Origin of the sequence: Aeromonas australiensis, from assembly GCF_000819725.1 — a bacterium.
Taxonomy (GTDB): Bacteria; Pseudomonadota; Gammaproteobacteria; order Enterobacterales; family Aeromonadaceae; genus Aeromonas; species Aeromonas australiensis.
Genome location: NZ_CDDH01000056.1, coordinates 1 through 57,671, shown reverse-complemented (window position 1 = coordinate 57,671; position 57,671 = coordinate 1). Strand labels below are relative to the sequence as shown.

General features: G+C 47.5%; 51 protein-coding genes, 2 tRNA genes, 2 pseudogenes and 1 other annotated feature (1 of these 56 running past the window's edge). Of the genes and pseudogenes, 30 read left to right on the top strand and 25 right to left on the bottom strand.

What is annotated here, in order from left to right; all coding sequences use genetic code 11:
• The 5 genes and pseudogenes from BN1117_RS08655 to BN1117_RS08640 form a co-directional block, all read right to left on the bottom strand.
• Nucleotides 1-228 (bottom strand): annotated as a pseudogene (locus tag BN1117_RS08655) (DUF932 domain-containing protein); its annotated part reaches 108 nt to the left of the window's first position; the annotation flags it as partial.
• 209 nt (nucleotides 229-437) lie between these two features.
• Nucleotides 438-527 (bottom strand) — tRNA-Arg (locus tag BN1117_RS19420).
• Nucleotides 528-634: 107 nt separating this feature from the next.
• Nucleotides 635-711: transfer RNA gene (locus BN1117_RS08650), tRNA-Arg, on the bottom strand.
• Nucleotides 712-1,399: 688 nt separating this feature from the next.
• On the bottom strand, nucleotides 1,400-1,675 hold the full coding sequence (locus tag BN1117_RS08645) for a hypothetical protein (RefSeq protein WP_040096574.1): 276 nt from the start codon (nucleotides 1,673-1,675) through the stop codon (nucleotides 1,400-1,402).
• Between the two features lie 296 nt (nucleotides 1,676-1,971).
• The gene (locus BN1117_RS08640; protein WP_040096573.1) at nucleotides 1,972-2,349 is read right to left on the bottom strand and encodes a hypothetical protein; all 378 of its coding nucleotides are present in this window, start codon (nucleotides 2,347-2,349) and stop codon (nucleotides 1,972-1,974) included.
• A gap of 218 nt (nucleotides 2,350-2,567) precedes the next feature.
• Between BN1117_RS08640 and BN1117_RS08635 the strand changes: the two genes are divergently transcribed.
• The 5 genes from BN1117_RS08635 (at nucleotide 2,568) to BN1117_RS08625 (ending at nucleotide 6,371) form a co-directional block, all read left to right on the top strand.
• Nucleotides 2,568-2,975, top strand: coding sequence for an H-NS family histone-like protein (locus BN1117_RS08635; protein WP_040096571.1), 408 nt, complete (start codon nucleotides 2,568-2,570; stop codon nucleotides 2,973-2,975).
• 140 nt (nucleotides 2,976-3,115) lie between these two features.
• Nucleotides 3,116-3,415 (top strand): hypothetical protein, encoded by a 300-nt coding sequence (locus tag BN1117_RS18990; RefSeq protein WP_082032576.1) that lies wholly within the window; start codon nucleotides 3,116-3,118, stop codon nucleotides 3,413-3,415.
• A gap of 433 nt (nucleotides 3,416-3,848) precedes the next feature.
• Nucleotides 3,849-4,265: a hypothetical protein gene (locus tag BN1117_RS18985; protein WP_139474405.1), complete on the top strand. Its 417-nt coding sequence runs from the start codon at nucleotides 3,849-3,851 to the stop codon at nucleotides 4,263-4,265.
• Nucleotides 4,266-4,354: 89 nt separating this feature from the next.
• On the top strand, nucleotides 4,355-5,620 hold the full coding sequence (locus BN1117_RS18980; protein ID WP_167334822.1) for a relaxase/mobilization nuclease domain-containing protein: 1,266 nt from the start codon (nucleotides 4,355-4,357) through the stop codon (nucleotides 5,618-5,620).
• A 22-nt stretch (nucleotides 5,621-5,642) separates the two neighbouring features.
• Complete coding sequence (locus BN1117_RS08625; protein WP_040096567.1) at nucleotides 5,643-6,371, top strand: hypothetical protein; 729 nt, start codon at nucleotides 5,643-5,645, stop codon at nucleotides 6,369-6,371.
• A gap of 42 nt (nucleotides 6,372-6,413) precedes the next feature.
• On the opposite strand, the gene BN1117_RS08620 is transcribed toward BN1117_RS08625, so the two are convergent.
• From BN1117_RS08620 to BN1117_RS08605, 4 genes are all read right to left on the bottom strand, one after another.
• Nucleotides 6,414-7,133 carry a hypothetical protein gene (locus BN1117_RS08620; RefSeq protein ID WP_040096565.1) on the bottom strand — a complete coding sequence of 240 codons (720 nt, stop codon included), beginning with the start codon at nucleotides 7,131-7,133 and terminating at the stop codon, nucleotides 6,414-6,416.
• Nucleotides 7,134-7,402: 269 nt separating this feature from the next.
• On the bottom strand, nucleotides 7,403-7,702 hold the full coding sequence (locus BN1117_RS08615) for a cyclic-phosphate processing receiver domain-containing protein (protein WP_040096563.1): 300 nt from the start codon (nucleotides 7,700-7,702) through the stop codon (nucleotides 7,403-7,405).
• Nucleotides 7,699-8,484: an SIR2 family NAD-dependent protein deacylase gene (locus tag BN1117_RS08610; protein WP_050070481.1), complete on the bottom strand. Its 786-nt coding sequence runs from the start codon at nucleotides 8,482-8,484 to the stop codon at nucleotides 7,699-7,701. The genes BN1117_RS08615 and BN1117_RS08610 overlap by 4 nt, the downstream gene beginning before the upstream one ends.
• A 129-nt stretch (nucleotides 8,485-8,613) precedes the next feature.
• Nucleotides 8,614-9,099 carry a hypothetical protein gene (locus tag BN1117_RS08605; RefSeq protein WP_040096561.1) on the bottom strand — a complete coding sequence of 162 codons (486 nt, stop codon included), beginning with the start codon at nucleotides 9,097-9,099 and terminating at the stop codon, nucleotides 8,614-8,616.
• 225 nt (nucleotides 9,100-9,324) lie between these two features.
• On the opposite strand from BN1117_RS08605, the gene BN1117_RS08600 reads away from it, so the two are divergent.
• Nucleotides 9,325-9,732 (top strand): hypothetical protein, encoded by a 408-nt coding sequence (locus BN1117_RS08600; protein WP_040096559.1) that lies wholly within the window; start codon nucleotides 9,325-9,327, stop codon nucleotides 9,730-9,732.
• Here BN1117_RS08600 and umuC read toward each other — a convergent pair.
• Nucleotides 9,715-10,986 carry a translesion error-prone DNA polymerase V subunit UmuC gene (umuC, locus tag BN1117_RS08595; protein WP_040096557.1) on the bottom strand — a complete coding sequence of 424 codons (1,272 nt, stop codon included), beginning with the start codon at nucleotides 10,984-10,986 and terminating at the stop codon, nucleotides 9,715-9,717. The two genes, BN1117_RS08600 and umuC, sit on opposite strands and share 18 nt — an antisense overlap.
• A 3-nt stretch (nucleotides 10,987-10,989) precedes the next feature.
• Entirely contained in the window at nucleotides 10,990-11,412 is a 423-nt protein-coding gene (umuD, locus tag BN1117_RS08590; protein WP_040096555.1) for a translesion error-prone DNA polymerase V autoproteolytic subunit, read from the bottom strand.
• A 105-nt stretch (nucleotides 11,413-11,517) separates the two neighbouring features.
• Between umuD and vapB the strand changes: the two genes are divergently transcribed.
• The 8 genes from vapB to BN1117_RS08555 all read left to right on the top strand — a co-directional run bounded on the left by vapB (nucleotide 11,518) and on the right by BN1117_RS08555 (nucleotide 24,866).
• Nucleotides 11,518-11,772, top strand: a complete 255-nt coding sequence (gene vapB / locus BN1117_RS19650) for a type II toxin-antitoxin system VapB family antitoxin (RefSeq protein ID WP_335820830.1) — start codon at nucleotides 11,518-11,520, stop codon at nucleotides 11,770-11,772.
• A gap of 708 nt (nucleotides 11,773-12,480) precedes the next feature.
• Nucleotides 12,481-12,780: a hypothetical protein gene (locus BN1117_RS08580; protein ID WP_040096553.1), complete on the top strand. Its 300-nt coding sequence runs from the start codon at nucleotides 12,481-12,483 to the stop codon at nucleotides 12,778-12,780.
• A 5-nt stretch (nucleotides 12,781-12,785) separates the two neighbouring features.
• Nucleotides 12,786-13,547, top strand: a complete 762-nt coding sequence (locus BN1117_RS19415; RefSeq protein WP_156129932.1) for a hypothetical protein — start codon at nucleotides 12,786-12,788, stop codon at nucleotides 13,545-13,547.
• Between the two features lie 110 nt (nucleotides 13,548-13,657).
• The gene (locus tag BN1117_RS08575) at nucleotides 13,658-15,610 is read left to right on the top strand and encodes a tetratricopeptide repeat protein (RefSeq protein ID WP_040096552.1); all 1,953 of its coding nucleotides are present in this window, start codon (nucleotides 13,658-13,660) and stop codon (nucleotides 15,608-15,610) included.
• 247 nt (nucleotides 15,611-15,857) lie between these two features.
• Entirely contained in the window at nucleotides 15,858-18,554 is a 2,697-nt protein-coding gene (locus BN1117_RS08570; RefSeq protein ID WP_040096550.1) for a DNA methyltransferase, read from the top strand.
• A gap of 56 nt (nucleotides 18,555-18,610) precedes the next feature.
• Nucleotides 18,611-20,629 carry a DEAD/DEAH box helicase gene (locus BN1117_RS08565; protein ID WP_040096548.1) on the top strand — a complete coding sequence of 673 codons (2,019 nt, stop codon included), beginning with the start codon at nucleotides 18,611-18,613 and terminating at the stop codon, nucleotides 20,627-20,629.
• 1 nt (nucleotide 20,630) lies between these two features.
• Nucleotides 20,631-21,881, top strand: a complete 1,251-nt coding sequence (locus tag BN1117_RS08560; protein ID WP_040096547.1) for a GIY-YIG nuclease family protein — start codon at nucleotides 20,631-20,633, stop codon at nucleotides 21,879-21,881.
• A gap of 714 nt (nucleotides 21,882-22,595) precedes the next feature.
• On the top strand, nucleotides 22,596-24,866 hold the full coding sequence (locus BN1117_RS08555) for a hypothetical protein (RefSeq protein WP_040096545.1): 2,271 nt from the start codon (nucleotides 22,596-22,598) through the stop codon (nucleotides 24,864-24,866).
• Between the two features lie 160 nt (nucleotides 24,867-25,026).
• Here BN1117_RS08555 and BN1117_RS08550 read toward each other — a convergent pair whose 3' ends face one another.
• The 3 genes from BN1117_RS08550 to BN1117_RS08540 form a co-directional block, all read right to left on the bottom strand.
• Nucleotides 25,027-25,719, bottom strand: coding sequence for a hypothetical protein (locus BN1117_RS08550; RefSeq protein WP_040096543.1), 693 nt, complete (start codon nucleotides 25,717-25,719; stop codon nucleotides 25,027-25,029).
• A gap of 349 nt (nucleotides 25,720-26,068) precedes the next feature.
• The gene (locus tag BN1117_RS08545) at nucleotides 26,069-27,205 is read right to left on the bottom strand and encodes a GTPase (RefSeq protein WP_167334821.1); all 1,137 of its coding nucleotides are present in this window, start codon (nucleotides 27,203-27,205) and stop codon (nucleotides 26,069-26,071) included.
• Between the two features lie 99 nt (nucleotides 27,206-27,304).
• Nucleotides 27,305-28,435 (bottom strand): YcjF family protein, encoded by a 1,131-nt coding sequence (locus BN1117_RS08540; protein ID WP_167334820.1) that lies wholly within the window; start codon nucleotides 28,433-28,435, stop codon nucleotides 27,305-27,307.
• A 1,035-nt stretch (nucleotides 28,436-29,470) separates the two neighbouring features.
• Here BN1117_RS08540 and BN1117_RS08535 point away from each other — a divergent pair.
• Nucleotides 29,471-29,950, top strand: coding sequence for a hypothetical protein (locus BN1117_RS08535; protein WP_040096539.1), 480 nt, complete (start codon nucleotides 29,471-29,473; stop codon nucleotides 29,948-29,950).
• A gap of 511 nt (nucleotides 29,951-30,461) precedes the next feature.
• Here BN1117_RS08535 and BN1117_RS08530 read toward each other — a convergent pair.
• From BN1117_RS08530 to rbsK, 7 genes are all read right to left on the bottom strand, one after another.
• Nucleotides 30,462-32,501, bottom strand: a complete 2,040-nt coding sequence (locus BN1117_RS08530) for an ATP-dependent helicase (protein WP_040096536.1) — start codon at nucleotides 32,499-32,501, stop codon at nucleotides 30,462-30,464.
• Nucleotides 32,498-33,484: a competence protein CoiA family protein gene (locus tag BN1117_RS08525; RefSeq protein ID WP_040096534.1), complete on the bottom strand. Its 987-nt coding sequence runs from the start codon at nucleotides 33,482-33,484 to the stop codon at nucleotides 32,498-32,500. Before BN1117_RS08525 ends, BN1117_RS08530 begins: the two co-directional genes overlap by 4 nt.
• Nucleotides 33,485-33,556: 72 nt before the next feature.
• Nucleotides 33,557-34,693, bottom strand: coding sequence for a Fic family protein (locus BN1117_RS08520; protein ID WP_040096532.1), 1,137 nt, complete (start codon nucleotides 34,691-34,693; stop codon nucleotides 33,557-33,559).
• 387 nt (nucleotides 34,694-35,080) lie between these two features.
• Nucleotides 35,081-35,845 (bottom strand): deoxyribose-phosphate aldolase, encoded by a 765-nt coding sequence (deoC, locus tag BN1117_RS08515; RefSeq protein WP_040096530.1) that lies wholly within the window; start codon nucleotides 35,843-35,845, stop codon nucleotides 35,081-35,083.
• A 54-nt stretch (nucleotides 35,846-35,899) separates the two neighbouring features.
• On the bottom strand, nucleotides 35,900-36,913 hold the full coding sequence (locus BN1117_RS08510; protein ID WP_040096528.1) for an aldose 1-epimerase family protein: 1,014 nt from the start codon (nucleotides 36,911-36,913) through the stop codon (nucleotides 35,900-35,902).
• Nucleotides 36,914-36,922: 9 nt separating this feature from the next.
• Nucleotides 36,923-38,242, bottom strand: coding sequence for an L-fucose:H+ symporter permease (gene fucP / locus BN1117_RS08505; RefSeq protein ID WP_040096526.1), 1,320 nt, complete (start codon nucleotides 38,240-38,242; stop codon nucleotides 36,923-36,925).
• A gap of 14 nt (nucleotides 38,243-38,256) precedes the next feature.
• Nucleotides 38,257-39,174 (bottom strand): ribokinase, encoded by a 918-nt coding sequence (gene rbsK, locus BN1117_RS08500; protein ID WP_040096525.1) that lies wholly within the window; start codon nucleotides 39,172-39,174, stop codon nucleotides 38,257-38,259.
• A 381-nt stretch (nucleotides 39,175-39,555) separates the two neighbouring features.
• On the opposite strand from rbsK, the pseudogene BN1117_RS08495 reads away from it, so the two are divergent.
• Together BN1117_RS08495 and BN1117_RS08490 are read left to right on the top strand one after the other, a co-directional pair.
• Nucleotides 39,556-40,305, top strand: a pseudogene (locus BN1117_RS08495) (IS5 family transposase).
• 620 nt (nucleotides 40,306-40,925) lie between these two features.
• Entirely contained in the window at nucleotides 40,926-42,056 is a 1,131-nt protein-coding gene (locus tag BN1117_RS08490) for a hypothetical protein (protein WP_040096523.1), read from the top strand.
• A 471-nt stretch (nucleotides 42,057-42,527) separates the two neighbouring features.
• Here BN1117_RS08490 and BN1117_RS18975 read toward each other — a convergent pair whose 3' ends face one another.
• The 3 genes from BN1117_RS18975 to BN1117_RS08480 form a co-directional block, all read right to left on the bottom strand.
• Nucleotides 42,528-42,926, bottom strand: coding sequence for an antitoxin Xre/MbcA/ParS toxin-binding domain-containing protein (locus BN1117_RS18975; protein ID WP_244463530.1), 399 nt, complete (start codon nucleotides 42,924-42,926; stop codon nucleotides 42,528-42,530).
• A 280-nt stretch (nucleotides 42,927-43,206) separates the two neighbouring features.
• On the bottom strand, nucleotides 43,207-44,748 hold the full coding sequence (locus BN1117_RS08485; RefSeq protein WP_040096521.1) for a tyrosine-type recombinase/integrase: 1,542 nt from the start codon (nucleotides 44,746-44,748) through the stop codon (nucleotides 43,207-43,209).
• A gap of 346 nt (nucleotides 44,749-45,094) precedes the next feature.
• Nucleotides 45,095-46,249, bottom strand: coding sequence for a flagella assembly protein FlgT (locus tag BN1117_RS08480; protein ID WP_040096519.1), 1,155 nt, complete (start codon nucleotides 46,247-46,249; stop codon nucleotides 45,095-45,097).
• 218 nt (nucleotides 46,250-46,467) lie between these two features.
• On the opposite strand from BN1117_RS08480, the gene BN1117_RS08475 reads away from it, so the two are divergent.
• Nucleotides 46,468-47,088 (top strand): FlgO family outer membrane protein, encoded by a 621-nt coding sequence (locus BN1117_RS08475; protein ID WP_040096517.1) that lies wholly within the window; start codon nucleotides 46,468-46,470, stop codon nucleotides 47,086-47,088.
• A gap of 10 nt (nucleotides 47,089-47,098) precedes the next feature.
• On the top strand, nucleotides 47,099-47,524 hold the full coding sequence (locus BN1117_RS08470) for an LPP20 family lipoprotein (RefSeq protein ID WP_040096515.1): 426 nt from the start codon (nucleotides 47,099-47,101) through the stop codon (nucleotides 47,522-47,524).
• Nucleotides 47,525-47,601: 77 nt separating this feature from the next.
• Here BN1117_RS08470 and pheA read toward each other — a convergent pair whose 3' ends face one another.
• A complete protein-coding gene (gene pheA, locus BN1117_RS08465; protein WP_040096513.1) occupies nucleotides 47,602-48,774 on the bottom strand; it encodes a prephenate dehydratase in 1,173 nt (390 codons plus the stop codon).
• 38 nt (nucleotides 48,775-48,812) lie between these two features.
• Nucleotides 48,813-48,934: a sequence feature (Phe leader region), on the bottom strand.
• A gap of 170 nt (nucleotides 48,935-49,104) precedes the next feature.
• On the opposite strand from pheA, the gene BN1117_RS08460 reads away from it, so the two are divergent.
• From BN1117_RS08460 to BN1117_RS08410, 11 genes are all read left to right on the top strand, one after another.
• Complete coding sequence (locus BN1117_RS08460) at nucleotides 49,105-49,716, top strand: HAD family hydrolase (RefSeq protein WP_040096511.1); 612 nt, start codon at nucleotides 49,105-49,107, stop codon at nucleotides 49,714-49,716.
• 18 nt (nucleotides 49,717-49,734) lie between these two features.
• Nucleotides 49,735-50,013, top strand: coding sequence for a DUF6482 family protein (locus BN1117_RS08455; RefSeq protein WP_040096509.1), 279 nt, complete (start codon nucleotides 49,735-49,737; stop codon nucleotides 50,011-50,013).
• A 79-nt stretch (nucleotides 50,014-50,092) separates the two neighbouring features.
• On the top strand, nucleotides 50,093-50,929 hold the full coding sequence (locus BN1117_RS08450; RefSeq protein ID WP_040096507.1) for an adenine nucleotide alpha-hydrolase family protein: 837 nt from the start codon (nucleotides 50,093-50,095) through the stop codon (nucleotides 50,927-50,929).
• Between the two features lie 106 nt (nucleotides 50,930-51,035).
• Nucleotides 51,036-51,608 (top strand): DUF3157 family protein, encoded by a 573-nt coding sequence (locus BN1117_RS08445; RefSeq protein WP_040096506.1) that lies wholly within the window; start codon nucleotides 51,036-51,038, stop codon nucleotides 51,606-51,608.
• Nucleotides 51,609-51,797: 189 nt separating this feature from the next.
• Complete coding sequence (locus tag BN1117_RS08440; protein ID WP_040096504.1) at nucleotides 51,798-52,439, top strand: autotransporter; 642 nt, start codon at nucleotides 51,798-51,800, stop codon at nucleotides 52,437-52,439.
• A gap of 181 nt (nucleotides 52,440-52,620) precedes the next feature.
• A complete protein-coding gene (locus BN1117_RS08435) occupies nucleotides 52,621-53,568 on the top strand; it encodes a YbgA family protein (RefSeq protein ID WP_040096502.1) in 948 nt (315 codons plus the stop codon).
• A 145-nt stretch (nucleotides 53,569-53,713) separates the two neighbouring features.
• The gene (locus BN1117_RS08430) at nucleotides 53,714-54,601 is read left to right on the top strand and encodes a MerR family transcriptional regulator (RefSeq protein WP_040096500.1); all 888 of its coding nucleotides are present in this window, start codon (nucleotides 53,714-53,716) and stop codon (nucleotides 54,599-54,601) included.
• Nucleotides 54,598-56,019, top strand: coding sequence for a deoxyribodipyrimidine photo-lyase (gene phrB, locus BN1117_RS08425; protein ID WP_040096498.1), 1,422 nt, complete (start codon nucleotides 54,598-54,600; stop codon nucleotides 56,017-56,019). Before BN1117_RS08430 ends, phrB begins: the two co-directional genes overlap by 4 nt.
• Nucleotide 56,020: 1 nt before the next feature.
• Nucleotides 56,021-56,449: a nuclear transport factor 2 family protein gene (locus BN1117_RS08420; protein ID WP_040096496.1), complete on the top strand. Its 429-nt coding sequence runs from the start codon at nucleotides 56,021-56,023 to the stop codon at nucleotides 56,447-56,449.
• Nucleotides 56,446-57,180 carry an SDR family NAD(P)-dependent oxidoreductase gene (locus BN1117_RS08415; RefSeq protein WP_040096493.1) on the top strand — a complete coding sequence of 245 codons (735 nt, stop codon included), beginning with the start codon at nucleotides 56,446-56,448 and terminating at the stop codon, nucleotides 57,178-57,180. The genes BN1117_RS08420 and BN1117_RS08415 overlap by 4 nt, the downstream gene beginning before the upstream one ends.
• Nucleotides 57,177-57,671 (top strand): NAD(P)-binding protein (locus tag BN1117_RS08410; RefSeq protein ID WP_040096491.1); only part of this gene is annotated, 495 nt, incomplete at its 3' end. The genes BN1117_RS08415 and BN1117_RS08410, both read left to right, overlap by 4 nt.

Below are 57,671 nucleotides of genomic sequence, written 5' to 3'. Positions count from 1 at the left end.
CAGAGGGGTGAGGGTATCGGAGCGATACAGCACCTTGCTATCGCTGTAGGGACGGATATGCAGTGCATCGGAGGCGACGTTAAACATCACGTCGCTCTGCTCGATGGTCCAATCCATCCCGGCTGCCTGCAGCCAGATATCGAGAGATTGTTGCGGGGGCAAGACATTGCCAAGGCCATGCCAAGGGGTTTGGCCGGTGTAGGCCATGGTGTCGATCAGGTGAGCCATGAGAAATCTCCAATGAAAAAGGGACTGCACAGAGCAGTCCCTTGGGTAGGTTCATGGAGATTATATATATCTGAAATTAATTCAAATGAGACTTATTTGCCTCTCTAGTTTCTAGCTATGGAATGCGCGCTGTGGTACCCCGTGTGGTACCCCAGGCCAAAAACGACCAAGGGGTTGGCATCGTGATGATGCCAACCCCTTGTTTTATATGGCGCTCCCGACTGGAGTCGAACCAGTGGCCTGTCCCTTAGGAGGGGATGGTTATAAGAGCTTTTAAATAAAAAATATCGTTAAAAAACAATCGGTTAAGTGCATTTTTGGATTTGAATAGCGCTAAAATAGCGCAAAATAATGCTTGCAACGCATGCGAAAATGCATTATTGGGTGGTGAAATGAGGTTACGAGATGGCGTCCCAGGCAGGATTCGAACCTGCGACCTCGCCCTTAGGAGGGGCGCGCGCTATCCAGCTGTGCCACTGGGACGTGCGCGCATTATATAAAAATACTAATAAAAAGAAACAGCTGAGTAGTTTTGCTGTCGGAAAGATTCTTTTTTAGCCTGATTGGGTGCTTGTTGTTCAGATTATTTGGTAGGGAGCCACTACACAGCTAAAAATGATTTTTAGTCCTCGATTGCTTACTCCAATCTGACCTCATCGAGACTTATCTATTGCCCTTTTTGCCATTCATGATATCGATAATTGGATCGCCAGCTGCCACCGAGACCGTTGTCAGCTAACAATCGTCGTCACTGGATGGGCGAGTTTCCATTTCACGATACCTGTAGCAGTTCCGGCCAGCGGGTTCTCTGGTGCAGATCAGCCCGTTGTCAGCTGACAATCGCCATCACTGGATGGGCTGGTTTCCATTTCACGATACCGATAATGCGAATTTGCTGGAAAGTGCTGACATCCGGCAGTAAATGAGCGACGTAATCTTGTCATTGAACACCTCAGGTCATGGTGGCGACTGTACCACCTAAAATGGTGTCCGGGATGATTAGACCACTACATATAGGTTTTCGGCACCCGCCAACGTAGTCGAATAAAGTTGGCCAGGGTCAGAGTTCTATTTCACGATACCTGTAGCTGTTTGGGCTATCGAGCATCATGGCGCAGTCCTGCTTGTTGTCCGCCGATAATTGCTACGGTGTGCAGAGATGGATTTCTCGTTAAACGGTAAACGAGATCTGAGATCCGTTTGGCATTTCAACATTGAGCTGTAGTTTTCCCCCAGCAGCCTCGACCCAGCGTTTAAGCTCCATCAGTGTAATGTCCTGTATTGATGGATCTTGATCGCAAATCATGGGGTCGGTGCCAGCCTGGGCCAGCATTTCACGCAGTTGGGTGAGATGAATCTCAAGTCGCATTAGATCTGCTTTTTCCCTGGCCTGAGTGACAACGTCGGGTATTTCTATGGTCAATATTTCGTCAAGGGTTCGTGCCATGGCTACCTCAAAAGAACACTCGATGGACTGGGTCCTGACAAAGTCATTTTGCGCTGAACGTAAGTGGCTAAGTTCCGAGCAATATAAATATGATCAGTATCACCTGTGTGGGCTGAGGTGTCTATGCACGGGCTCCAATGGAGCTTTTTTGTGTTTGCTGCGGCTATGCCGCCAGCAGCTGTACCAGTAGTTGTGGGCTATGCATAAAACCGATAATTCGTTGCTTGATGGTGTGGGTCTGCGATTGTAGAGCTACAACCGCCCCGAGCGAGGGGGCATCTTAGATAGTGATGGTATTACAACAGTGTCTCTCGGCAAGCCAGATAATACGAGCTCCATAACTCGCTAGCGGGTCGTCCATGCATTTTAATACCGATATCCAGTAACAACAGCTCCCACTGCCGTGTATCGCGAAAAGCCATTTCACGAGCCTGTTCGATGCTATGGGCAGAATAGGCACGGAGCAATTTGTCTGATGTCGTCGAAAACAACCTTTCAAAAAAAGCTAGATCTTTTGCAGCCATAACCTGTGAGCGCAGTGTTGTTAGATACATAGTGTCCATTTCTGAATACCGAACTGCATCATCAATAAATTCATCACAAACCTCATATGCAATCTCATGGGATCTCCCATGAGTACTGAGGGCAACGATTAGTAGAATGAGTTGAGTCATCACAAGATCTCTGCTGTCAGTATGAATAAACCAGTCTAGCAGTAACTAATGGAACCTGTGGGGTCTTAACTCAAGTTAGATCGATGTTGAGCGGTTACGCATAACCTCACTATGTGGCTATATAAAAATCAATTATTTTGATGATAAATATTGGCACCAAACTTCAGCTAGGTGATAATGCTAGGCGATAAACAAATAACTTTTTAGGCGTGATATCCATGAACGATTTTATCAAAACACTGTTGAACATTCGTAGTCTCCGGGCCGCTCTGCGTGAACTACCATTCGAACAACTGATCGAGATTAAGACAAAAATTGATGAGGTGTTTGCAGAGCGTGAAGCTGCTGAGCTTCGATATCAGGAAGAAAACGCCGAACGTCTGCGTAAGCTGGCAGAGTTCAGCGAGATGTTGAAAAACGCAGGGATTGACCCCAGCGAACTGGTTGGCAGTGCAGCTCCGTCGAAAGCTGAAGGAAAGGAAAAGGCCAAGCGTGCGCCGCGTCCCGCAAAGTACAAGTATCACGAAGATGGCCAGGAAAAAACCTGGACTGGCCAGGGCCGTATGCCGAAAGCCATCGCTGAGGGCGTTGCTAGCGGAAAGTCCTTAGAGGATTATCTGATCTAATCCACAATTATAGTGGTATTGAAAGCAGCCGTAAGGCTGCTTTTTTATTCATTCGACTATAATAAATTTTGTTTAGGGTGGCATGAGACATTTTTTTTCATGCTATCTGTCCATTACTCTACATGTATAGCGAGTTTTCGATGAAAATAATGACCACAAAAGAGGTTGAGATTATAGCTGATATTCAGTGTGACGTATGCCATAAAAGCACAACCCCACATATGAACCCAAATTTGTATAATCCTCAGTTTGGAGCCCTGACTGCAAAATGGGGTTATGGTTCGAAACATGATGGTACGGCATATGAGGTGCATCTATGTGAGGAGTGCTTTTTTACTGTGCTGAGTCAGATAAAAAATATGCGTAGAAATGATCATGCGGGTTATGTTGATGATCAATCATTTGGGAAGCTTTTATCTCATAGCCTTGAGCTTATATGACATCATTGGTTCGGCTATATCTAGAAAAGGTATGTCTGTCATAGGATGAGAGCATGCCTTTTTATATGACTTTAATCAGCCAATGTCATAGTTTTAACTTCACGGAAGAAAATTAAATTCACCATGTAAGTCTAGTTAGTTTCATATTTTAAATATTAACTTTCGCCAATGCCATAGATAACGTTAGTCGTTAAATTAATAATTTAGCTCAAAAAATTGTTGATATTATATTTAGTGTTTGCAATACTATAATTAGAGTGAGCATTAAATATCACCGAATAATTTAGCTCACATTCTGAATGTGACTTCGTATAAATTTATTGTATATTTTTTGAAAAAACGCTAAACCAGCTATGTTTTAATGTCTATTAAAGAGGTTGGTTTGAAAATAAAACGCATAACACTACTAATAATTATTATAAAGGTGCACGCAATGAACATAAAACCACGCTCAGGTAGACCCCAAAAATCAGCTGGCGAAAAACGCAGCTTAATACTCCGAATCTCATTTAATGAAGCTGAGCAACGTGTTTTAACTAAGCATAGTAAAACCTATGGCATTCCCAAAAAGTCTAGCCTGATTCGGTTTTTGGCTCTCAGGGAACCAGACAGTAATATCTCACCAGATTTTTCATATGATGATCGTGTGAGATTGCTCGAGGGGGTATACAATATATCATCGAATTTAAATCAAATCATTTTGTTGATTAGACAAGCTGAAGTCGGTAGTGACGTTTATAAATTTATTACTGACAGTAGTGATAACTCTCCAGTGATGCAGGCTTTCTCATCTATAAATTCTCTGTTTATAGGAATTGAAAAAGCTCTGATTGGAGTGAAGTTGAAATGAATTTTGAAAAACACAGGTTCGGCCAAAACTTCCAGTACAGACTGTCTTATATTTACCGAGCTATACATATTGGTAGGAAACGAAAATCCATGCCATCACAGGTTTATCATCTCGGTGGTGGTGTAATTAATAGACCAAATATTACATTGAATAAAAGAGGTGAGGTCTCTGATTATGACATCGGGCCACTACTCATGGAGTTGAATATGCAGGCATCATTGTATGTAGGCACAGGAAACCAACTATGTGCACATTATTCACTATCATTGAGCCCTGATGAATCATTAACGCCATATCAATGTCTAGTTGCAGCTAGGCTGCTAATGAGTGAATTGGGATATGGTAGCGATACTCGATGGACATCTGTTATACACCGCGATACAAGCTCTCTACATGTACATGTTGTGGCATGTAGAGTAAAACTTGACAGAACCTTAGTTGATGATAGTAACGACTATGCTCGGGGAGTTGACGCTGCTCGAAAAATAGAAATTGAATTGGGATTGGCGAACTGTAAAAGTCCTGAAGCAAATTTCGGTCATGAGTATAGCATAGTCAATATTAAAAATGGCCGTGGTAGAGGGAGCTTTCATGCTATGCATGATCCCGCCTGTATAATTAGGGATGCAATGGACGTGGTTTTTAAAAACCAGCCGAACAACATGACGGAATTTGTCACTGGGTTGCGTGAGCATAATGTAATGGTCAAGCCGTGGAGAGTTGATAATCGTGAGCCACAGGGGATCTGTTACAGTATAGATGGTCAGCGATGGATATCAGGGACGAAAGTTAAAAAGTCACGGGCTACTTGGTTTAATCTGATCGAGCAAGGTATTGAATATTCACCTAGACGAGATGATTACAGTCTGAACTTGGGTGTTTCAAATGAATTAAATGAATTAAGCGTTCTTAGAGTGATACCGTTTACTGCATTGATTCGTTGTACTAAAAAACAATATGCCAAGATTAAAAGAACAGTGCAGTCATTTGTGGATAAAAAAACATATGGTACATCGTCATTCTTTTTCCGGCTTCTAAGATTGGATTTTGTTTTGCTATCAATCGAAGAACCATCGGATAGTTTTATATCAAATGCACGAGCACTGTTGGAAGGCGTTTTGGCTACAATTTTTAGGAAAGGGCTGGAGAGCGTTCATGTAGGATCAAACGCATTGATTCCTGATGGATATGTCCAGGATATCAACTCAGAAAAAGATACTATTGATAAGCCAAACATGTTTTTCTTAGACAGAGACAAACTAAAAAATGAAATTTTTACTAACAATGAATGGATTGCTGATTGGTATGGGGATCCCATATCACACGAACAAACCAAAGAAAAAAACATAAAATAACAATAATAATGAGAGGTGTGGCATGGCTAACATGAGGTTGAATGCAAATCTTAGAACAGTATCATTTAGCAAAACCGTGAGTGTACTGGAAGAGCTGGAGCTCAGTTCAGGTAAATGTGTTCGTAGGTATAGGGCTGTAAATGTTCACCTAGGTACAGTTGATGTGAATTCTGATTTTTCCCTTATAAAAGAGTTAACCGAGGCTGACGTAAAAAATGCAAGGCTTTGGGTCCAAGAGCAGCAACGACTGGTCCAGTATGCTTATATGGAAAATATGAGGCGTGGGTTCCTTGGTGGTTCTCCTGTGATTAAGCGTAGTAAAGGCGACGATGAGCAGTATAGTGATTGCTATGGTTTTATACCGGGTCGGAAAGTCGGTGAGTTTATTGGTGTGATTATTGATGCTATTCCTATGGTTGAGGAATGTAGCGTAGAGAAGGATGAGTATGAAAGAGAGTATGAGAAAGTGGAGCGTTTTCGTAAGAAAGGATGTCTATCTGAGATACTTGATCTGCTATTATATGCCCTGAAAAGAAGCAATGAAAAAGTACCTTTCTCAGAAAAAGAGAAATGTGACCTATATTGTGCTGAGAGAGTTCTTTTTTACTTTTGCACTGAAGGCATGGATATGAAACAGAGTAAGTTAGAAAGTGCCTCTCGAAATAAAGCTAAAGATAAATATAAAAATTTGACACGAGCTAAAAAATTTCCATGTACGAAAAAAAGAAGTATAGATATGACACCGGTTTGACCGGTGTCATTTTTGGCTTCGATTCTCTAATGAAGCAAGTCGTCATATAAGAGCTTTAGAGATCTCACGCTTAATTATATCCATTGCAGGTTGACATGCTGGACGACTAAATATTTTGTATGTTGACAAATGAGGGAGGCGTACAAGCAAGGAAACTTGATCCCCCCTTTCGTAACGCTGAATTTGGTATCTGACTCTCCCCCAGCCAATCTGTTCATTGATTTTATCAACCATCTGGAAACCATGCTTGGTTAAATGGCTATCCAGTTCATCAAATACGATTTTCGAAATCGCGATATAGAGTTTACAGTGGACCTGTGTTATACGCTCACCCCATATTTGACGTGCATGTTCAAGCCATTCATCCTTTCCTTTTAATGAATGCCAATTTCGTGAGCGGGCAGGAATATAGTTTGTCATCAGAGAGCCATCCATGAGCTGCTTGTATGATACACCCAGTTCATCGCCAATCATTGTATATAAGGCTCTCATCTGCTGTTGTAGCGGTGCTTCACCCTCCTCGCAGCCCTTCCAAGGTTCACTGTAGTATGCACATTCAGACTCCACTGAAATTGCGTTGGTATCACATGGTCCACCACCTGGATTTATACCAAAGAATGCGACAGGATACTGAGGGGATAGCATGTTCTCATACCTACAGAAAAGCAGGTCCCACCCCATATCATTCTTTAAGTTATCATATTTGTTTTGGATGAACGCAAACAGACTCTCTTTACACAAGAAATTGATATCCGTACTCATACATTGTCCATTACATCGTCAAAGTGGAAGTTAGATTGTCATTCTGAATTAAATAAAAGTCAACAAGATAGCGTTTTTACCATTTATGTTTTAAAAGGAAAATCTCATTACTCGTACTTGTCGATTTTAGAAGCCTTTTTATTTTTCAGGGGGGGCTTTTAACTGTTGAAAGTTCATTGCAGATATCAATTCCTCCCCAAGTTCCAGAGGGCTTTATACATAGTGACATGATTTACTATCTCTGGAGTTTAGCCACAGCTCTGGACTTGTCATGTTGAATTCCCTAAAAAGCCATTTATGGCCATAATGCCCAGTTCCATTTTTATTCTTGCGGAGACATTTGCTGAATGAATATTAATTTGGGGAGGGATGAAGTTATTTGTCATTACCTCATTTTCTATCCAGAGAATAACGTCGTAGCCGGTTCCTCTATCATCATCACCTAGGTCATGGTCAAGACTAATTTCAGTCACCATCTCTGTTTTTAGCCATGCAATTGCCTCGTCCGGCCAAAATACGCGAACCCACCCTACCGGAGTTTTTCTTTCATCATCCAGATATAATTTCATGCCATTCTCTCCAGGTTCAGTTCCAATACTTGAGCAATCCCGCGACTGGCCCCATCAACAATCAGCTCACCGGGAAACGGTAGTCTGGATGACAAACCAAGATCGGGATCGATGTAGTAGACACATGCGCCAGGGTTGATGTTTTGTAACAGAGAGCTCGCAGGCTCAACAAGCAAACTGGTGCCGACAACTACTACGGTATCAGCCTCGCAGAGCCAGCGACGAGCTTGTTGATATTCATAAATCTTTTCACCAAACAGCACGATATCTGGACGCAATTGTGAGCCAGTGGATGGGCTGCGATCACCGACCTTCACATCTTCATGCCAAGGCTGGCGATATTTTTTGCTACGGAAACCGATGGGGACCAAAAACTGGATTGAACCATGCAGATGAAGGACATCACGGCTACCTGCTCTCTCATGTAAGTCATCAATATTTTGGGTTATGACCCTAACAGTACATTTCTGTTGTAGCAGGGCTATCAGATAATGCGCTTGTGAGGGGGCGGCTTCTAACATGGTTTGACGCCGTTTGTTGTGAAAGTCCAAGAAGCCAGCCAGATCCGTACTCATGCTACTAGCGTGGGAATAGCGCCAGTTCTTATGATTACGCCAAATACCTTCACTTCTAAACGTGGGCACACCGCTTTCCGCTGACAAACCCGCCCCGGTAAAGAAGAGGATTGTGGGATGGTAGTGTTGGCCCGTTATCGCGGCTTGTACTTTTTTTTCTCTATGACGGCGCTGATGTCTTCGAGCACGGGAAGCTATTGGTTGCATACGACCACCTTTCGTTATGGCACGATCAGTCCACCCGATTGATTTGTTTCTGAACCAGGGCGGTTGGGGTCACACCTCATTGCTATGTTTCTGCTCACCTCATCGAGGTAAGAATGAGGGGAGCGGCAGTTACCAGTTGAGATCAAACAAGCTGCGACTAATGGATGTAATTGCACTAGCAGACCTGGCACTTTGTTTACTGATGGGCTCGCTATGCATGAAAAACCAGTAGCGGTACTCCTGAGCAAAATGGTCACTTGCCTGCAAAACCGGTTCCCGGTAATCGCGTCTTATGCGCTCCGTTATGACCCGCTGTTCATCCAGATGCAGATCTTTGAGGCCAAAGCCATGTTGTCGGACACACCAGTCGACAACACACAAAGCGGTTAACTGGTTGTATCGCCTAAACGGTCGGATTGAACTAATCAGATAAAACAGTTCAGCCCCTCTGGCAAAGATACAGGGATAGGCCTCCTCCCGGATTTGGTTTTGCTGCACGCGCATGATGGTCCAGTCCAAGATTTGAACCATACCCTGGGTGGTCATGGAGGGGGGTTGATCAATGGCACGACTGACGAAACGATGGATTTGCAGGACTTTTCTTGTGGAAATCATGGTTGCTTACTCACACATTATTTAGCGCAAAGCACACTCGTGTAAGGAAGGTTTAGAAGCCTTGAAATAATGTTTGAGTAGTGGAAGCCCAGTGGGTGCACAGAATTTTTCGTGCACTAGCGTGTGTTTTATGCAGGATTTGGAATGTATATACTGAGCGACTCGGGTTGTATTTTGAGGCAATCCCCGCCTCATACTGGGCCTTTATAGAGGATAGAGTGTGTAATGAGTAAACCATTTGGTTCCGGCAGCGTTACAGTTCAACCATCTCGTGGCCTGTGGCAGGCAAGCTACTTAGGGCAGAAAGTCACCTATAGCGAAGCGCGGTTCGGTCCAATGGCAGAGACCCTTGCTCACCGGGCTTTGTTAAAATTGCAGGCTGGAAACTTTGACCCTGTGTCCGACGATCTGCAATTTAAGCAGTCATGGCGAATGGTGGATGCTGCCAGGCAATTGGGGCTCTCATTGGGCCAACTGCGGCAGTGGATGCTAACTGGAATGCTCAACGGACATGTGATTAAACCACCAATGCGTGACGTGAAAGGCGTTGACCGAATCACCGGTTGCGAATTGATGATGGCGCAAGAGCGCCTTGCTGAGTGCAAATCCGGGTTGTCACTTTGCAATGGGTAATTCGTCTAATGCCGTGGTATAGCGGGGACTGAGTTTTTCACGCCTCATAATCCAATCACTGTTGTCTCTCCCACAAGATCCAAAATGAATTTTTCCTAATCGTCCCTGGTTGATTCGGTCGATCATCTGCATTAGGTCCTGGCTGCGGGGCTTATGTTGATGATGGTCGAACAAATCTCCCTGTTGGCTGCCGATAGGAGTAAAGTCGGCTAGCATCACGCCCCCTTTTTGGTAGCGGTGCCCATCCCGCCAGATATGAGAGAGCAGTGAGTGGATCACTCCCAGCAGCTCCCTGGTATCGTTGGTAGGCACAGCCAGCGTGGTGCTCACGTGGTTGCCGTAGTAGGGCTCTTTGTCATTGAAGGGACTGGTACGAATGAATAGGGTGACATGGCGACAGCACATTCCTTCTGCCCGGAGTTTTTCAGCTGCACGTTCCATATATCCTGCGAGTGCTTGATGCATGGAATTCATGTGTGTGATCCGTTCACCGAATGATCGGGAGCAGATGATCTGCTGTTTGGCTTGTGTGTCCTGCTCCAGGCTGGCGCATGGATAGCCGCGTAGCTCTAGCACGGTTCGCTCAACAACGACCCCATAACGATGCCGTAGGTTTTTACCATCGACAGCGACTAGGTCCGCCACACTATTGATCCCGTGCGCTTCGAGCCTGGTGGTCAGTTTTCTACCTATTCCCCATATTTCCCCGACCGGAGTGATAGCCATCAAACGCGCTCGACGTGCCTCATCACGCAAATCAACCACTCCACCAGTCGCAGGCCACTTCTTCGCGGCGTAGTTTGCCAGCTTGGCGAGTGTTTTGGTTGGCCCGATCCCGACGCCGACTGTGAGTCCAGTCCATTGCTGTATTCGTTCACGGATCTGACGACCATATGCTGTTAGGTCTCCCGCCCAGGATTCGTTCAGTTCAACAAACGCCTCATCAACACTGTACACCTCGACAGTTGGCACCATGCCTTCCAGCGTGGTCATTACGCGCTGTGACATATCACCATAGAGGGCGTAGTTGCTCGAGAACCAAACACCGCCTACGGCCTCGAAGAACTGACGGATCTGGAAGTAGGGAACACCCATCTTGATGCCAAGCGCCTTGGCTTCTGCCGAGCGAGCCACAACGCAGCCGTCGTTGTTCGATAGCACCACGATCGGGCGCCCCTTGAAGTCTGGCCTAAACAGACGCTCGCAGGACGCATAGAAGTTGTTCACATCGACGAGGGCAATGGCGTTGGGCATGGTTTACCCCAGTTTGGTCTTGTGGAGTACATAGGTTACGACGCCAAAAATCTCTAGTTCTTGCCCGTCCAATAGATGGATGGGCTGGAAATCTGGATTGGCGGGTAGCAGGGCAGGGAACGGGCGTTCTTGCAGCTGTTTGACAGTGAATTCTCCATCAAGGCAGGCTAGAACGATAGCGCCGTGGCGGGCCTTGAGCGCTCTATCGACGATCAAAAGATCCCCGTCATTGATGCCCTTTTCCACCATGCTTTGGCCACTGGCCCTGACATAGTACGTTGCTGCGGGGTGCTCAATGCAGATCTGGTTCAGATCTATGGTTTGCTCAATATAGTCCTGTGCTGGGCTAGGAAAGCCGCAAACTACAGGGGACAGAAAAAGCGGCAGCTCTAGAGCGTCCGGGGTTGGATGTGGGATGGCGAACATGGTGGCTCACTGGTTACTGTTTTTATATACAGTATAGCCGTATTGCATAACGTGTGCATCCGTTGTCAGTTGACATACCGGGCCCATTAGCTATGTTCGGTTCACATGGTATCTGGCTTCATAGGACGCGTGATGGAATCAACAGTTTTTAAGTGTGGTCGTGGCCAGGGGGTTTACCTGCCCGAGGCAGTGGCCCTGCCAGATGAGGTCACGCATGTTGAGATCGTCGTGGTTGGTCGTACTCGCATAATCACACCTGTAGGTGAGTCCTGGGATAGGTGGTTTGATGAGCCCTCTATGAGCACCGACTTCATGGCCGAACGTGAGCAGCCAACCGCCCAGGAGCGAGAGAAACTCTGAGGTCCAGCAGGGTAACTGAGTTGCGTAGCTGAGAGGGATTGTTTTTATATATATAGATAAAGCGTATCCCTCTCACCTGAAAAGGTGAATAGCTATGGCTATCATTCTCGCGTAGCGAGGATTGTTCATAGATCTGTCGGTACTCGCCCCCCAGGCAGGATAGCTCAGTAGCCATTTTTTCTAGGTTGCACCACTGGTCGTGGTGCATGTGATCCAGTTATCTACCCGTGGTTTCCATTGGACCATTCGTTGAAGGTGTTTTGGTGGCACTAGAGCTGAGGTGCACAGCTGAGAGGGATTGTTTTTATATATATAGATAAAGCGCACCCCTCTCACCTAACAGGTAACGATGTGGCTACATCATTCTCGCATAGCGAGGATTGTCCATAGATCTTTCGGCGCTGGCTCTCCCAGGTAGACAGGATAGCTCGATAGCAATTTTCTATGTTGCACCACTGGCGTGGTGCATCTGATCCAGTTAGTTATCTGGCCAAGTATTCCACCAGGAACTTGTCAAATGGGGTGTTCCACTTGTTGCAATCCACGGACTACCTGGCACATGTCGAGCACCATCATGGCTGTGTCCCTGCATAGGAGCAACCTCAACACTGGCTGACGAAAACTGTACTAGCATCTTTCGTTTCCATTTCATAAGGTCTTATAGCCGTAGCTCCACAACAAAGACCTATCTGTATCATGGAAGTAACAATGGAAAGAATTTCACTGCATTCGTTAATTCAGAGAACTATGTGTATGTTGGGGTTCTCATTAGAAAGTATGGCTGATCGGGTATCAGCACTAATCTGGCTTGGTGATAATATCGGTGAACAATGGCCATATTATATTGATGACTCAACAATAGGGTTTAACGATTGGAAATTCATACGCAATGCTGACTCAGGAGAAATCGTATTTAGTAATATGCAAGTCCCTGCTATTAGTAAACATGAGTTGGTAGAGGTCTATCAGGATGATTTTTCTGCAAACAATAATACAACTATGGAATAGTTGATATGAATGTATACCTCAAAAATTATTCATTGGAAATGGAACCACTAACAGATGAAGAGCGGATAGTGGCAGCTCGAGATCCATTGACTACGCCTGAGCAGTTAAACAAGCTATCCATGGACGATGATTCATGTGTTCGTTACTACGTCGCTGGAAATCCTGCAACTCCTATTGAGGCCATTACTCGACTAGCTCACGATGATGACGAGGATGTGAGTGAATTAGCTATCAGCAGTACTGTCATTCAACCTGGCACTCTCAGTGAATTATCGACTCATACTAATGTTGTACAGAGAGTTGCCGTAGCTAGACATCCGTTAACCCCCACAATAGTACTCAATTCATTGTCCACAGATGCTGATAGACATGTCCGTGCAAATGTGGCTCGTAATCCCTCAACCCCCTTATCCGTATTAAACGCGTTATCTCTGGATGAAGCAGAAGATGTCCGTTTCGGTATTGCTGGTAACCCGAAGGTTTCTCAAGTGTTATTGATAAAATTGCTTGAGCGGACAAACCACGATGATATAAGAGTTTTGGCTGCGGCAGCCGCTAATCGTGTATTGCCATCCAGGATATTGATTCAATTTGTTTCTGATGACCGTCCTTTAATCCGTATGTCAGCGGCGAGTAATCCGCTACTAAAACCTGAACAAATGAATGAGTTACTTTTTGATAGTGATGAGTATGTGCGCAAGGCTTTGATGCGAAACCCTGCCTTGCCAGGCTCATTGAGCATGTGTTGCGTGGATGATCTGCTATAAATCTAGGATAAATGTTACAGAGCTCATACTTATGCTTAAATGTAATTAAACAAAATTCTGAAGATGATAGATTGAGATCAAGTTGACTAAATGGATACGTGGAGGTTGGAATGACATTCATAAAGATCGGCAATGGTACTGAAAAAGTAGTTGATTGTTATGAGCGCTCTATGGAGCCAATATATCTAGAGGCAATTTCTTACGAATTTGGGATCGGCGTAGAAGCTGACTTTCTAAAAGCGATTAAAACATATGAGATCGCAGCGTTACGTGGCCACCCTCAATCAAATTTAAAACTTGGCATGCTCTATTTTCATGGTCATGGTGTAACTCAAAATATAAATAAAGCAATTAAGTATTTTTGGAAAGCTGGGGATCGTGGGTGTGCCCTGTCCTACTTTACACTAGGATGGATTTATGACGAAGGGGTTTTAATACCTAAGGATGACGATAAAGCTGAATATTGTTATACAAAATCAGCTGAAAAGGGAAATGGCAACGCACAGTATAACTTATCTCAACTGTGTTTTAAGATAAGTGAAAAAACGGCCAAGAAAAGCTATGAGAAAAAATCAATTGAATGGCTTGAGTTGGCAGTAAAAAATGGCCATCCACTGGCCCAATTGAAAATGGGCATTCATTTAGTCAATAAAAATGAAGGGCCAGAGGTTGATGTAAATGCAAATCAGCTATTTACACTCTCAGTCGAACAGGGAAATATTGATGCGCTATATCAATTAGGATTAATGCATCTAAAAAGCTACAAAAAATATAAGATAGAGCATGATCTCAATATGGCATTTGAGTTTTTAAATAAAGCAAAAGATGCCGGGCATATTCAGGCGCAAGTGAAAATTGGAGACATGTGCTACTGTTGGCTGGGATACGACCTTGATAATACTCAGTTTGAGAACATCAAGATTGGAGGACGTGAATATGAAATAGGGCCAGATTGGGGGCATTATCTCGAAGCAGCAAAAAAAGGCAATATGGAAGCTAAATATAAGGCCAGCATCATACTGTTAAATGAAAATGCGAGCTGTAGTGATGGACTGGAGATGCTTACCTCTGCTGCGTATGGAAACTATCCTGCCGCAAAATATTTGCTGTCTATGAAGGAACTTTGCGAACTCAAGTCATTACTGAATGACAAAGAAGAATGTGAAAAGTATAAGGATATATTGCTTAGAGATATTGGTAGTATTAAAAATAATCTAGAGTACGCATCTGAAAACGGAATAATAGGCGCAAAATTGCAACTAGCAAAATTGTACTGGCAACTCTATCGAGCAGGTTATGGTGATACTAATTGTCGGGCGGCATTGACGCACCTTATGTATTGGGTCCGAGATTATCACTTGTTAAACTACACAGAAATTAATTATTGCCATCATTTAGATGATAGCACTATAGATGAACTTGTTTCGCTAGCTAAATCAGGTGATAGCAAGGCTCAATTTGTACTGGGAACTCGCTATGCAAAGGGGCTTACTGTATCCCAAGAGCTTGAAAAAGCTGAATTTTGGTATAACCAATGTATTGGTTCTGGAGACCCAGAAATCCTATGTCGTCTAGCATACATCTATCACATTGGTGATGGAGTAAATGCAGATATACATAAATGTAAAGAGATTATGGATTCCTATATTAGTCAATTCCCGAGTCTTTATGATGATGATATAAACTATCGACGTGGTTATATCGCACTACATCATGATAAGAACAAGGACGATGCAATTAAATTGTTTGAGTTAGCTTCTCGTAATGCTAACCATTTAGGTGCAACATTTCAACTTGCAAAAATGTATTTGAATGATAATGAGAAGTATGAAGATGGGATAAATATGTTGATTTCTATCTTAGACAAAAAAAGTATCATGAGTGATCTTGGTGAGTGTTGTTTGCTGGCACTTGTTTCTGAGTTTTTAGATAATGTTGGCAACATTGCTAGAAAAAATATCAACGATAACGTGATTGTCCCAGTATTAGATGAGATTCTGTCTATGCCTACTAATTTTGATGATGAAATAAGAAATGAAGCTCTTTATCATATTCAGTATTAACTACCATTTTAAATTGGGTGTTGAGGATGTTTTATAAATGGGCGTGTAGCTTAACGCCCATTTTTAGTGTGTAGTTGATTGACTCCCAGTTAAATAGTAGAGTTATGATATAGAGAATTTGTTTGAGCCCTGTCATTACAGTCTCCATCCATAGAGTATAAGTGGCTTACTCAAGGCAACTTTGTACGTGATTGATGAAGTGTCAGGGTTAGGCAAAAAATAATCAACAAACATCTTAGGACCACTAATGGCCGTCAATCAGGCGAAAATTTTCGAACAGCTCGAACAACTGACTCAAGAGCTAGATGTCGATGAATTTATATACAGCTTTCTGACAGTGTTCGGTTTCCCCAAAGCCACTGTCTCACGAATTCGCAATGGCGATGACCCGAGAAATTTAGCAAAAGAAGCAGGTCATGTTGCGCTCAAGAACAAGCTTTACTTCCAGCCAACAGTAGAGAGAGCAGACCTGAATGCCTTGTTGGATGCTCGCTTAAGCGATCCTGCTATTGCTAAACACAAGATCCGATTTGTGTTGGTCACAGATTTTATCCGGTTTCTGGCGTGGGATACTTTAAGCAAAGAGTTGCTCGATATTGAGCTTGAGGAGCTGCACAGCAACTATGGTTTCTTCCTGCCACTGGTCGGACTGGAAAAAGCCATCATGAGAAGCGAAAACCCGGCCGATGTCAAAGCTGCCGAGAAAATGGGCAAGCTGTTTGACCTGATTCGCACTCAAAATGACCTTAGCCAGCCTGCTGACATCCACGCTCTGAACGTCTTTTTGACTCGCTTGCTGTTTTGCCTATTTGCCGAAGATACCGGCATTTTTGCCAAAGGGCAGTTTACTTCTGCCATCCAGAGCTACACAGAGGAAGATGGTCGTGATCTGGACTTCTTCCTCGATCAATTGTTCACGGTGCTCAACAGCGAACCAGGCAGTGCTAAGCGGCAAAATTTGCCTGTGCATCTGACGGCATTCCCCTACGTCAATGGCGGATTGTTTTCGTCAGATCAACCCATCCCGGAACTGGGTAAGAAAGGCCGCCGGATCCTGCTTGAATGCGGCACCATGGATTGGAGCGAGATCAATCCTGACATCTTCGGCAGTATGTTCCAGGCCGTCATCGACGTAGAACAGCGCAGTCGTCTTGGCCAGCACTATACCTCTTACAGCAATATCATGAAGGTGATTCAGCCGCTGTTTCTTGATTCGTTGCAGGATGAACTTGATAAACAGTTACAGGTTGTAACGAGTAAACGTGCTAGAGGGTTGCAAGCGTTATTGGTGCGGCTGGGCAAAATCAAGGTTTTCGACCCAGCCTGCGGCTCGGGTAACTTCTTGATCGTGGCTTATAAGGAGCTACGCAAGCTTGAGATGGCAGTGATCAAGGCATTGGAGGAAGTTGATCCGCAAGGATTTGCCATGAGTGGGCTGCATCTGTCGCAATTTTACGGCATCGAAATCGACGATTTTGCATGTGAGATTGCCCGGCTGTCGCTGTGGCTGGCCGAGCACCAGCTTAACAGCCTGTGGCAGCAGGAGTTTGGTTTTGCTCCCCCGGCACTCCCTTTGCGTGAAAGCGGTAATATTCACAGTGGCAATAGCCTGCGGCTGGATTGGAACCAGGTATGTCCAAAGGGGAGGGAGGATGAGGTTTACATCATCGGGAATCCACCCTTCTTAGGCACTCTGGGGCGTAGTGAAGAGCAAAAAGCAGATATGCAGGCAGTTTTTGATGGATTCAAAGCTCTCGGCTATCTCGACTATGTGGCTTGTTGGTTTTGGAAAGGAGCTCAATATATTCAACAATCAAAAGCGGAACTGGCATTAGTATCAACAAACTCAATATGTCAAGGAGAGCAAGTTTCAACACTGTGGCCTGCCATTTTCTCGCTTGGTTTGAACATTCAACTTGCTTATCCAACATTTGCATGGGCAAACAATGCTCGTGACAAAGCCGCCGTACACGTAGTGGTTATTGGATTAACTGTACAAGAAAAACAGCGTTTACTTTATCAGAGGATAAATGGAGAGTGGCATTGTAAACAGGTGAAAAACATCAGTCCATACCTGCTGGAAGGCAGTAACGTTGCTATCGGAACACCAAATAAACCGCTGGTTAATGGGGTACCATCACTTCTTTTTGGAAATAAACCGACAGATGGTGGAAACTTATTTTTAACCACTGAAGAGCGAGATGATTTGATAGCTCGCGAACCTCTATCTGAAAAGTGGGTTAGAAAAGTTCTGGGCGCGTCAGAATTTCTTAATGGTAAAGACCGCTGGTGCCTATGGCTAGTAGATGCAACAGAAGATGATTTATTGGCAATGCCAGAGGTTAGAAAACGAACTGATGAAATCCGTAAGCTGAGGATAAAAGCTGGGCATCCGGCAGCATTAAAAATGGCAGAGTCACCACATCTATTTATACAGGTTAGTCAACCTCGTTCTGGAAATTATATTCTTGTACCTAGCGTGTCTTCTGAGCGTAGAACCTATGTTCCACTTGGCTTTTTCAATGCCGATGTGATTTCAACAAATCTGAACTACATAATACCGAATGGCACGCTGTATGAATTTGGTATCCTATCTTCATTGCTACACAACGATTGGATGCGCTTGGTTGCTGGGCGTTTAAAAAGTGATTATCGCTATTCATCCTCTGTCGTTTACAACCCATTCCCCTGGCCGGAAGTCAGGGATGCCCAACGCCAAGAAATAGAGCGTTTAGCAGAAGAGGTCTTGCTGACGCGAGCAGAGTTTACTGGCGACACCCTGGCTAAGCTATACGACCCGGATCTCATGCCCGACAAGCTATTGGCTGCCCATCAGGCGCTCGACAGCGCGGTTGATCGCCTTTACCGCGATCGACCATTCAAAGATGCGGCAGACCGTTTAAGTTGCCTCTTGGCTCGTTACGAGGCTCTCGTCGGAAATTGATCAATGACGCAGGCTGAGGGTCTGCGTTGTGTCACCATTATTCGGAAGGATTCACGATGAACAATTTGTTGCATGTCGAGTATGGCCAGACAGGCCAGAGTGCCAGCTTAAATGAAATGGGGATGCGCGAGATGCAGGCGCGTGCGTTTGCCGAGCGTAATAGCCAGTATTTGTTGATTAAGGCACCGCCTGCTTGCGGCAAGTCTCGTGCTTTGATGTTTCTGGGGCTCGACAAGTTAGAGCGTCAGGGGCTGCGCAAGGTGATAGTAGCTGTGCCAGAAAAGTCCATCGGTGGATCTTTCCAGAATACGCAGTTAACCGAACATGGTTTTTTTGCCGATTGGGTGGTAAGCCCGGAAAACAATCTCTGTGTTGATGGTAGTGACAGCGGAAAGGTCAACGCTTTTCAGCGCTTTATGAGTGGTGATGATCGGATCTTGGTTTGCACCCATGCCACTCTGCGGTTTGCGTTTGATAAGTTACCAGTGGCCGTCTTCAACGACTGTGTTGTGGCCATCGATGAGTTTCACCATGTGTCCGCAGATGGTGATAACCGATTGGGGAGCCTGATCGATGTTCTGATGAATGAGTCGTGCGCCCATATTGTCGCGATGACGGGGTCTTATTTCCGAGGAGATACAGTTCCGATCCTGCTCGCAGAGGATGAGGCCAAGTTTACCAAGGTCACTTACACCTACTACGAACAACTCAATGGCTACCAGTACCTGAAATCCCTTGGCATCGGTTATCACTTTTATCAGGGGCGTTATATCGATGCTTTGCCTGATGTGCTTGATGCCAGCAAGAAAACTATCATCCATATCCCTAACGTCAATTCAGGTGAATCGACCAAGGACAAGCACGGTGAGGTAGATGCCATTCTTGACGTGTTGGGTGAGGTTGCCATGCGTGACCCGGAATCGGGCATTTTGCATATCACAGCCAAAGATGGGCGGATGTTGAAAGTGGCCAACTTGGTAGATGACAATGCCACTGAACGCCCAAAAGTTCAGGCCTATTTACGAGATATCAAACATGCCGATGATATGGACATCATCATTGCCTTAGGAATGGCCAAGGAGGGGTTTGACTGGCCTTACTGTGAGCATGTGTTGACCATTGGTTATCGCAGCTCGCTGACCGAGATTGTGCAGATCATTGGTCGTGCTACCCGTGATTGCAAAGGCAAGAGGCATGCCCAGTTTACCAATCTGATCGCCCAACCTGATGCGCAAGATGAGGATGTTCGGGCATCTGTAAACAATATGCTCAAAGCAATCACCACTTCACTGTTGATGGAGCAAATCCTCGCTCCCAGCATTCAGTTCAAGCCCCGTTCGCAATGGGATGGCACCCCACTGCCGCCTAATACCCTGATTATCGATGACACTACGGCCACACCCGTTTCTCAGAAGGTATTGGACATTTTGAACGGTGACAGGAATGAGTTGATGGCTGCGCTTTTAACCAAAGAGCAGGTGGTGAAAGAGGCGATCACAGATACCACGCCAATTGAAGCCGTGACACAGGTGGCGCTGCCTCAAGTGATCCAGACCCTCTACCCGGAACTGAGCGAGGAAGAGCAGGAACAGGTACGGCAAGGATTGCTGCAAACCATATTGATCAACCAACAGGGAGGCTTGATTGATGGCAAAGACTTGCCAGAAGGTGCGGACGTCGATTTAGGTAGTGAAGCAGGTCATCAGGATGGCAGCACTGGAAGTGGTGTGGCGGGTAAACAGTTTTTGAAAATGGGTGAGAAGTTCCTATGCATCGACAATCTGGATATTGACCTGATCGATACAGTTAATCCGTTCCACGGTGCTTATGAGATCCTGTCCAAGCAGGTCACCGCAGTCATGCTGAAAACGATTCAACAGGCGGTAAGTGCAACCAAATCACAGGTATCTGAAGAAGAGGCGGTGATCCTCTGGCCCAAGATCAAGCAGTTCAAACAGGAACATGGGCGTGAGCCATCGCTTAATGCGAGTGATCCGATTGAGATGCGCTATGCGGAAGCGTTAGCCTTTATACGCAAGATGAAGCAACAACAGATGGCTGCACAGGGACGTTAAGATGATCCGCTTATCGACAGCCAGGCTCGCCACTAAATCGAGCCTGGGAGATATCCTCGGTGAAGAGGATGACCTGGGGTTGCTGGATGTTCAACCGTTGAAAGCCAAAGCGGCTCCCATCGATCTCGCCAGCGCACAGTTTGCTGAAATCACTGCATTCTATGAGCTACATGGCCGGTTACCGGATGAGGGAAGTGGTGCGCAGCTCGAGGAGAAGCTGCTGGCAAGACGACTTAAGGGGATTTTGGCAAATCCCGCCCAGTGCGATCATTTGCAGGCGCAGGATAAATTCGGTCTGTTAAACCGAGGCGAAACAGCTCTAGAACAGAGTTATTTAGCTACTGCGGTTGAGCCTGAAACGTGCATAAGCAAGTCTGAATTGGTGACTTCGCTTGCTGATATTTTTGCCGATGACGATGATGGGTTACTCGACTTTGATGAACCTGACATCTTCAACTTGCGGCATATCTCTGGCGAGAAAAAAGAACAACCTGATGAGATTGCTCAGCGTCAACCGTGCCGTGATTTCCCCCGATTTGCCCCATTATTTACTGCCTTCCATGATGGTTTGAAGGCGGGAGCCTTTGGTTTAGAACGCTTCACGCATAAGTTGAAAATTGCTGCTGGTGATTTCTTCATTCTCAATGGGGTGATCGGTTATGTGGATAGTGTGGGGGAGCGCCTAGAGCAATATAGCGGGTACAATGCCAGGCTTTATCTGGTGTTTGAAAATGGTACTGAGATGCACATGCTCTATCAGTCATTGACCCATGGTTTGGTTCGAGATAACGAAGGTCGAAAAGCTCAGCTCAATGGGCAATCATTGCTGCCATCTTTGGATACAGTGCCGACCGGGGTTGTTTATATCCTCAAAACACTGAGTACAGATCCTGCTCTCATTCCATATAAGCCGAATCTCTACAAGATTGGGTTCACTGAAACATCGGTGGAAGAGCGGATCAAAAATGCAGAGCTGGACAGTACATTTCTGGAGGCTCCGGTTCAAATAGTTGCGACCAACCATTGTTTCAATCTCAATGCGCAAAAGCTGGAGGCTTTAGTTCATGGTTTTCTTTCCTCACGACGTCTCAATGTAAAACTAAAGGGGCTCGGTGGACAGGTATATACTCCGAAGGAGTGGTTTTGTGTTCCTATAGAGACAGCTATGGATGTAATTCAGTACATCGTTGATGGCTCTATCTCTCAGTATCGGTTAGATAACACCACTGGCAAGATTGTTGCGAAGCAGTAGGTTATATGACCACGATGCGAATGCATCTTTTCAACCATTTGTTCTAAGAGATTTTTCGCAGCAGTAAAACGAGCAGTTTATTAGGGATGCTTTTACTTGAAGGGTGAGGGGATGATAAACATACTATTCCCTCGCCCTTTAATTGAAAATGGTTTCGTTCTCGCAGAGCGAGGAATGCTCATACATATTGCCTATCTATAAATCAATCGTAGTTCGGTTCGGGCTACGCCTTTGAGTTTTGCACCACAGTGGTGCATCCACACCAGTTACAATAAATCGCGTCAAAGATCGTTCTTGTCACTAGCTCCTCATACTACATCGCTGTGTAGTGGCCGTTGTATCGCATCGGCTATTCAGATAGAGCTCTTGCCACACCTCCAAATTATTAGAGTTTATAGATAGTTTTGCCATTTTAGGGCTCAATTATAATGTTTAACTAATAAATTTAGAGAAAAGTCAAGATATTTTTATTTGCCCTATTGCAAACGCATTGGAATCAGCATATCGTTCATTTCGTACATACCAGTCAGTGTATGTAGATACATAATTTATATTTATGAATTCTTCCAAGAGATTAAAAAGTCTCTAAGGAGCATACCTACGCCAAATTTTGGGTGTGAATGCTAGAGAAGTATTTAAATATTTAATAACTATAATAGAAATGTAGCGTTGAAAAACGCCACCATATTATTATAAAAACTAAATGAGGTGGATATGATTGTGTTGAGTTGTGGCGAAAACTGCCAGTTGAAATTTGGGATTGATGAATCTAACGCGCTGAGGGATAAAATCGTAGAAATTATTGGCGATGGTGAGTCTAGGAATTCAGTAAGATTAATCAGTGACAATAAATCGGGATTTGATGCAGTGAAAATTGCATTCGATTATAATATCACAGTCGTGCTGGATGGGCATGAGTTTAAGCCAGGTTCGAACAAGGTCAATCTAGGGTTGCTGCTTCTCGGGTATGCTAAAAATGAGGTGGAGGAGCAAGAAGCAATTGATTTTGTGGCGCTAAACTCTCATCATTTTTGCCCAGAAATAATGTCTCAGACGTCTCTAATTGATTATGTTTGGTCTCAAACTAGTAATCGATTCCATACTAGAATCGCCGAGGCTATAAACAAACACTTGTTTGCTAAAAAGAGCGCGGTATCTTTGGCGCACAATTTCTATACTAAGAATGATAATATTACTGAAACTAATATCGATCTTTGTCACGAAAGATTATGTCTAGATCGCTTCCCTGGGATTCACATAGTTGTTACCCCACCAGGTACGGGTAAAACAACTAATTGCCTAATACCCACATTTGATGAGGCTGGGAATAATGGCATGCATCCTATTTTTTTAAATCCATCTCGAGCTTTCAATAATTCTCTTTATCACAATCTGGATAATCGAAACTACCAGACAGATACCCCCAAAAATGAAACCGGTGTCTATGGTGTTAGTCTGAGCATTTTATATAGTAAAAAATATAAGCATATCCGGGATAAGTGCCAAATTTTGATTATAGATGAATTTGAGGATGTTTTTAATTTAATGCACTCAGAATTGGGCATGAGAGTCTCAGTTGATGAATACATTGAAAGGATGGATAATTTCAAAAAAATTATTACTGATGCCAGCACGGTTGTTATTGCCGATGCGTTTTTAAGTCAGGACTCATTTGATTTTTTGGTTGATTTGGCTGAGTTCAGTAATAAGAAGGTGTTCGTATATAGGTCATCCAAACCTAAAGTGATGCCAGAAATCTTTTTAACAACTAAACCAGATATTATAAACAAAATCAATGAGCGTGCATCAAGCGACAAAAAATGTATTGTATTTAGCGACGAGGCACATAATGCAAAAAAATCAAATGTTAACGTCTTGGTAAATGCAATAAATACACCCAATAAAATATTAATCGATGCTGACACTGCTCGTAAATACCCTAATGGCGCTATAAACAAAAATGTTAGCAGTAAACTGGTATCAATTTTTACACCAGTTGTGAAAAATGGATTTAGTTTCACAGATAAGGATCTAACATTTACTGCAATTATTTCAAATGGGCTCGTTCAGCCTAATGATATTATGCAGTTTGTCCACCGGGCGAGGAATGCTAATAATGCATTTTTAGCGCTCATTGGTGGCAAAAATAGGGTATATAAAAATAGCGATCATATCATTACAGAGTTGGTGATGTCAGCGTTGGGGTGTGATTACTCTATTGAACGTTTGTATGAGTATTGCCACAACCCCACATTAATGCATATGGTTAACCGATTGTTTATTCAACATAAATTGTGTTTGGATTATAATTTCACCCTACTAACAATGCTTGAACAACAGGGTTATAAAATTAGCTATCTTTTACCTGAGATGACGATTAGTGATAAAAAAATGCTTGAGTTAGCTGAGTTGAAAACAGAGGAGGAGCGAATTTGCGGGTTATTAAATAGAAGTGAATTTTATGCTCAGGAGGCTTTTGATATTGAGGATTTTTACGGTGAGAAATTAAGTGAGGGGTTAATAAAATTTGACGATAGAGGAAATTCTCGCAGAATAATTACGAATAACATTCCAGTATATAGGGGGGCTGACTATTATAACAGTCAAGAGTCCATAACATTTGCAATGATAAAATCGCTAGCCAATGAGTTAAAACTCAGTGAGAATTATTGCTACAGTAGTGATGAGGCAGGTAAATTCCTAGCGTGGATTGAGAATGGAAAATTTAAGTTTGGTCATGAACTCATTGCAGTAAAAAAATTCTTTAATAAAGACCATTTTATCATTCCATCTAAAAGGGGAATTCCAATTAGGTTTTTAGAGTCGTTCCTCAATAAGAATTTTGGCTATAAAACGGATTCGAGTAAGCCCAAAAATTACTATCGTGATGGACCAGGATCGGTGCGTTCAAAAAGAGCTGTTAAAATAGCGTACCTGCCAAATGATATTAGTTACTGGCTTACCAAAAAATTGGCCAGTCAGTAACTATATTTAACCTGTACAGATATAGTCATCACCTGACACCGGCCTCAAACCGGTGTCTTATTGTTTTATTTTGGAATGCATTTATTTACAGTGGTTACGCATTTTCAAATTATTACTCATATAAAGAAAATCTGTTTGTGTATTGAGCTGTATTCCTAGCTTAAGAAATATATTTCAGAATGCGTTTACGACCCTCCTTTGCTTCGATACGGCCAAAGTCCGCAAAAAAGTGCCCAAACTCTTGCAGATAATTGTCTCGTAGGTATGTAGTTTCCAATACCAAACGCCCATTACCATCAAGAGAAAAAACTTGAGCTCTCAGGAAGCATTTACAATTACCAACAGAGAACTCAAATACATTGCGAGTATCATCAAGAAAGCCATCTCGAACTAGGTTTTTTCGTTGGTTTTGTTTTATGGAGAGCAAAAACTCAACGAGAAACTCTTCATTTTCTTCTTTTAAGCTATCCTCTACAATTGCTAAATCAGCTGGGGAGAAGTCGCAGCCAATAGTTCTCATGAAATCCATATCACCCTCATGTGTTAGATAAGGGTGAGTATGCAAATTTCCGATTCGCTCATAACCCATTTGTTCAGCAATATGCTTTTTCAGATATTGTGTATCTTCCTTAGGTGTAACCGACCCTGCTTGCATAATTGCGGTAGTATCCACCGAAATAAACTCAACCTTATATGTGGTTTTCTCTTTTCCTCTTTTAACCGTACCGAAGACAGATGCGTGCAATTCTATGCCACTGCGTAATTGTCCTTGATGTTGTACAACAAAAGCCTCAAAACCATTCAACAGCAATTGAGCTACAACTTGTTTTGATAAATGAATGTGATGTTCCATTTTTAAATCTCAGTGCAAGTTTATCGATTGAATAACTGTAGGTACAAAGCGATATTGTGCAATGCATAAAATTGTCATATCTATTGTCTGACACATTGATGACAAGGTAAAAGAATGTATTCAATTGTGGCACTAGTTAGCAAGCTGGAGGCGTTGTTTCCAAAATCAGCCAGCAAGTCATGACTTCTCTGGATGAGGGGCACGGATGAGCACATCATCTAATGATTGGCGAACCATAATATGATGCCTGTTATGGTCGCCAAATTTAATAAGTTACTACATCATAAAGCCAACATATTTTTACATCTTAATAAAATTGGGAGACTTAAGTATCATAAAATTCTGTTGACTAGAAGATACCGAATAGCTTCGTCTTGTTACTGATTAAAATTTCGGGTCGAAACCGGTAAGAGGCAAAGAAGTTGTCTTGTTCAGCATATTTAACAAACAAGTGGTCGAGTTCAACATCAACTTGTTTAAAGCCGTCATCCAGCCAGCCAATCATAGTAGACTTCAAGGTAAGGATAATTTTTGCTACCTCATAAATAGCTCCCACTTTGCGCATTAGATTATCTGAATCAACTCCATCTTCGATCTCTTTAAAGCGAGCTTCAATATTGCTTTGAAACTCTTCGAAAGCTCGAGTTACAGTGTTTTCTAGCTCATAGCTGGTTTCCCAGCCTCCATCAAAACCAAAGGATGACAGGTAATCATCAAAACTTTTTAAGTCGGAAAATACTTCATCCAAGTCGGGGAGCTCGATTTCCTTATCAAGGTCCAAGTCTGCGAGTTTGAAAAGGCTGAGATCTGCACTTTCAATCTTGTCAACTACTGTGTTGCGCATTTCCTTTAGAATTCGCTTGATATTCAAACAACTCATAGCGGCCAGACGTTTGCTCAAGAAAGTGCGTGATTGCTCTAGGTATAATGAAAGTACCTCATCCCTACCAAAGGGCTGGGTTGAGTGCCCACCGCGCTTGCGTACAGACACTGAACACAGGGGGGTGACCGGAACACCTGGGCAGTACTTCTTAATTTCCTGCGTCAAGGCTTCTACTTTTTCCCCTGCGACATCGGCATTGGTAAGGATGACTTGCAGGGGAATATGGGTATCTTGGGCGATATCTTTGATGAGGTTAAGATCGACTGGTTCTAGTCGGGCTGAACTAGCATTGATGACATAGAAAGCCCCATGTATCCATGTTTCAGGCTCCATGGGGCGTTCCCGCCGTTGCCGCATAAAACGATCGAACTGGTCTCTCCAACGTCCATAGTTGTTAGCCTCCAAACCCACACTGTCGAACACATTTAGCAGGTGCCCTCTGTGTTCAAAAGTGTACGACTGGAAGTTTTTTTCCCAAGAAGTGACAGGTTTACCACTTCCGACTTCAAACATATCTTGTTTGTCGAAGAGATAATTGCAGAAACTACTTTTTCCTACACCGCTTTTTCCCAAAACAATTAGATTGATTGCGAATTTGTCCATGCGTTCCATAACCCTGAACAGCTTTATTAAGAAGGAAGGCTTAGGATAAAGGACAGTGGCTTGCCTCTCACTAGGACCTTCCTGTGTCATTAGTGAGTATCAGGCCTTGTTAGCTTTCCATTTGGCTAGGCCACTGTTGAATGCTTGCATAAATAGTTCACTTGAAAGTAATTTGGTCCAATCAGGTGCCCTTCCTGTTTTTAGATAGCCCTCGATGGCTCGTTCATATACCTCGATCAAGGCTAGCCCAAGCCCACCAGTGATGACACCGGCTACCCCAGCGTTAATGAACTGCCCCAATACCGGGATAAGTTTGGTCAGGCTGGCTGCCAATTGGCGTCCCATCAAGGAGATGATTTGACCCTTGAGCATACTGACTGCGATTTCACCAATTGAATCGATACCATAGATCTTGGCCAATGATGCGGCCATTGCTATCTGCTGAGGTACGATGAGTAGCGCGTCTGACATTGGGATCGGGTTGAGCCCTGCGCTTGCTGCGGTGGTGGCGCTATAAGTCATGATGATGTTCATCGCTTCGCTGCGCTTGGCTTGCAGAGAGGCAATCTGTGCAGCCACAAACGACCGACGTAGAGAGTCATTACTGAGTGATGTGCTTGACCAATCGATCAGTTTTTCAAGATCCAGTTTTAGTTCTGGGTCATGGTTAGGATTGTTGGCACAGGTCTCAAATACCTCACAGGTCATACCGTTTTCCCGTAGTACCTGGCGGAATATCTGAGAGGTCTCACCATTGCCTTGCTCATCGACTGGTTCGGCATCACATTGGGTAAGAACTACAGCCACTGGTATATCTAGCTGGTCTGTAATCAAACGAAGGTTATCAAGGTCGAAATCAGTAATCCGGTGGTTGGCTACCGACAAGCAGTACCAAATGAGATGGATCTGTTCATTTAGTGCTTTGTTTTTGCGTTGTTTGATCTCTGGAATGATTTTTTCACGAAAGTTACCCGCTGAAATTTTACCTTCAGAAACCTCATATCCCTCGGTATCGAAAATAACTAATGGTACCTTAGGGTCCTCGTAGCGCTCACAACCTCGGGTAACGGGTTGTCCTGTCCCTACCTTGGCGATGGACTTGCCGAAGATTAGGTTGATGAGGCTGCTTTTACCGACCCCCGTCCCACCGACGATCATGAGATTTGGTCGTGAAACCTGAGCCATCTCATTGTCAAACTGTTCTTCCAATCGATCTTCAATACTGGCCATCAACTTCATCTCCATAACAAGTGCGCACTATAGCGCGTAGAGGTTATTAGTCTTAAACCTGCAATTATGTAGAGGTTATTAGTCTTAAACCTGCAATTATTCTAATTACTTAGCGTCACTATCATAACCAAGATGATTCGAATGATGCCAGTCTCATCATCAGATTCAATGGAGTTCTGAGCCGTTGGATGGGCTCTCTACCTGCTGGGGTCTGCTGGTTGTCGAGTTCAGCGGGAAACACCATGGGGATAGGCGATATTTCAGCCTCTTGGATGTGAGCGGACTAACCAGATAATGGCCATGGTTTTTGAATCAAGTGGTTGCTAGAGGTGGGGAGATTGATGCCCTGGAGCAAGCACTTTTCTTTCACATACCTGCCTTGTCCTACCAACTCACGCTCCGTGCTCAGGCTACAACAAACATGAGCATGAATTGTGCCGACTCCTGCATGAGATCTGGACACAAAAATCAGATCTATTACACGGTAACGTCTACTCCTTCTACGTCTGTTACTAATCGATTTTTTGCTCATGTAGGTTCATAGAAACCTCAGTTTACGCACGTAAAAAAGCCACGATTTTTTCCAAAAAACCTAAGCATTTTTTTTCATAACCACATCATTTTTTGCGAGAGTATCATGCCGTTTTTTTTTACTTTTTATGGTGGAGTCATTCTGTGGAAACCTATTGTTTTTTCCACGAGAAAAAATTTTTCTATGAGTGTTTTTTTTTTGATTTCCATCGTTAGAAACCCCTCATTATTGACAATAAAAGAGAGAAAAAAATAATTGAAATTTCAGAATAAAATATTTTCGGTGTTTTTTGTTGTTTGCTATTGCCATTTATATGAAATCAACCTAAATTAACTGCAACTAGGTGCATGCTATACATTCACATCTGCAAATGATGAATATGTGTACTTTAACCTAAAGATCATATTTGGCAATAAGCTCCTCGCTATTTGCGGAGCTTCAACTACCAATAGATAAACACAAGTGCTGAAATATCCCATGTTAACATGTAAGGTTGTATTGTAATGAAAAAAGTAAATAATGAAATTTGTGCGATTGATATCGAGGCTCATAATGAAGCTCTTGACCTTTTGAGATATAGATTTAACCTGGATAAAATCATCCGCCCCCTTGATAAGCATGTTGTGCTCAAAAACTATAACCATATTCATGAATTCCATGACTTCCCTGCATTTGTGATTTTAAATGATGACATTGCAGAATCTGTAGCAAGTGCATTAGATAATGTATCTATTAAGATGTATTATGATGATATCGCTGCATCATCTGACAATGATGAGAATGATAGGGCTGTTACTTATGACCAAGTGCTTTCAGATTGGGCCCAAAGCAACATGCCAAGTTACTATAGACCAGGTAGTGACTACCAATCTGCTGAGGAGTTCCTTGCAGATATGGGGACTGACTATGTGAATGACTCTATTATTCTAGCAAATTATAAAATGGCTATAGATGTGCTGTTAAGAGCAGAAGCAAAGCTATGATTGATGTGAGTTTAGTTTCAATGCTGAACAATTAAAGGTTGGTCTTGCTTGTTTCAACGTATTACTGGTAATTCTGAAATTTAAATTGCTGTATGTAGGTGCTTAAAACATCCATACCAAAAACGTAAACTTCAAATTCGATGAAAATAGCATTCTCAACGTATGTGGGGCTGTAAACAGCGCTGCTTGTTTACAGTCCCCTTGAGTTTATTACCACATAGCCTGAAGTTAAAAATCCCTCTCTCCTTCGGATCTATTTTGCATCTAATCATTTTCGAGTTAATGGTTAGATGTCGTGTTGCCGTGGCATAGCTGAAATGAGTGGATATAGAGCTGGCTCCTGAATACTGGCCAGCATAGCCCCTCAGAATCGCTTAAAAACTCTTTATACTGGTGCTGCGAGGCGTTGCTATGCTGAGCGTTGTGCAGAAGCTTGCTTCTGAGCAATAGACCTTATTGAACTTGATAATTAGCACGAAGCGGAAACCTGCAAGTATCTTGTCCGTTATCCCTAGACTTTTAATCGCTGAAGATCTCTTAGATACCATTGGTGAAACTTGCTGAGGTCACTCTCCAGTTTCTTAAACGTGTTGTTATAGATCGCATCACTGGTAACAGCACAAGCAGACAAGCCCGCTTCATAGACGAAGCGAGTGGCTATCGGCAACTTCTTCGGGGTGCTGTCCCAGCGATTTTTCAGCCACAGTGTGAGTCCTTCATCAATAGGGGCAACCAGATTAAGTTGCTGTTTTGTGCGAGTAATACCGACATAAAACAACCGACGTTCTTCCTCGATTTCCTGGTCGATCGAAGGGGGGGGGATTGATGTGCGCACGCGGTGAAGATCATCGGTTTTGCCGCCAGGAAATTCCTGCTCATTCAAACCGATCAGTATTACGTTATCCCACTCTAGCCCCTTGGAACCATGTAGTGTGGAAAGGATGAAGGGTTCGCAGTCAGAAGCCACCTCCTCAGGGTTTAGGATAAGTTTTAAAAACGTATGGATATCGATCTTACTGGAGTCAAGTAGTTCCACGATCTTCACGACACCTCGTTGCCGATCGTTTGAACCAGTGCGTGTCACGCCGCCTGAGCCAATACTATCAATGAAACCCACCATGCTAAGGTGTCGTAATGCATCAATAGCTGGTGTTTCCTCTCCGCCATTCTGGCAAATAGTGGCTAGTCTTCCTAGCCGGTCTTTTTGGTATTGTGCGCCGTCGAGTATCTGACCAAGAACAGTCCATAGATCGGCATGTGGAGCCATCAATCCACTGAGCGCCGCTTTAAATTGCCCTTTCTGCCAGTTAATACCAGCCTCCCTCAGAAAGCCGTAGACAATCGCTTGTTTGTTAGGATGGTTTTCAAGTAGCCGCAGATCGCCGTACACAAACAGCAATACGCCGACTACCAGTATTCCGATTTCAGTACGGGTATGTAATGCGCTTGAACCATTGAGGTAGCGATAGGGTAGCCCACATAGGCGTAATGCAATTTCCGCCTCGGCAAGGTTTGCCTTAGTGCGGGACAATATGGCTCGTGTTCCGCTGTTCACAGAAAGGTTTGAGAGCACCTTGGATAAGCAGTTATCAAAGTGCAATCTGACCTCCGTTTTTGGGGTGCTAGGATGACTGACACAAAGCTTGGTCAGTTTAGTGGAATTACGCCGAATTACCGAGTTTGCCATCAAGGAAAGCTCATGGCCAAACCTGAACGTGCATGAAAGTTGAAATACCTTCGTATTCTGGTAATGCTGTTCAAACAGGCCACCGATAAAATCTGGTCGAGCACCTCGCCACTCGTAAATACACTGGTTAACATCACCCACAGCCATAACTGACGTATCCTGCTTGGATAGCAAGCGGGTCATTTCATGCTGTATCCAGTTAACATCCTGATATTCATCAACAATGATGTGTTTGAAGTGGGCACCAAGGCTGTTGTCTTTACGCAACAGTGCAACAGCCTCAACCAAACAGTCATCAAAGGTTCGCAGACAGTTTTCCTCCAACAGCTCACAATAGCGGCTATAAGCGCGAATAAATTCTCGTTTGATGTTGTTGAATGTTGGATCATTAGCTGCATCAACAGGAGTTACTGCCGCAGCGCGCCAACAAGAGATAAACAACTCGAAGGTTTCAATTTCATTGGGGTCGATGTAACTCGCCTCATAGTCAAAACCATAGCGATAGGCTTGCTTAATCAGTTGCTCATATCGGTAGTCCTCGGGTGTGATGAGGTTTTTCTTCTTGATTAGCTGTCGGCGCTCCCCGTAACCAACAATCGTTAAGGCCAAACTGTGGAACGTGCGGATTTCTGGTATCACTCCCGACTTCAGTGCTGTTTTCAATTTCTCAGTGAAGTTCTCCTGGGCAGATTTGTTGTACATCAAAACCAGGATGGAACGAGGGTCCGTCCCCGTTTTTACTAACCTTTCAATGCGCTTGACGAGAGTGGTTGTTTTTCCACTACCCGGTACGGCTTTTACCAACGCATGTCCGGTATCATGGCCAACAATGCATTTTTGCTCCCAAGTCAGTCTTTTTTTCATGCCTTAACCTTGTAACTGGCGCACTGACGGGCCTCTGTGTAAGGAACTATTTTTGCCTTACTTCGACATTGCAGATAGCCATCCTCCCAGCGGTTTGCTTGCTCGCACATAATGCAGTTAGAAAATAACGAATGAGGATCGGCTTGACGGAGAAAAGTTCTTAAGTTATCGGCCAACTCGGCACTTCCTAACGATTTCGGCCATGTGTTGACGTCAGAGTTGATTGTAAGATCCACTTCAGCGAGCCGCATCGTTTGTTCGTTGAGTCGGCCGGAATCGCTTAAGCTCCAAACAGACATAACCACGTTACCTGCGGAGCAGACTCCAGTGCACGTATCAACGGTTTGCGAGGGAGGGGCCCAGTTGAACACTCTCAGAGAAGTATCCTTGATTGAATATGACCCGGTAAGCAACATCTGAATATCGGCGGCAGAGTGAACCTTAAACTCAAGAATCGGGATGCCGGTTTCGATCTTCTCTTGAGAGCAGGGGTGCGTAACAAAAATCTCGACATAACAACGCCTTTCGCCAGCAGCATCACACAACATTATGTCTGGGCGCAGTCCTGTAACCTTATCGTACTTTTCCAATTCCGCCTGATCGAAGAATTGAGTCAAGTTGTAGCGCGCAGGTACGAATTTTAGGCAGTGAAGTGTTTCGTCCCTAACTAATGCCAAACGAGAACCATTACAGGAAACCCGGCGCTCTAGCTCAAGGCTAATAGGCACTTCGTGGCTGAGAGCTTGTTGGTAGCGATAGAAGAATGCTTCTTTGGCGCACTTGTGCAGGTAGGTTTCAACGGCGCAACATTCTTCAGAATGACGGAAGTGCTTAGCATAGTTTTCGCCTAATACTGGCGTGAGGTTTTTTTTACAGCCTGGACAGGTGTAGATACTCGAGCGCAGAGCATCGCTAATGTGCGTGAGTGCGCCTTGGCTGTCTAAGGCGAAGGCGTACTGTATTGAGCTGAATTGACTTGTCATGACTGTAAAGGGTCCCAGAAAATCGCCGCTAAGAACAGGTCTGTGAAACTCATCCTATTTTGAGTCCCTTTATCAGTGATTTGTCAATTTGAGCCTATAACGGGTATTTCTACCGCCTCCACCAGGTTCTTTTTCTAGGCAGTTTTTTTCCAGTAGATCAGTAAGGTGGCGCGTGGCTGTAGATTTGCTCACCTGAGCAATTTTTTGATACTGGCTGGCACTAATGTACGGAAGGCCGTCCTGTGTGTAACCGTCGAGCAAATGGTTCAGTATCATCACCTGTTCAGGGCACAATTGGTCACTAGCGTGTAGCAGCCAGAAGCGGTTTCGAGCAAGCGCATGTGTGCATGATTGTTGGGCCTGTTCCAGCGTGACGTTGAGTGTGTCCAAAAACCAAACCAGCCACTCTGTGACATCCACGCCTCCTCTCTGAGTCTGCTCCAGAGCGCGATAGTAATCGGCTCGGTGTTCGAAAATCATGGTCGACATTGCATACAGAGTGATGCTCTGGTTGTCGGCCTGAGAGAGTGCAAGATCGGTGAGGGCTCGGGCAATCCGTCCGTTACCGTCATCAAACGGATGCAAAGTGACAAACCATATGTGGCTGATGGCGGCCCTTAGTAATGGGTCTAGGCAGGGCTCATCGAGACTGCTTCTGAACCAGTCGACAAATGTCGCCAATGCCTCCTCCAGCCCCTCTCGTGGTGGTGCCTCGAAATGCACGGTTAGTCGATCTCGTGCTCCGGATATCACCTGCATCGGCTCATCACCACGCAGCTGGCCAACACGTATCTGATGCGATCTCCGGTCATCTGCGGGAAAAAGCCAGCGATGCCATTGCAGCAGGCGTTCAAGCGTCAACTGCTCATCGCTGCTAATTGCATCCACAATCATCGCGGCCAGTCCCTCGGATCTAACTGAGGTAGGGTAGGGGGACTGCTCCACTATCCCGAGGCGACATGCCAGAGATGCACGTAACGACTGAGAGTTCAGTTGTTGATTCTCGATAGCCGAGGACGCGACGACATTGGCCAGCAGCGTATCTAGGGCATGTGTCTGATGCGCCAGTGTTGTGTTGTGAGCTGATAAGTGAAGGCCCTGGAGCAACCCCAGATTACGGTGCACTTGGCGTAGCTTTGGCAGTAACTGCCGGTCTTGCCAGCAAAAATGAGGCCAGTTCTCGTGTTGCCAGATCCAGTCTACGGTCATCGATAATCTCGCTGATTTTGTGTCGCGGGCAAGCAGTGCAATGCCAACAATGAGCCGAATTGACACCACATTCGGCTCACGATATGAACCGATAATAGCCCTCATTCGGCTTATTGCACAACTCAGATAACAGAGCCGGGTGTTTAGGGGACTGAAGTGGCATAGTGAATTTGGCCACTTAGTATCAATTCTGTGTAGTTGTTATCTAATTCCAAGACCATACAGTTAAAAAAAAAGAGTAAATAATTCAATACGCTAATAGTAAGTAAAGATAAGACTGGTAAGGACCCGGCAACCTAGCGAGATCGCCTGCTAGGCTGGTACTTTTGTTACCATAAGCAAACAGGCTGCGGAGTGCAGCCTGTTTGTTGAATAGCATTATGTTATTCAGTAGTCCCCCAGTACCTCTAACTTCTCACCGAGGTCAGTAAGCAGACTGCCGAGCAGACTGGATGCCCCAAACCGATAACGATCAACGGATACCCAGTTTGGCCCCATGATCTCATCGGCCATAGCCAAATAGCACGCCGCATCTTCTGCCGTTTTGACTCCTCCAGCGGCTTTAAAACCGACAGTATCCTGAACGCCCATCTCTCGAATGACCTCCAGCATCGCACGTGCACTTTCTGGTGTGGCATTCACCTTGACCTTTCCTGTGGATGTTTTTATAAAATCAGCCCCCGCATTGATCGCGATAGAGGAGGCTAGGCGTATGAGGTGCTCTGACTGTAATTCTCCCGATTCAATGATGACTTTCAGCGTCACCGCGGCAGTCTCGCAGACTTCCTTACAAGCACGGACCAATTCAAATCCAATTTTCTCATTTCCCTTCATTAAGGCTCGATAGGGAAAAACCACATCGACTTCATCGGCACCATAGGCAATTGCTGCACGTGTTTCTGCAACGGCAATCTCGATGTCATCGTTCCCGTTGGGAAAGTTGGTCACGGTCGCAATCCGGATATCAGGTGTGCCCTGTTCTTGCAGAGCTTTGCGTGCAACAGGGATAAAACGGGGGAAGATACAGATGGCGGCGGTGTTGCCAAAACGGGTCTTGGCCTGTTGACAAAGCTCAATGACCTTGGCGTCAGTATCATCCTCGTTGAGGGTGGTGAGATCCATCAAGGTAAGGGCACGAATACTGCTGTTCATACTTCTCTCCAAAAATATAAGGGTGGGACTTCCCACCCTTCTTACTTATTAGTCTTAGGCAATGCCGGTCGTAACTTTGAAGACTTTCGTTTCGTTTGGTGCAAGCTTAATCAGGGTGCCATTCAGATTTGCGGCCTTAAACCCTTCTGGGCGGCAGGTCGCTGGCAGCACAAAGGCCGCGACCTTCTGATCATCATTGTGCAATATCCAGCGGGTGGCATAATTGAACTCAGTGCTACTGAACCGGGTGAGAAAGGTCGTACCATCGGGTGCGGTCATGGTGAATTCCGGCTCGGCGGTATAGCAGTCCAGCTCATCGGCAAAGAACACGATCTCGGGGTCATAACACTCAGGCTGGTTCAAGCAATCCAACGTCACCCGACCATTCTGTATGGCTTGATTGAACACCGTCCATGTCGGTGTTGGTGTTACATGGGCTGGGATTGACTCACGCAAACGCCAGGCTTCAGCCGGGATGTTCTGGCCGAATGTTGCACCCGCCACATAGGCATAATTCATGTGACACATATACTGTAGCGGCATGTTGACCGAGGCCAGATTGGTGACTGACATGGAAATTTCAAAGAGTGCGCTGTCTTTATGCAGGGTAACACTGGGTTCGGCCCGGTAATGATGTCCGAACCCCATCACATACTCGATACGGCCACACAACGTCAGGGTATCCTCCGTCAGTTCTATCCAAGCCTCATCCATGGGAGCGCAGGGCATTTCACCGTGTAATGGATGGGTATCATCCGGTGCTGGGCAACCATTTGCCAACAGTCCCGAATGATAGGCAAAGCATCCATAAGTCCCGATCACTTCGTTCACCGGCTTGGGTTGAGTAAACATATTTTTCATGGTTAGGTTGTGACCATCAAACTCTGCTCCCCATATCATCTGGCCCATCCAAGGCAAAATGATAAGATTCCCCCGTGAGTTCTTGATCTCCAGAGCCTCCACACCACTGGGATAACGACTAGCGGTGACCTGGAATGCGTCGTTTTTAAGGAGCAGATGTGGTAGTTGGGTGAACAACTCACGCCACAATGGGATATTAGTGTTCATAGCAACTCCTTACGCATTGGCACGAGTGGCTGTGGAATCTACGGCAATCTTCATTTTGTGTTCGCCGTAGAAATACATACCGACATAGACAAAGCAGCACATCGAGACCAAGAAGGACGCTTGCAGAGAGCCTACCGTATCGGCAACCAAACCCTGTATGGCAGGCACCACTGCTGCCCCCACGATGGCCATTACAATCACAGCCCCCGCCATCTCTGTGTGCTCATTGTCTACTGTGTCAAGAGTCCCAGCATAAATAGTTGCCCAGCAAGGGCCGAACAGAATCGAGACAAATACCGCCATGTAGACAGCACTAAAGTCCGGAACTAAGGCTACATAAGCTAAGGTGAAGACGCCGATAACAGCGTACAGTGCTAACACTTTTTCCGGGCTGAACTTTGTCATCAAAATGTTGGCTACAAATTTACCGACGAAGAAGCAGATGAAGCTGTACACCATGAAGTTTGACGCATCACGCTCGTTGATATTACCCAGTTCCAAGGCCAGACGGATGGTGAATGACCAAACCGCCACTTGCATACCAACATAAAGGAACTGCGCGATAATACCCTTACGGAAGCGCTTGTTAGTAGACAGGTAGCGCAGAGTGTCGGTAGCGGATGGGCGCTTACGACTAGCCGTTTGCTCAACCTTGCATTTCGGGAACTTGGTTGTAGCGAACAGAATAAACACTACCATCAGCACCATAATCATATATTTATAGGGTTCTAGAGTTTTTTCCAGCATTGCCAACTTGAAGTTGTGCAACTCCGCTCCATTCAGACTCATCATGGTAGCTTCCAAGCTATCACCGTCATGGAACACCAAGTATTTACCTAGCAGGATACCTGCAATGGCACCGATTGGGTAAAATGTCTGACTGATATTAAGGCGCAGTATGGCTGTTTCTTTCGGGCCAATCATGGAGCTATAAGTATTAGCCGCTGTTTCTAGGAAGCTTAGGCCGATCGCGATGGCAAATATGGCTGCAAGAAACATGGTATAGGTAGCCATGTGCGAGGCAGGGAAGAACATCGTACAGCCGCCAATGTAAAGTGTCAGTCCCACAAGGATGGCAAATTTATAGGTGTTCTTTTTAATTACTAGTGACGCTGGGATAGCGATCAGGAAATAACCGCCATAAAAGGCGCTCTGGACCAATGCTGAGGCAAAGTTACTAAGTTCAAACACGCTTTTGAACTGAGTAATAAGAATGTCATTTAAGGATGCCGCGCAGCCCCAAAGTGGGAATAGGCAGGACAGTAAAATAAATTGAAATATTGGTGTTTTATTGAGATAACCGTCTGGTAACTGAATAACTTTGTTCATTTTTTTATGCCTTTTTATTCATGAAGTTGGAGAAAGTCATGGAATTTTTCAATCGATGGATAGGAAGCCTGCGTACCCTTTCCCATCACGCTATAGGCGGCATATAGAGATGCTTTTCTCATGGCGGTTTCAATATCACCGATATTGACATAGTAGTGGGAAAAACAGCCTATAAAAGCGTCGCCAGCACCACTTGTATCAACGGCATTCACGCGGGGAGCCGGGACATGCAATTCGGAATCCTGAGTCATCCAGAGTGACCCTTGCTGGCCAAGAGTGACAATGATGTTCTTTAATCCCTTGTTTATCAGTGTCTTGGCCGCATTTCTCACATTGTCTATACTGTTGATCGCCATGCCTGTCATGATCTCTAGTTCTGATTCATTAGGCACAAAGAAATCACACTTACAGGCATAGTTAATATCGAGGTTTTTCAAGGCTGGTGCAGGATTAAGCAAAACCTGGATGCCATGCTTATTGCCAAATTCGATTGCGTGATATACCGTCTCTAGCTTTATTTCTAGTTGAAGTACAATTAATTTACAGCGTTTCAGATCCTCGGCTGCTCTATCGATATCTTCTGGTAAGAGATAGTTGTTGGCACCTTTAATAATCAGAATGCTGTTGCTCGAGCTAGGATTGACAAAGATCGGTGCAACACCACTACTAGTGCCTTTTACTTTTTCTACATACTTTGTTTCGATACCAAATGATTCCAAGTTACGTATTGTATTATCAGCAAAGACATCATCGCCAACTTTAGTTAGCATCATGACATTCGAGCCCAGCTTTGCTGCTGCAACAGCTTGATTTGCACCCTTACCACCACATCCTAATTTGAAATCTGGTGCCTCAAGTGTTTCCCCTTCTTTTGGCATTGTATGGGTGTACGTGATCAGGTCGACCATATTTGAGCCAATAACAGCGATCATTTTTTTCTCTCTAAATATATTAATGTTCAACACGTAAAAATCTTATCAGAATAAGGATGTCGTCTTTAGTGATGGAACTCACAAACAAAGCAATTGAAAAAGAAAATGGAGATATGTGAAATTGCTGATAATCCATTGTTGCAAAAGATATATGGGAATAAATTAATTAACATAAATAAACGAAATGGCTACAAATAATTAAATAAAGAGACGCTTTTATATTTAAATAGGTTCTCTTTTCATCTCACAGTAACTCAACTCGAACATATTCAGCTTTATTTAGGCTTTGTTCCGGTGTTGTTTTCCAAATCAGAGTGACCTGAATTGAACTTATGGTGGAGACGGTGATCTGATCACCAAATCCCTCTTCAAATCAGTATCATGGTCAAGTCGCTTCACGCCATATCCAACTGGTCACAGTACAACCGTTCCCTGGTCAAACGCGGCTCGCTGTTTGTGCCGCTGTGTGTACCCGACTACAGCTGCGTCAACAATCGCGCCAGTACAGTGAAGGTGGTATACCGCCAGCCACCCAAGGGCAAGGTTACCGATTTGGTTATCGATTCCACCGGCTTGAAAGTGTTTGGCTAGGGCGAATGGAAGGTCAGAAAGCATGGCTATGACAAGCGCCGGGTCTGGCGCAAATTGCATCTGGCGGTGGACACGGCGACCCACGACATCGTGGCAGCCGAGGCCTCGTTGGAAAATGTTCATGATGCAGAGGTGTTGCCGACCCTGTTCAATCCGCTAAGCCGAGCCCTTGGGACCGTGTATGCTGATGGCGCATATGACTCCAAGGCCTGTTATGAACTGGTAAAACGTAAAGGAGCCAGGGTCTGTATTCCGCCGCGCAAGAATGCCGGTCTGTGGGAAGAGGGGCATCCACGTAATGAAGCGGTTCTGGTCATACGCAAGGAGGGGTTGACCCACTGGAAGCAGCAGTCCGGGTATCATCGGCGCTCATTGGCCGAGACGGCGACGTATAGGTTCAAAAAATTGATGACGGGAAAAATCAGTCTACGTCACTACAACGGACAAGTGGGAGAGATCATGGCCTACGTGTGTGCGATTAACAAACTGAATGCCCTTGGTCTGCCGGTTAGAAAGCCTCCAAGTATAGCTATCACCTAGGGCTGGGGAAGTTGTGGCCTAATGGCTGATTTGGGCAAACGCCCTTTGTTCCCTAAATCGATGTTTCTCGAATTGACCATTCTGAGAGCGCTGTGATCTGATCACCACCAATCCCTTCAAGCCGCTATCATGGGTAAATCGCATCAACCCATCACTAACTAGCCTCAATACAACAAGCGCGTTATTTAGCGTCGCTCACTCACATTTGGATTGACGCAGAGGCCATGGATAAGTGGTACCACTCTGACCATAACTGGTGACGTGACCATTGCCAGTACACTGGCCAGACTACCTATACATTCCGATGTTCAAGGGGATGTTTGCCTCCTTACGCTGCAAGCAACTCAGGGGCTACTGGATTCCCTATTCAAGCTGATTGATCCGAGAAGAGATGCATAGGAGCAAATTTTGATGTTTCTGCACTGGCTAACTCATAACACCCCCTCCCTCTTGGACTACTCCGTCTAGTAGGTTATGATTTGTCTTGGCTGACCGGCCAGACTTTCGCACGAGTCAAAATGGTTACTACTCTCAAGCGACATGATCTCAACCTCAAATCCTCACCTTGGATGGATTAAACGTGCGATGTATACCCCAGGGTAGGACTAGGAGATTGGATCATGACCATCAAAGCGTTCGTCCACACAACCCAGCTTGAGCTCAACGATGTACTAGGCATCTCCCTCAAACGTAGTCATATCTACGAGATGATTGCTGCGGCCTATGGCTACAGTACTTACGCGTCATTGCAAGCTGATGCGATTCTGCTCAGTAATACGAAATGGCAGGTTGCGTTGGATGTAAGTGCAATTGAGGCTAGAGCTAATATTCTGGGTATTAGTATTCCTGAGCTTATCGCTCAGAAGTTGGCCACATCGTTAGTGCAGGCGGGTATTATAAGCCTACGCGTAAAAGAGATTTTGAGGAATCGCCTAAACGACGATTACATTACTCAGCTTTATATTAAGAGTAATCAACTTCCTCCTAATTCGACTACTGCTAGCCGCTTTAGCTCCTCAGACCATTATGCTGGGGAATTAATGAGTATGTTTAAACAGAATGAATTTAATTCGCCATTAGTACACCAGGGATTGGTCCAGTTAAGTGCATTTGCAGACCGAAATGCTTCATCGTTCCCACAATACGAGCTTCATCAAGAGTTTTATAAACTGGCTGGTGAGTTTAATGATACAGATGTAGGCGGATTAGTTGATAATGATAGAGAACGATACTCGCTTTGGCTCCAGCACTTGAAAAAATCAGCTATGAGATTTGACATAGAGGCTATAGAGTTATTGTCAACCTATCGGCTTGATGTTTCTTTATATATGAATGAATTAAAAGACTACACGTATCATGAAAATGTAGCAGTCAAATGCGAAGATGCTGGGTATATGCAACATGCATATTACTGGTGGATTAGAGCTGCATTACAAGGGTCTATTAACGCAATGCACAAGTTGATTAGCAACTATGAAAAAGAAGACTTATATCGTTGTTGGATATGGGTACTTCTTGCAGAGTGTATTGGGTATGATCTCCTAAATGAGGTCGATACATCCACAACTTATGATATGCATGCGGGTAGTGACAAGCATACATTCACTATCCAAGGGCAGACTTTTCCTGCACTGACATTACCAGCTCTAGAGATGGTCTTGCATCACAAGGCTCAGCGAGTCGTAGATAAGCTATGTCAAGAACATTTTGATGATGGAATCGTATTTGAAGATCACGGCTCATATGACTAAGGCGGAATTAACTAGAAAGGATATTTTTTATCTTTTGTGTTGAGTTTTTATTTGTAATCGACAGCTGTCGACAGTGTGAGAGGCGTGTTAAAACGTGAAAATAATCGTTGCCTCTCACGCACTACATTTAGATCTTGCTGAGTTAGGTGTGCTAATTACTTTAATAAAAGATAATTCACTCAAAAGATGAGTGTTGACACACTATATTCTAGTAATTTCTTATTGTAAGTGCAATTTTCTTCCTTTAAGGAAAGCTAGCTCGAAGGAATTAAAAATCTGGATTATCTTCGCTGCGAAGCAGCGGAATGTTGAAATTCTTAAATTCTTAAATTTTTTAATTGTTCTCAATAATAGTAAATGGACAGTTTTTCGATTTTTTCAAGTGGGGTAAATGAAAAAAGTTAGAAAAAAGATGAGGTTGGTTGTTTTTGAAGCGTTCTTAAGGGGGGCTAGCCTATCAGCTACCTCGCTCTAGGTGCACACCCCATGTTGGATTCGTCCTACAAGTACTATCACAGCCTTAGCTCCTAAAGCTGTCGACAGCACCTCTGCTGGCCGTTTACCACCTAAGCCCCAGGCTGGACGATGTAACCATGACATTGCTCTGACGGTATTGTTTCTGTGGAGGGAGAGAACAGCTTCGAGTGCCTGTACAACGCCGTATACCCTGGCACCCTGCGAGATTGATAGGGGAGTCTCAATCCTCAGCTTGCGAGCAACAGTGCTCCGGCTAATGCCTGCTAAGCGGCATATCAAACCTGAGTCTGTGTTCATCAATTCAGCTAGTCGATGAATGATGCCAGGAGCTACGCCAGCTATGATCCAGAGATGTGCACTCAGTGGATCTTGAGGGATGTTGAGAGTCGTCATAAGGGTGGGGGCTGAACTAGCCAGCGTACTGGGTTGATAAACTGAAAGTGACATATTTTACTGTTCCCATATTGACAATGATTTGTTCTCATCATCGTACTCGATGTTCAGATTTTCTGACAGTTACCTCACTGGTTATAATTGTAGATGTTGCTGATATGGAGGGCACTCGCCCCCTCCATTAGCGAATGAGCGAACTGAATCATGTTCATGGCCTATACCTGAAATATGGCCTCATTCAGCAAATCCATTTCAAGAAAATAATAGCTTTATATTCAAGCTACAGCATTTCTTTAAGCCAAAAAATTTGCTCTGCATTTAGTTGGTTTTGGTCACCCAAATCTTTCATTTCTTGTACGAAAGTAGAGAGTTCATCTTTTATATTCTTCTTTATACATCTCCTAACATAGCTTGCATATAGGCTATTAACAGATGGAGGGAAATTTGTTTCCTGTTGCACCTTTATAGCTGCATTAGAATTTGTTGCACTCCTTAACTTTTCTCTTGTGGCTTTGCTGATGTTATTGTCAATATAGTAATCCATCAGCGTTTGGAGGCTGTGTCCAGTGATCTTGGATAAATCTTGAATAGGCACTCCACTTTCTAGTGCTTTTTTGGCAAAAGTATGTCTGGCATCATATAATCGGCCTATCTTAGGAAAATTAAACTCTTTTTTAACTGCCTGCCAAGTTTTCTGATAAAGGCTCGAAGTTACATGGGGGGCCTTTGCGTCGCGACAACAAGGAAACATTAACTCACCCTCTCGATCACTCAAGCTTTTTAGAATTTTGTATTTCGCTACATAATTCCAGTATGAGTCTGACTCAATAGCAACAATGCGTGCAGCCTTGTTTTTACTAATGTGCTCAGGAATACGTATGGTTCTATCATTAATATTAAAGTTGTTACTTGTGTTTCTATATATTTCAGAGTTTCTTGCCCCGCATAGGAACATGGTTGCAACTATAATCTTGGAATCCCCACCACCTGGAGTGTCTTCATTAAAAATAAATTCCACGACTTCATTTGTGGGGTCAGTATATGTTGTGACAGGCCTCTTAGGGTTTCTGGGGAACAGAAAAATATGCCTATCAATTTTATTCTTTGGTAAATAGGTGCACGTAACACACATATTAAACAAGCTATTTAATAAGGAATAGTATTTCCTCATTGTTTCTGATGTTATTGGCGTTTCTTTGTTCTGCCAATACTTTTTGAATATTACTGGATGATCTTCATTAAATTCAGATAGCTTTAGGTCTAACCATGGTTCAAAGGCAGATGAGATTTCCCTTATTGTTTTGTCGGTAACAGGGCTTAATGAATTTCTCTTGTTTGATTTATTTTCACGGTCGTTTTTATAATGCTCTAAAAGATATGTTCTCAATGTAAAAGACTGATATTTCCACTTTTCTGGATTAATCTTTTCAGCATCACTAACTAATCTCTTAAACTCTTCCTTAGCCTGTGTAACGCTAAAAAAACCTTTTTGGTAATGTCCACTTTTAGTGCGAGGCGTCCAATTGCCAATTTTCTGCCTCCGATTTTTATCGTAAACAATATAGAATGTCTTAACACTGTTTCCGATTCTTAGTTTTAATCTTGGTTTGTTCTTTTCATTATATTTTTCATCGTCAGAACTATAGTGCGTTAATTCAACACATTTATTTTTATCATTAATAAATGGAAGACTATCTATGTACTGGTCTTTAAAGGTAAATGAGAATTTCCCTTTAATTATGGCCGCAGGGTGACCCTGGAGCAGCGTCTTAAGATCGAACTCTTCTTTGCGTATGGATGTAGCCGGATTTTTGGGAGCCATTGGGTACCACCGAAAAATGTTCTATTGAGACATTATAGCGGCAAAATAGCGCAAAAGTAGAGTTGAATGGCGTGAATAGCTCTTAAATAGCGCAAAACAGGCATCGATTGCGCCGCTCACAAAACAAGCAGTCTGGTTGTTTATGAATGCTTTTTGAGCTATAAAGCTATGTTTTTAAAGGAAATATTTATAATTCCTAATATTTAAAAAATCTTATAACAGCCTATTTAGATAGATTTTTAAGCAATAAACATCCCTTAGGAGGGGACCGCTCTATCCTGCTGAGCTACGGGAGCCTTGTGGCGGGCATTATACAAGAAGCAACACCCTTTTAAACCCTTGATTCTTATTCCAATAGTGCCAAATCACCGATCTGGATGTTGAATGGTGAATATTTGTTCTGGCTGCTGATGATGGCGCCATCTTCGAATACTTGTACGACCTCAAACAAGCCGTTGGCCGGGTTGCGCATCATGCGCGATTTGCCGTAGGGATCAATGAAATCTGCGCTGTGCTGGATGCGGAACTGGTCGCCGAGTTTGACACCATTGCGCCGTCCCAGATTGATGTAGGGACCTCGCTCGTTCTGACTGACCACTCTTGCAGTGACCGGGGCGCAGGTGAGCTGGGCCACCAGATCCTGAGCCGCCTGCTGCAACTGGTAGTTGACCTCCTGGCCGTAGCTTGATTGCCAGAATTGGCCACTGGTGCTGCCCACCTGCTCCCGCTTGCCGAAAGTCCAGGTGGCACGTCCTTGGTAGACCTTGCGATTGACCAGGCTGCCGTTGATGCCGTCGAACAGGTAAAGTTGCATGCGAAAATTGCGGATGGGATCCTGATACCAGCTGGTTAACTGGTTGCCCTGCTGCTCGATGGAGAGATCGTCGATACTGCCGAGCACCAGATACTGGCTGTCGGTGCGCAAGCTGAGCGCCTTGATCTCCTCAAGGGCGCTGCGATCCCCCTGTTGCAGGTGGAGCGGGTCGATGCGCAGGTTCTCATCGAGCCACTGGCGCACAGCAACGCCTTGCTGGGCATTGGCCAGTGTTTCGAACAGTCGACGTGACAGGTTGGCTGGCATGTCGTTCAAGGCGCCGTAACTGGCTTGGTCCGGATAGCGCATCCGCAGTCTGACCAGGGTCAAATCCTTGGCGAAGTGCTGGGTCTGGCAGATCTGGCGCTCGGCCTGAATGTCGGCCACTAGCGTGATATACATGCGGCCGTTGCGGACCTCTTCCCGCTTGAGTCGGTACTGGCGAATATCGCCACCGGATCGGATCTGGATCTGCTCTGATCGCAGGCTGCCATTTTCCAGGCGCTGCACGCTGGAGACAGCAGCGCCGCTGGCCAGCAGCGCCTGGCGCAGGGCATCGCGGGTTGCTTGCTCGCGGGCATAGACTTCATCGCCCCCCAGAATGGCGGCGCTGCCCTGTGCTTCGATAAGCTCGGCGTGGGCACTCAGGCTGGCCAGCAGCAGGGTCAACAGCAGCGGTATTTTCATAACAGATACCTTGATTAGGCGACTCGCTGCCTCCTCTCTTGAAGAAGGCATTGCGGGCCGACATGGCTCACAACAGTTATTTGATGGCGTTTTTCTGACTCTTCACCAGATATTGGCGCAACAGCGAAATTGTTAGCAATAATCATGCCTCATTCCCGGCTCAAGCTTTGCCCGGCGCGTCCGATAATAAGTCAGGTGCAGATACAGGAAAGGTATCCATGAACAGATTCATTACGGCGTTGGCGCTCGCCCTGGCATTGACCGGGTGCAGCTCCGACCCTATCAACCGAGATGTGGGTGATCCTCGCCAGGCGGCGCAGGGGATGGAGCTCAACTGGCTGGTGGCGCGCATGACCGATCAGCTGATGGAACGTAAATCGCTGACTACCCTGACTGAACCCATCGCGGTGGCCTCTTTCGTCGATCTCGATACCCTGCAGGATACCAACTGGATGGGGCAGCAGATTGAGGAGAGCTTTATCTACGAGCTCAACCGTCGCGGCGAGGTGGTGGTGGACTTCAAGCTGACCGGCAGTATCAAGGTGACGCCGCAGGGGGATTTTGTACTGAGCCGCAACTACAAGGAGCTCTCTTCCCGTTTGCCGATCTCCCGCATTCTGGTCGGTACGTTTAGCCGCAACAGCAAGGGAATTCTGGTCAACGCCCGCGTTATCGACATGCGCACCAAGATGGTGGAGACCACAGCACAGAGCCTGATCCCGCAAAAGTATCTGTTCGGTGCCAATAACTCGTTTGGTCGGGCATCGATCAATCGCGGTTATCTGATGCGTGACAGTCAGGCCCGGCCGGGTGGTCATCTGGTCAACCTGACCCCGTGAGGAGCGAGTTATGAAGATCCTGTTTGGTTGCCTGTTGGCACTCTTGCTCACCGGTTGCAGTGGTAACCGGGTGGTGGATTACACCCTGGGCGGCAAGCCCGATAACTTTCCGGTGCTCAAGGCGGTGGGTTATGCGGTGATCGACATCCAGCCCGGCCCCTCCCAGTCGGAGAAGATGCTGCAAGCCATTCGTGCCTCCAAGATGGATGCCTATCGCGAGCTGGCCGAGCAGCTCAATGGTCAGCAGGTGCGCGGCCAGAGCAGCTACCGCGATCTGACCCAGACCTCCAACTCGCTGGATGTCTCTGTGGCGGGGGTTGTGCGTGGTGCCCGGGTGGTGGCCTCCTATCCGCGCGGCAACACTTATGCTACCGAGATGGAGCTCGATACCCGTGCCCTCTACAACATCAACCAGCTGATGGCCGGTCAGTTTTGAGTTGATGGGCTTGTCGTGAAAACAGGCATTAAAACAAAAGGCGAGCAGGGTGCTCGCCTTTTGTCGTTGTGGGCTGGTTAGCTGCCCATCAGCACCGGCGGCACTGCGGTGGGTTTCACATCCTCGCTCGGGTAGCAGCCAAGCACCTTGATATAGCGGGTGATCTTGGTCAGCTCCACCAGTGCGGCCTGCATCGCCGGGGTCTGCAGGTTGGCGGAGACATCCAGATAGAACATCTCTTCCCACGGGTTGCCCTGTACCGGACGGGATTCGAGCTTGGTCATGTTGATCTCGTGGCTGCGCAGTACCAGCAACGCCTCGACCAGCGAACCCGGCTTCTGGGAGGTGGACATGATGAGGGTGGTTTTGGCCGGGATCTGCGGCGCCACGTCGATAGGTTTGCGCGCCACCACGATAAAGCGGCTGTAGTTTTCTTTCTGGTTGGCGAGCTGCTCGGCCAGCACATCCAGACCATAGAGCTCACCACCGGCGGCGCTGCCGATGGCGGCAGCCTCCGCGCTCGCCAGCTCTTTCACCTTCATCATGGCGCTGGAGGAGGAGTCGCAGATCTCGTGACGGGCTCCTTCCAGCTTGCTCAGATAGTGGGAGCATTGCTGGAATACCTGCGGATGGGCATAGAAGGTCTTGATGCGACTTAGCTCGGTCGGTACGGCGGTGAGGATGCAGTGTTCGATGGGGTAGGTGAGCTCGCCGACGATGGAGAGGCTGGTGTGCTGCATCACGTCATAGACTTCGTTGATGGAGCCCGAGCTGGTGTTTTCGATAGGCAACACGCCAAAGGCGGCGCGGCCAGACTCCACCGCATCCAGCACTTCGCGGAAGTTCTGGCAGTTCACCTCGATCACCTGGTCCCTGTAGCGCGCCAGATATTTGCGGGCGGCCAGGCTGGAGTAGGAACCGCGGGGCCCCAGATAGGCGACGCTGGTCATCGGTTCCTGTTGCTCCGGGTTGAGCAGGCTTTGCAGATAGGCCTGCTGGGAAAGCACAGAGTCTTCGATAATGGTGTGGTAGATGCGGGTGATGTACTGGGCATCCAGTCCCAGCTCACGCCCCTTCTGGATCAGGGCGACCAGTAGCTCCTGTTCGCGCTGGGTGTCACGGATGGGGCGGGGATTGGCCTGTTTGGCGCGGGCGACCTCGATGCTGAGGCTCTTGCGTTTCGCCAGCAGGGCAAGCAGCTCCTGATCCAACCGGGTGATGTCTTGTCTGATCTCGTCGAGCGTTGCCATGATTGTTCCCTATCCAAGTAATCGATTGATATTAATGCAAAAAAAAGCCTCCGCTAGGGGAGGCTCGATTCGTCTTTGCTTGCTGTTCACGCGACGACAGGCCTTCCCTCAAGCGGGCCGGATAAACGAGAAAGCAAAGAAGAATGGTGCGTGCATAGGTGTGTCCTTGAAGTAACGTCATAACCATTAAGGGATTTGCCGGTCTGATGCAAGTAAAACTTGCCCGCGGGCAGGGATGGGGGCAGGGTATCCGGTTAAGAAAATGGCGTATAAGCGATCTTCTATTGACTCTGTTTTGATGACTAAAACCCAGTAGGGGAGGGAAAAACGATGGCGATTATTTTCGATCTGGGACGGGTGGTGGTGAGCTGGGATCCGGTAGGCATAGTGCGTTCGGTGCGTGGCCCGCAAGGGGCCGAACAGTTGGCCGAGCAGCTCTTTAACCACCCGGACTGGCTGGAGGTAGACAGGGGCACCATGTCGCTCCACACCATGGCCCGGGAAGCGCAAGCGCGCACCGGCCTTTCGGCGGCACAGAATCTGGCCATTTTACAGGCCGTTCCTGCCTCCCTGCTGCCAGATCCCGCTATGCTAACCCTGATAGCCGAGCTGCACGGGGCGGGACACACCCTGTATGCCCTCTCCAACATGGGCCATGCCAGCATCGATTGGCTGGAGCAGCATCAGGATTTCTGGCGCTTCTTCAGCGGCAAGGTGGTATCGGCGCGGGTACGGATGATGAAGCCGGAGCCGGATATCTATCGCTATCTGCTGGTGTCGTTCGATCTGAAACCGGCAGAGTGCATCTTCATCGATGACAGCCCCGCCAACATTGCTGCCGCCGAGGCCCTCGGCATCAGGGGGATCGTCTTTACCGACGCGGCAAGTTGCCGCCAGCAACTGGGTGAGCTGGGCTGTTTGCCCGCCGCCGGCAAGGGGTGATGCCCCTTTGGGAGCACTATGGAGCATGGCCGGTTTCGCAATTGGCTCAGTCACTATCCCGAGGCGACCCTGATCATCGCCTGCAAGGATGGTAGTGGCTATCAGCTCTGTGTCGAAGCGGAAGGGGAGTGCCTCTGCCTGACCGACAGCGAGGGCGCCAGCCTGACCTTTACCTCACTGGATCAGGCGCAGGGTTTCTTGCGTGCCCATCAGGTGCGTCAGGCAAGATTGCGGATTTATGACGCAGAAAGTGAAGAGATAGCGGCAAAATCACGGGAAATAATCATCAAGTTTTAATTTTAACCTGACTCTTTAAGGGTCTATTCAGTTTGTTTGCCGCACAATACTGCACCTGTTCATCATCCGGAGCTGTTTAATGGGTGCCAATGTAGTTGTACTGAATCAGGGATACGATCACTCTTTTCAAGCCAGGGAGCTGCTGCTGATTGAGCGACTGGCCAGTTTTGACGAGCTGGTTGTCTCTTTTTCGGGACGGTTGGAATCCTGTTACAGCATCGAGCTATGCCGCGCTGCCGGTGTGAAAATCCACGCAATTACCCTCGATAATCCGACCCGCAGCCGTAGCGAAGTATCCCGTGCCCGCCGTTATTGTCAGCGTTATGGTATTGAACACTGGGTTATCAAAAGTGATGAGATCGTCTTTTGCGATCGCCTGCCCAATATGGAAGGGCTGATCGACCCGGTTCGCCGCATTGGGGAGTATGTGCAGACTCGTCCGCAATGGGCTCATCTGCCGTTATTGGTTCCGGCAGCGGTGGAGGAGCGTGATGATTATCTTGCCCAGTTCGGCTCTCTGCCTGCCAACACCCTCTGGTTTTTTGCCGACAACGGATTGATGCGCCGTGATTATCGTTACGGCTTCAACAAGCGTCAGCTCGGTCGTTGGGGCAAGGGGAGCAATGGGTGTCTGAGCAACCGCTTTGCCAACCCGCGGCAGTTGAAACAGCGCTATCTGCGGATGGTGGACCAGGCGGAACAGATGTTGGCCGACATGGGGCTGGATGAGGCGAAAGTCTTCTTCCATACCCTGTGTGATTGCTCCACGACCCTGGCCCGGGTTCGTCTGCCAGAACATCAGCGTGCGCAGGCCTTTGATTTGCAACCTGATATTCTGCGGGCTCTCAAAGGAACCAATTTTGATCTGGTAACCCTGGATATGGTGCAGCAAGAGCGGCACGATCTCGCCATCTAGCCTGCGGGCAAGGGATGCGGGTGCCAGAACGTGAGTGCCGTCATAGGCAAGGGGCGACGGGACTGTTTATACTGTCGCCCTTTCACCCGTTACCGAGCTTCGCCCTATGAAACCCTTCTCCCGTCTGCTGATTGCCCTGTGCCTCTCCCCCGTATTGGCGCAGGCTGCCCCTCTTTCTCAGGTGACGCTGCCCGATGGTCGACAGGTTCAGCTCAACGACGACTTCACCTGGGAGTATCTGGTGGTCAAACCGGCCGAGTCCGTACAGGGCGTGGCTGCTGAAGGGAAGGTTGGGGACGTGGTGGCAATCGCAGCCCCGGTGCTGACCGATCAGGCCAAGGCCAATCCGGAGCTGCTTGCCCAGATGGCGCGTGACGGTGTGGTGGTCAAGCTGGACAAGATCGAGGGATCTGATCCGCTGGCGCTGACCTTTATGGTGAGCAATACCGGTACCCGCAATGTGGTCGGTGTGCGCGGCATGGTGACCCTGTTCAGCGCTGACGGGGTGCAGCTGAGCCGTCAGGAGGCCCGCTTCTGGGTCGCCGAGAACCGCCTGCCGGAGACCTATCTGCGCAAGGGTCAAGCCCGTTCGTCGCTGGCCCTCGAGATCCCCCGTCCTGCCGGATTGACTGGTCAGCCGCTAGTGCGGGTCGAAATTGACGAGGTGGTCTTCCGCTGATTTGGCGTTGTTCCGGCCCATGTAAACCGTGTGGGCCGGCAACTTGTTGCCGCTGACACCCCCTGCAATATCTGCTTACATCTGACATGGTTCTGCAACAGCTTGCAGCTCGGCAAGCCGGGAACCTGACTGCACAATGACTCCATACCTGCTCGCTAGCAACGGGCCCAATCACATGGAGTTATCATCATGAAAAAAGCAACTGTCTCTCTTCTGGTTCTGGCCGGGTTGGCTTCTACTTCCGTCCTGGCGCAGGATGCCTTTAGCTACGGTAAGGGCGCTGCTACCTGGGCGCACACCAAATCCGACTATCTCAACGGTACCTTCAGCAATGACAGCAAAGGAGCCCGTGATTTTGGCGGTCTGAGCCTGGATCTCTCCAAGAGCTTTGGCTCCAACTTCTACGGTCGTGCCGGGACCGAATATACCTCCCGCAACGATGGCAATGACAGCATGTCCATTTCCAGCATTGGTATGGGTCTCTTTACCCCGCTGAGCACTGGTCTCAATCTCTATGGTGAAACCGGTGTGATGGGCTACACCCTGGAGCGTGAGCTGGCGAATAATGTTGCCGGTAAGGGCTGGGATGCGGTCGCTCGCAAGGATAGCGGCAGCATGTACGGTGAAGTGGGCCTGCGCTACGACATCGGCGACATCGAGCTCTCCACCGCTTATCGCTACGCCAACATGACCGACGATATGCACGACTTCAAGGTGGGCGGTGCCTACAAGCTCAACCAGAACTGGGCACTGACTGCCGATTACACCTATCGCAACTGGGATCTGCAAAAAGGTTCCATCTCCAGCCTGGGTGTGAAGTACAGCTTCTAATTTTCCTTCCCGTAGTCCGTAGTGTCTTGATATTTACCCATGGCGTTCGCCATGGGTTTTTTTCTTTTTCCGGTGATCTCTTTTTTCTCCTTGTGCCGTATCAGTCGATAATAGTTATACAACTTCCATTTCTTTGTATAACTGCTATAACTGAATCAATGCTTATACAAGGAGCGTCATCATGTACAAGATTAAAGTCGGTATCAGTGCCTGCCTGCTGGGACAAGAGGTACGTTTCGATGGGGGCCACAAGCGCTCCAGCTTCTGTGAACGGGATCTTGGCGCTCACTTTGACTATCACCCCGTCTGTCCCGAGATGGCTATTGGTCTAGGGGCGCCTCGCGCCGCCATCCGGCTGGTCAAGCGTCACGGCGAGATCCGCGCCGAGGCGAGCAACGGTAGCTTCGATGTCACCGAAAAGCTGATTGCCTTCAGCGAGCAGAAGGCACGCCAGCTCGACTTTATCTCCGGCTATATCCTCTGCGCCAAATCTCCCAGCTGCGGCATGGAGCGGGTCAAGGTCTATGGCGCCAACAACGAGGGGAGTGCCAAGGAGGGGATCGGTCTGTTTGCCAAGGCGTTGATGGAGGCCAATCCCCTGCTGCCGGTAGAGGAAGATGGCCGCCTGTGCGACCCCATCCTGCGGGAGAACTTTGTGCTGCGGGTCTTCGCCTACCACGACTGGCAGCAGCTCTGCGCCCGAGGCATTACCGCCTCTGCGCTGATCCGCTTCCACTCCCGCTACAAGTATCTGGTGCTCTCCCATGCCACCACCCACTACCGCATCCTCGGCAAGCTGCTCGGCAATCTGGGCAAGTCCACCAATTTGCAGGAGGTGGCCGACAACTATATCAAGGGCTTGATGACGGCGTTGACCCTGCGTGCCAACCGTCGCAGTCACACCAATGTGCTGATGCACCTGCAAGGCTACTTCAAGCGAGTGCTGACCCCGGCCCAGAAGCAGGAGCTTGCCGATACCATCGACAAGTACCGCACCGGTATCTTCCCCTTGCTGGTGCCGCTCACCCTGATCCGTCACTACCTGCGCGAGTACCCCAATCCCTATCTCGCCGAGCAGGTTTATCTCAATCCGCACCCCGATACGCTCAAATTGCGCTATGGGCTCTGAGAAGGCTGTTTTGTAGGGTCGAGCAGGTCTATCTCGACCTTCACCCCGACACGCTCAAATTGCGTTACGGGCTCTGAATCCGTTCTGTTGCCCCGGTGCATGATTTGCACCGGACGCTTTACACCTCTGTTTGATGGACGTTGTCATGTCTGATTTACCGCAAGAAGTTGCTCCTCTGGCTGATGAAGGGATCTACCCCATTCGCGAGGTCTCTCATCTTACCGGCGTCAACGCCGTGACCCTGCGTGCCTGGCAGCGCCGCTACGGTCTGGTGCAACCGGCTCGCACCGAAAAGGGCCACCGCCTCTACAGCGAGCAGGATATTCGCCAGATCGGCGAGATCCTGAGCTGGCTGGAGCGGGGAGTGAGTATCGGGCAGGTGAAGGGGCTCTTGAGCGAACCCCATTCCGAGCCGGTGAGTGATCACTGGCAGCAGACCCTGGAGCAGTTCAGTCAGGCATTACTCGCCTTCAACCAGCGCAAGGCGGAGGCCGAGCTTAACGATCTGCTGGCGAGCTACCCGTTCGAGCTGGTGCGCAGCCGGGTGCTGCAACCGCTGGTAGAGCGGCTGCTCGGGCTGTGGCGTGAGCGGCCCGATGGCGAGCTGCTGCAACAGGTGTGGCTGGGTTGGCTCCATACCCGCTTCGCCCGTCACCTGATCGAGCAGGAGAAGGGCGTGCCGATCACGCTGGCGAGCTGGGGACAGGTTGGCCCCCTCGATCTGGTCTGGGCCGCCTACGAGCTGATCGGTCAGGGCTATGAGGTGCAACTGCTGGGGGCGGTGGAGCCGCGCCATACCAGCCTGCTGGAGGGGCGTGCCGTTACCCCCTGGCTGGTATTGCTGGGGGCTGGGCTCGGCAAACAGGAGCTGGCCGCCGGTTGGCCCGCCGGTACGCGCCTGTTTGGCGAGCTGGGGCGCCTCTACGATGACGAGTGGCTTAAAGCCCACGGTTGGCAGGCGAGTCTTGCCGAGTTGATGTTGGACGCGTCAGCTGCGGCTGGCGCCAGCGGACGCGGGAGGAAAAAGTCATGAAACTGGTCTGGTTGCGCAACGATCTGCGCCTTGCCGACAACCCGGCGCTACGCCATGCCTGCGCCGGTGATGAACCGGTGGCCGCGCTCTTTATCATCTCCCCCAGCCAGTGGCGGCAGCACAAAATGGCCCCCATCCGTCAGCGCTTTATGTTGGCGCAGGTGGATTTGCTGGGGCGCGAGCTGGCGGCGCTTGGCATCCCGCTCCATCTGCTGCGAGTGGAGACCTTTGCCGAGGTGCCCGCAGCGATGGCTGATTTAAGCCGAGAGCTGGGGGTGACCCAACTCTACGCCAATCAGGCTATCGAGATCGACGAGCAGCGCCGCGACCATGCCGTCAGCGCCGCGCTGGCAGAGCAGGCGGTGAGCTGCCACTGGTTCAACGGCTGTTGCGTATTGCCGCCGGGGCGGGTGCTGACCGGGTCGGGTGAGATGTTCAAGGTCTTCACCCCTTTTAGCCGTGCCTGGCTCAAAGCCCTCGATGAGGAGGGGTTTGTCATTCACCGCGCCCCTGCGCCCCGTGGCGAGCCGCTGCCGTGGCTGCCGCTGGCCGAGCGTGAGTGGGTTGATGAGGCGCTCGGTGAGTTGACCGCAGATCTGCGCTGGCCGGTGGGAGAGGATGAAGCGCTGCGTCGGCTGCATGTTTTTCTGGAGCGTGCCGTGGTCGACTATGGCGAACAGCGCGATTTTCCTGCCATCGCGGGCACGTCCGTGCTCTCCCCCTATCTGGCGGCAGGCGTCATCAGCCCGCGCCAGTGTGTGGCGGCGCTCCAGCAGCGGCTTGGCTATCGGCCCCAGTCCAAGGCCCAGCCCGGCTTTGTCTGGCTCAATGAGCTGGTCTGGCGCGAGTTCTATCGCCACCTGCTGGTACTGATCCCGACCCTCTCCATGAATCGCCCCTTCAAGGCGGAGACCGCCGCCTTGCCGTGGAGTTGGGATCCGGATGCCTTTGCCGCCTGGTGCGAGGGACGCACCGGCTACCCCATCGTCGATGCGGCGATGCGCTGTATCAACGCCACCGGCTGGATGCACAACCGGCTACGGATGATAGTGGCGAGCTTTCTCACCAAGGATCTCCATATCCACTGGCGGCTCGGGGAGGATTACTTCATGAGTCGGCTCATTGACGGGGATCTGGCGGCCAACAACGGCGGCTGGCAGTGGGCGGCGGGCACCGGCGCCGATGCGGCGCCCTATTTTCGGGTCTTCAACCCCACCACTCAGGGGCAACGATTTGATCCACAAGGGGAGTTTATCCGTACTTGGGTATCTGAACTGGCCGATATCCCTACTGCCTATGTGCATCAGCCCCATGACTGGTTGCGACTCAAGGGAGTAACATCTTATCCGGCCCCCATGGTGGATCACGCCGTTGCCCGGGTGAGAGCCATCGAGATGTTCCGCGCTCTGGAGATATAGCATGAACGAGCCGCTGGCCCGCTTTATTGGCCTCTATCAGCAACTGGACAAACAGCAGTTGCACCGCTTGCCCGAGGTCTATGCCGAACAGGTGGTCTTTACCGATCCGGCCCACTGTATCGAGGGGCTGGCGGCCCTTGGCGACTATTTTGCCGCCCTCTATCAGCGCCTCGCTTACTGTCGCTTCGTCATCACCAGTCAGCAGCAGCAAGGGCCGCAGGCCTGGCTCGGCTGGACCATGACCTTCTCTCACCCCAGATTGCGTGGTGGTGAGCCGGTGACGGTGGAGGGGGCCACCCGCCTCGAATTCGACGAGGCGGGCAAGGTGTGCCAGCACCGGGACTATTTTGACCTGGGTGCCATGCTCTACGAGCAGTTGCCGCTGCTTGGGCCCGTGGTGCGCACTATCAAGATGAGGCTTGGCGCATGAGCGGCCGGGTGCTTATTACAGGGGCGACCTCCGGCATCGGTCGTCAACTGGCACTGGATTACCGGCGTGCCGGCTGGCAGGTGTGGGGCTGTGGCCGCGATGGCGAACGGCTGCAGGCGCTGGGGCTGGATGGCGTCACGCCGCTGCAGTTCGATGCCCGGGATCTGGCCGCAATGAGCGGGGTGGCTGCTACGCTGCCATCCCTCGATCTGTTGATCCTTAACGCAGGCAACTGCGAGTACATGGATGTCGGCGAGGGGTTTGACAGCGAGCTGTTTGCCCGGGTGATCGAAACCAATCTGACCGCCACCGGCCATGCGTTGGCCGCCTTCTTGCCGTTGCTCGGGGCGGGATCGCGCCTTGCCATCGTCAGCTCGTCGGTGAGCTGGCTGCCGCTGCCGCGAGCCGAGGCCTATGGTGCCTCCAAGGCGGCTCTCGACTATCTGACGGATACCTTGCGCCTCGATTTGGCCAGCAAAGGGATCGGGGTGACCCTGATCCGCCCGGGCTTTGTCCAGACGCCGCTCACCGCCAAAAATGATTTTCCCATGCCCTGTCTGGTGACGGTGGAAGAGGCCTCCCGCGTCATCATGGAGGGGCTGACCGCCGGTCGTCACCAGATCCACTTTCCCCGCCGTTTCATCTGGTTGCTGCGCCTGCTTGGTGCGCTGCCGGTGGGGCTCTGGCTGCGCCTTGGTCGCGCACTCGTATCGAAAGGAAGCCATTCATGAAGAAAAAGATCGCCATCGTCGGTTCAGGGATCTCGGGACTCACCGCCGGTTTTCTGCTCCACAAACTCCATGACATAACCCTGTTCGAGGCGGCGCCGACCCTGGGCGGCCACACCGCCACCGTCGATGTGCATCAGGCTGGCCGCAGCTATGCCATCGACACCGGCTTTATTGTCTTCAACGATCGCACCTACCCCAACTTCTTGAAGTTGCTGGCGCGGATCGGCATGGCGCGGCAACCGGCCGAGATGAGCTTCTCGGTGAAGAGCCCGGAGGGGCTGGAGTATAACGGCCACAACCTCGACACCCTGTTTGCCCAGCGCAGCAATCTGTTGAGCCACCGTTTCTACGGCTTTGTCGCCGAGATTTTGCGGTTCAACCGGGAGGCTCGGGCCTGGCTGGCAGATGGTCAACATCAGGGGGCTGGCCCCGAGCTGACCCTTGGGGATTTTTTGCTGGCGGGGGAGTTTAGCGACTACTTCGCCCGCCAC

Coding starts and splice junctions, on each gene's coding strand:
- BN1117_RS08645 (WP_040096574.1), bottom strand. CDS start 1,675: ATGGCACGAACCCTTGACGAAATATTGACCATAGAAATACCCGACGTT.
- BN1117_RS08640 (WP_040096573.1), bottom strand. CDS start 2,349: ATGACTCAACTCATTCTACTAATCGTTGCCCTCAGTACTCATGGGAGA.
- BN1117_RS08635 (WP_040096571.1), top strand. CDS start 2,568: ATGAACGATTTTATCAAAACACTGTTGAACATTCGTAGTCTCCGGGCC.
- BN1117_RS18990 (WP_082032576.1), top strand. CDS start 3,116: ATGAAAATAATGACCACAAAAGAGGTTGAGATTATAGCTGATATTCAG.
- BN1117_RS18985 (WP_139474405.1), top strand. CDS start 3,849: ATGAACATAAAACCACGCTCAGGTAGACCCCAAAAATCAGCTGGCGAA.
- BN1117_RS18980 (WP_167334822.1), top strand. CDS start 4,355: ATGCCATCACAGGTTTATCATCTCGGTGGTGGTGTAATTAATAGACCA.
- BN1117_RS08625 (WP_040096567.1), top strand. CDS start 5,643: ATGGCTAACATGAGGTTGAATGCAAATCTTAGAACAGTATCATTTAGC.
- BN1117_RS08620 (WP_040096565.1), bottom strand. CDS start 7,133: ATGAGTACGGATATCAATTTCTTGTGTAAAGAGAGTCTGTTTGCGTTC.
- BN1117_RS08615 (WP_040096563.1), bottom strand. CDS start 7,702: ATGAAATTATATCTGGATGATGAAAGAAAAACTCCGGTAGGGTGGGTT.
- BN1117_RS08610 (WP_050070481.1), bottom strand. CDS start 8,484: ATGCAACCAATAGCTTCCCGTGCTCGAAGACATCAGCGCCGTCATAGA.
- BN1117_RS08605 (WP_040096561.1), bottom strand. CDS start 9,099: ATGATTTCCACAAGAAAAGTCCTGCAAATCCATCGTTTCGTCAGTCGT.
- BN1117_RS08600 (WP_040096559.1), top strand. CDS start 9,325: ATGAGTAAACCATTTGGTTCCGGCAGCGTTACAGTTCAACCATCTCGT.
- umuC (WP_040096557.1), bottom strand. CDS start 10,986: ATGCCCAACGCCATTGCCCTCGTCGATGTGAACAACTTCTATGCGTCC.
- umuD (WP_040096555.1), bottom strand. CDS start 11,412: ATGTTCGCCATCCCACATCCAACCCCGGACGCTCTAGAGCTGCCGCTT.
- vapB (WP_335820830.1), top strand. CDS start 11,518: ATGGTATCTGGCTTCATAGGACGCGTGATGGAATCAACAGTTTTTAAG.
- BN1117_RS08580 (WP_040096553.1), top strand. CDS start 12,481: ATGGAAAGAATTTCACTGCATTCGTTAATTCAGAGAACTATGTGTATG.
- BN1117_RS19415 (WP_156129932.1), top strand. CDS start 12,786: ATGAATGTATACCTCAAAAATTATTCATTGGAAATGGAACCACTAACA.
- BN1117_RS08575 (WP_040096552.1), top strand. CDS start 13,658: ATGACATTCATAAAGATCGGCAATGGTACTGAAAAAGTAGTTGATTGT.
- BN1117_RS08570 (WP_040096550.1), top strand. CDS start 15,858: ATGGCCGTCAATCAGGCGAAAATTTTCGAACAGCTCGAACAACTGACT.
- BN1117_RS08565 (WP_040096548.1), top strand. CDS start 18,611: ATGAACAATTTGTTGCATGTCGAGTATGGCCAGACAGGCCAGAGTGCC.
- BN1117_RS08560 (WP_040096547.1), top strand. CDS start 20,631: ATGATCCGCTTATCGACAGCCAGGCTCGCCACTAAATCGAGCCTGGGA.
- BN1117_RS08555 (WP_040096545.1), top strand. CDS start 22,596: ATGATTGTGTTGAGTTGTGGCGAAAACTGCCAGTTGAAATTTGGGATT.
- BN1117_RS08550 (WP_040096543.1), bottom strand. CDS start 25,719: ATGGAACATCACATTCATTTATCAAAACAAGTTGTAGCTCAATTGCTG.
- BN1117_RS08545 (WP_167334821.1), bottom strand. CDS start 27,205: ATGGACAAATTCGCAATCAATCTAATTGTTTTGGGAAAAAGCGGTGTA.
- BN1117_RS08540 (WP_167334820.1), bottom strand. CDS start 28,435: ATGGCCAGTATTGAAGATCGATTGGAAGAACAGTTTGACAATGAGATG.
- BN1117_RS08535 (WP_040096539.1), top strand. CDS start 29,471: ATGAAAAAAGTAAATAATGAAATTTGTGCGATTGATATCGAGGCTCAT.
- BN1117_RS08530 (WP_040096536.1), bottom strand. CDS start 32,501: ATGAAAAAAAGACTGACTTGGGAGCAAAAATGCATTGTTGGCCATGAT.
- BN1117_RS08525 (WP_040096534.1), bottom strand. CDS start 33,484: ATGACAAGTCAATTCAGCTCAATACAGTACGCCTTCGCCTTAGACAGC.
- BN1117_RS08520 (WP_040096532.1), bottom strand. CDS start 34,693: ATGACCGTAGACTGGATCTGGCAACACGAGAACTGGCCTCATTTTTGC.
- deoC (WP_040096530.1), bottom strand. CDS start 35,845: ATGAACAGCAGTATTCGTGCCCTTACCTTGATGGATCTCACCACCCTC.
- BN1117_RS08510 (WP_040096528.1), bottom strand. CDS start 36,913: ATGAACACTAATATCCCATTGTGGCGTGAGTTGTTCACCCAACTACCA.
- fucP (WP_040096526.1), bottom strand. CDS start 38,242: ATGAACAAAGTTATTCAGTTACCAGACGGTTATCTCAATAAAACACCA.
- rbsK (WP_040096525.1), bottom strand. CDS start 39,174: ATGATCGCTGTTATTGGCTCAAATATGGTCGACCTGATCACGTACACC.
- BN1117_RS08490 (WP_040096523.1), top strand. CDS start 40,926: ATGACCATCAAAGCGTTCGTCCACACAACCCAGCTTGAGCTCAACGAT.
- BN1117_RS18975 (WP_244463530.1), bottom strand. CDS start 42,926: ATGACGACTCTCAACATCCCTCAAGATCCACTGAGTGCACATCTCTGG.
- BN1117_RS08485 (WP_040096521.1), bottom strand. CDS start 44,748: ATGGCTCCCAAAAATCCGGCTACATCCATACGCAAAGAAGAGTTCGAT.
- BN1117_RS08480 (WP_040096519.1), bottom strand. CDS start 46,249: ATGAAAATACCGCTGCTGTTGACCCTGCTGCTGGCCAGCCTGAGTGCC.
- BN1117_RS08475 (WP_040096517.1), top strand. CDS start 46,468: ATGAACAGATTCATTACGGCGTTGGCGCTCGCCCTGGCATTGACCGGG.
- BN1117_RS08470 (WP_040096515.1), top strand. CDS start 47,099: ATGAAGATCCTGTTTGGTTGCCTGTTGGCACTCTTGCTCACCGGTTGC.
- pheA (WP_040096513.1), bottom strand. CDS start 48,774: ATGGCAACGCTCGACGAGATCAGACAAGACATCACCCGGTTGGATCAG.
- BN1117_RS08460 (WP_040096511.1), top strand. CDS start 49,105: ATGGCGATTATTTTCGATCTGGGACGGGTGGTGGTGAGCTGGGATCCG.
- BN1117_RS08455 (WP_040096509.1), top strand. CDS start 49,735: ATGGAGCATGGCCGGTTTCGCAATTGGCTCAGTCACTATCCCGAGGCG.
- BN1117_RS08450 (WP_040096507.1), top strand. CDS start 50,093: ATGGGTGCCAATGTAGTTGTACTGAATCAGGGATACGATCACTCTTTT.
- BN1117_RS08445 (WP_040096506.1), top strand. CDS start 51,036: ATGAAACCCTTCTCCCGTCTGCTGATTGCCCTGTGCCTCTCCCCCGTA.
- BN1117_RS08440 (WP_040096504.1), top strand. CDS start 51,798: ATGAAAAAAGCAACTGTCTCTCTTCTGGTTCTGGCCGGGTTGGCTTCT.
- BN1117_RS08435 (WP_040096502.1), top strand. CDS start 52,621: ATGTACAAGATTAAAGTCGGTATCAGTGCCTGCCTGCTGGGACAAGAG.
- BN1117_RS08430 (WP_040096500.1), top strand. CDS start 53,714: ATGTCTGATTTACCGCAAGAAGTTGCTCCTCTGGCTGATGAAGGGATC.
- phrB (WP_040096498.1), top strand. CDS start 54,598: ATGAAACTGGTCTGGTTGCGCAACGATCTGCGCCTTGCCGACAACCCG.
- BN1117_RS08420 (WP_040096496.1), top strand. CDS start 56,021: ATGAACGAGCCGCTGGCCCGCTTTATTGGCCTCTATCAGCAACTGGAC.
- BN1117_RS08415 (WP_040096493.1), top strand. CDS start 56,446: ATGAGCGGCCGGGTGCTTATTACAGGGGCGACCTCCGGCATCGGTCGT.